Origin of the sequence: Nonomuraea sp. NPDC050536, from assembly GCF_044457685.1 — a bacterium.
Taxonomy (GTDB): Bacteria; Actinomycetota; Actinomycetes; order Streptosporangiales; family Streptosporangiaceae; genus Nonomuraea.
In genome coordinates this window covers 1-54,899 of sequence record NZ_JBITHD010000037.1, presented here as the reverse complement: position 1 = coordinate 54,899, position 54,899 = coordinate 1, and the positions used below count along the sequence as shown (strand labels likewise).

Below are 54,899 nucleotides of genomic sequence, written 5' to 3'. Positions count from 1 at the left end.
CCAGCGGCACGTCGCGCACCACGCTGTCCGCCTACGAGCACGGGCGCAAGTCGCCCACCCTCGAGACCGCGGGGCGGATCCTGGACGCGGCCGGGTTCCGGCTCGCGCTGGAGCAGAAGGTGGACTTCACCCGCCACCAGTCCGGCTGCCACGTGCCCGACCGGCTGTGGCGGCTGCCGGTCGGCAGGGCGCTGGCCGTGCCCGGCGGGCGGCGGCGCGAGGTCTACGCCGAGCTGCTGCGCTCGGGCACCCCGGATGAGCTGCTCGGATCGATCGACGGGGCGCTGCTGGTCGACTGCTGGGACGAACTGGACCTCCCGGGGCCCGTTCGGCAGGCATGGACGCCGGTGGTCGAAGCGGCCCGCCGTACGGAAGAGACGAGTTTTTCGTGACCTATTCCGGGGGTGTACCATGCGCGCGGCACCGCGGACGTAATACTCTCGGCGACGAGCGAACCGGTATGTCCCGGCGAGTCTCGTGTGTTCCCCCCACCCGCGAGCACCTGGATACGCTGACACTATGAGCGCCCCTGGCCGACGCCGGCCCACAAACGTGCTGGCTAACGCGCCGTTCCGCCGGCTGTGGACGGCCATGTCGGTCTGCAGTCTGGGCGACTGGCTGAACATCCTCGCGCTCACCGCGCTGGCCGCCAACGTGACCGAGGGCGGCTTCCGCAACCAGTCCCTGGCGGTAGGCGGCGTCTTCGTCGCCAAGATGCTGCCCGCGGTGCTGCTCGGGCCGCTGGCCGGAGCCTTCGCCGACCGGTTCGACCGGCGACTGACCATGGTCGTGGCCGACCTGGTCCGCTTCGCCATCGTGGTGTCGATCCCGTTCGTCGGCCGCTACCAGTGGATCATCATCGCGACGCTCCTCATCGAGTGCGTGAACCTGTTCTGGGTGCCGGCCAAGGACGCCACCATCCCCAACCTGGTGCCCAACAATCAGCTCGAGGCGGCCAACCGGGCCGGCCTGCTGGTCACCTACGGCACCGCGCCGGTCGCGGCCGCCCTGTTCGCCGCGCTGTCGGTGGCAGGCGACCTGCTGCACACCACCGCGCCGCTGCTCGAGCCGACCACACTGGCGCTGGGCCTCAACGCCCTCGCCTACCTGGTGTCGGCCCTGCTGATCTTCACCCTGCGCGGCATCCCGCGGCGCGACGGCTCGATCTCCACCCCGTCGGTGTTCCGGCAGATCATCGACGGCTGGCGCTACATCGGCGCCAACCGGCTCGTGCGCGGCCTGGTCATCGGCATGCTCGGCGCCTTCGCCGCGGGCGGCGCGGTCGTCGGCGTCGCCAAGGTGTACGTGCTGGCGCAGCACGGCGGCGACGCGGGCTACGGCATGGTGTTCGGCGCGGTCTTCGTCGGCATGGCGGCCGGCATGTTCTTCGGGCCGAGGCTGCTGAGCGGCCTGTCACGACGGCGGATGTTCGGCGTGTCGATCGTCTCGGCCGGCGTCGTGCTCGCCGCGATCGCGCTCGTGCACAACCTGGTGATCGTGGTCATGCTGACCGCCCTGCTCGGGGCGTTCGCGGGCATCGCCTGGATCATCGGCTACACGCTGATCGGCCTGGAGGTCGAGGACGCGCTACGCGGCCGCACCTTCTCCTTCCTGCAGTCCACGGCCCGGGTCGTGCTGCTGCTCGTGGTGGCCGTGGCCAACCCGCTGGCGGCGCTGTTCGACCAGCGCGTGGTGCGGGTCGGCGAGATCACCTACGACTTCGACGGCTCCAACCTGGTGCTGCTGATCGCCGGCCTGCTCGCGGCGGTCGTGGGCGTCCTGTCGCTGCGACACATGGACGACAGGCCCGGCGTCTCGCTGTCCGACGACCTCATCGCCGCGCTGCGCGGCGAGCAGTACAAGCCCGAGGTGGACGAGCAGCTGCCCGGGATGTTCGTGGCCTTCGAGGGCGGCGAGGGATCCGGCAAGACCACCCAGTCGCGGCTGCTGGCCATCTGGCTGCGCGACCAGGGCTACGACGTCGTCCAGACCCGCGAGCCCGGCTCCACCAAGGTGGGTATGCGGCTGCGGGCCATCCTGCTCGACGCCGCCGAGCGCGGGCTGACGCCCCGCGCCGAGGCCCTGCTGTACGCGGCCGACCGGGCCGAGCACGTGGAGAAGGTCATCAGGCCCGCGCTCGTGCGCGGCTCGATCGTGGTCACCGACCGCTACGTCGACTCCTCGCTGGCCTACCAGGGCGCCGGGCGGGCGCTCGACCCGGCCGACGTGGCCAAGGTCAACGCCTGGGCCACCGGCGGGCTGGTGCCGCAACTGACCGTGCTGATCGACACGCCGCCCGAGGTGGGGCTGACCCGGCTGGGCGGCGCGGCCGACCGCATCGAGTCCGAGCCGCTGGAGTTCCACGAGGCGGTGCGCAAGGAGTTCAGGGCGCTGGCCGCCGCCGAACCCGACCGCTACCTGGTGGTCGACGGCACGCTGCCGCCCGAGGAGATCACCCGGCGGATCCAGGACCGGGTGCGCGAGATCCTGCCCGACCCGGTGCCGCAGGAGTCGGAGGACGTCACCGGCACGATGCCCGCCATCCGCGACTAGCCTTGCCTCGTGGCTGTATTCGACGACCTCATCGGTCAGGACCAGGCGGTAGCCGTACTGTCGCGGGCGGCCGCGGCGGCGCGCGAGGTCGTCGAGGGCGGCCGGGGCGCGGGCATGACGCACGCCTGGCTGTTCACCGGCCCGCCCGGCTCCGGCAGGGAGCCCGCGGCGCGGGCCTTCGCCGCGGCGCTGCTGTGCCCTGACGGCGGGTGCGGCCACTGCGACCAGTGCCACCAGGTGATGATCGGCTCCCACCCCGACCTGGAGTCGGTGCGGCCCCAAGGCCTGTCCTACAGCGTCAAGCAGACCCGCGAGCTCATCCTGCGCGCGGCCGGGGCGCCGACCCAGGGCCGCTGGCGGGTGATCCTGTTCGAGGACGCCGACCGTGCCACAGAGTCGGCCGCGAACGCCCTGCTCAAGGCCATCGAGGAGCCGCCGCCGCGGACCGTGTGGCTGCTCTGCTCGCCCGCGCCTGACGACCTGGTGATCACCATCAGGTCGCGCTGCCGGGTCATCACGCTGGCCACTCCCGCCACCGAGGCCGTCGCGCACGTGCTGGCCACCCGCGACAGCGTGCCGTGGGAGACGGCCCACTTCGCCGCCCGCGCCGCCCAGGGCCACATCTCGCGCGCCCGGGCGCTCGCGCTCGACGAGGGGGTGCGGCAGCGGCGCGAGGCGGTGCTGTCCATCCCGCGCGCGCTGACGGGGGTGGGCGAGTGCATCTCGGCCGCCGAACGCCTCGTCAAGACCGCCGAGGAGGAGGCCGCCGCGGCCACCACCGCGCTCAACGAGTCGGAGACCACCGACCTGCGCCGCCTGTACGGCGAGGGCTCCACCGGCAAGGGCCTCAACCGCGGTCTCGTCAGGGGTGGGGCGGGGGCTCTGAAGGAGCTCGAGGACCGGCAGAAGTCCCGCGCCACCCGCATCAAGCGCGACTCGCTGGACGGGGCGCTGCTCGAGCTCGTGTCGTACTACCGGGATGTGCTGGCGATGCAGTTCGGGGCACGGGTCGAGCTGGCCAACGACGACCTTCGGTTCGACCTCGACCAGTTGGCCCGGACCAGCACGCCGGAGGAGACGCTGCGGCGGATCGACGCCATCATGCAGTGCCGCGAACGCCTCGACGCCAACGTCAACCCACAGATCGCGGTGGAGTCGATGCTGCTGGCCCTCCGCTCCGGTTAGTTTTATGGGCTCCTGTTGTACGGCGAGCCGCCGCCACCGGCCGCCCGCCGCACTCCGGCTGAGGGCCCTGTGACCGGCGCTTCTGGCGAGTCGGGGACAGTTGCCCGCCGTCACGGCGTCCGGGATGCACGTCCCGCGGTGTAGGCGGCCTGCGGATCACGCAGGGCAACGGCGCTGGAGGCCCGGGCGTCTCGTAGTTTCCGGCACACCTGGTCGAGGTCTCTGGGGTGCAGCTCCTTCATGACGCACAGGCGCAGGACCCGCTCACCCTCGTCCGCGAGGGCGTTGCTGGACACCCAGAGGCTCGTCATCGGTGCCGCGGCGGCATCGGCGCGAAGCCTGTCCAGCAGCGGATCGATCTCGTCGCGCGCCGCGATGTTGACGATGTTCAGGTCCGGCTCGTAACAGCTGACCAGCCCCTGCCCAGTTGACGAGAAGCGCTGGTGCAGCCGCTGCGCACTGGCCATGCAGCCGCCCAGCAGCCGCCCGTACCCGCCCGCGTGCAGGCCGATCAGCCGATGCGCCGCCCACACCGCGGCGGCCGCCGCTCCCGGCCTCGCGCCCTCCAAGGTGTACGGAGCGTACGGTTGCCGGTCGCCGTCGGCGAAGTAGACCGACCGGCTGGCGACGACGGCAGCCGCCCGCCGGTCACGCAGGGCCAGCCCGCCGGCGGGGTACGGGGCGTAGCCGCATTTGTGCGGATCCACGGTCACGGAGTCGGCGCGGGCCAGGGCACGGAAGGCGGCGTAGACGTGCGGCTTCAGTCGGACGCTGAGAGCGGGGTCGTCGTGGGGCAGCATCGCGCCGTCCCTGTCGAGGCAGATGGCCCGGTGGAAGCCGCCGAACGCGGCGTCGACGTGCACGGAGAAGGACGCTCCATGACGCTGTTCGCACCAGTCGCGCAGCCGCATGATGCCGTCCAGATCATCGACGCTGCCCTCTCCGGTGCTGCCGAGCGTCGCGACGACGGCCACGATGGGACGGCCGCGCTCGATCAGCTCGACGACCCTCCGGCGCAGGGCGGACAGGTCGATGCGGTGGTGGCGGTCCAGCTCCACGCTCTCGACGTCCTCGGAGCCGAACCCGAGCAGGTCGGCGCACTTGTGCCAGGCGTAGTGAGCATTGCGGGCGAACAGCAGTTTCCCCGAACTCCTGCCTCGCTGGGCGAGACGCCGGACGCGCTCGAGCGTTCCCCGGCGGGCCAGCTCGTCCACGAGGTCCAGGACTCGGCCCACCGGCAGGTTCGCCAAGCGGATGTCCGGGATGTCGGCGACCAGATCGCGAGACGGCGGATCCTCGGCGGCGGCCCGCGGAAGGCGGCGCAGGTTCCTGGCGATCCAGAGGGCCTCGTAGTTCGCGGCATGCGCGCCGGACGCCAGGTGGGCCCACCCTCTGGCCGGGTGGTATCCCACCAGGCGGCACAGGTCGTCGCCGACGTCGTGCTCGAGCTGGGTGGTCACGGGGGACGCCTCGGAGCTGACGTTGTTGGGGTTGTAGAGCAGGGCGCACAGGTAGGCGAGGGTGACCGCGACGGGGGTGTCCGCGGTCATGTGGGCCAGATACAGCGGCGACGGCCACGGTGTCGACTCTCTCGCCAGCCGCCCCGACAGTTCCCGCACCAGGTGACGAGCGCTGTCGGGCGGCGGGCCCGCCGTACTCCCGCACGCTTCGCGCCAGTCGAGGTAGTCGTCGACGACGCCGCGCAGGAGATCCATGACCGCGGCCCTGGAGTCATGATCCACGGAGGTCACGCCTCGACCAGCGCCGCCATCCGGTCGAAGACGAGTTCGAGCTGGTCCCACGCCTCCTCGCACACCCGCATCAGCTGCGGGAACTGCGACGGCGACAGCCGGTGCAGGTAGTCACGCCCGATGTCCCGGTGGTCCTGGTCCACCTCGGCGTGGAGGTCGAAGTACGAGGCGGCCCCGCCGTCCATGAAGGCCGCCTTGGTCTTCTCGCCGAACACGTGGCAGCTCGACTCCACCACCAGGTGCACGATCACGATCTTCGCGGCCTCGCAGGCCCCGTGCATCTGCATGACGAACCAGCTGCCCGCGGCTTCCAGGATCGCGTCGTAGCTGCCCGAGACGACGTTGTGGCGCTCGCGAAGCAGCCGATCGTGGCCGAACTCCTCCCGAAGATGATCCGCGTAGATCTCCTGCAACCTGGGGTCGGAGCATACGGCCTGCCGGGCGTAGAGCATCCGCTGGAAGTACACCGACCAGGCGTAGAGCGCGGCCAGGAAGCGCTTGCGCAGCAACGGCTCGGCATGCATCCTGCCGCTGTCGAAGAACTCGAACAGCCGGTGCCCGGAGAAGCGCGTGAGCCTGGCCTCGTTGAGCGAGTCCAGCTCGGCGAGCGAGGCCGACACCTGCTCGGTGAAGCGCACCCGCGGCGCGCTGTCGTCCTCGTACAGCCCGGCCCCTTCGAACTGCACCGACAGCCCGTGGAACTCCTGGCCGGACACGGTCTCGAAACCGTGCTTGGCGCCAGGCGGCACGCAGACGACATCGCCCTCGCCGAGCTGCTCGTCCTGGTCTCCGATCAGGCGCACCGAGCCCCTGCAGACGAGGATCATCGACTTGGTCGGGTGTTCGTGGATGTCGAGTCGTTCACCGTCGCGCAGCCGTACCCAGGCCAGCGAGAAGCGGCCATGCTCCGGCAGGAACCGGGCGAGAGCGTCGTGTCGCCGGAAGTCGCGGTGCTCCCCGAGCCAGTGCGTCTCGCCCCCTTCCTCGACGGTGGCGATGGCGCGAATGTCAGCGCGGGTGACGGTCACCACGCCGTCGAGCAGCTGATCGGTCATGTCAAGTCCTCTTCACGTTGATGGGAATCGTGCAACGCCGCGATGAGCCGGGCGTTCTGGCCGGCGGATCCGACGGAGATGCGGACGTGCCGCTGCCAGCCGTCCGGGTTGACCACGGTGGCGATCCGCGCCCGCCGCAGCGCGGACGCCACGTCGGCCACGTCTTCGGCCTCGATGGTGACGAAGCCGGCGTCCGCGAAGACCCGGCTCACCTTCGGGCATCGCGACAGCGCGGCGGCCAGCCGATCGCGCTCCTCGACGAAGGCGTCGATACGGCGGCGCAGGATCGCCGGGTCGGCCAGCTCGTCCACCGCCCGCTCGATCACCGGGCCTGGGACGGCGAACGGCGGGCGGGCGGCACGGACGGCCGCGATGACCGCGTCATCGGCCAGGATGGCGCCGAGCCGCAAACCCGCCATCGCGAAGCCCTTCGACATCGAGCGCAGCACGACGAGGTTCGGGTGCCGGCTCACCAGGTGCCTGTGTGACGCGCGCGTGGCGAACTCCACGTACGTCTCGTCGATGACCACCAGGCCCGCGAAACGCGCCAGCAGGCGTTCGAGGTCTTCAGGGTTCAGGCGGGTGCTCGACGGATTGTTGGGATCGCACAGCAGGACACCCTTGACCGGCGTCGCGACCAGCCGCTCGACGTCGAGGCGGTCGAACCGGGCACCACCCAGCGGCACCCGGCAGGTGCCGATACCGTGCAGCGTCGCCAGCCGGTCGAAGAACGCGAAGTTCGGCGGAGTGACGGCGACCAGGTCCGTACCCGGCTCGAAGAAGGTCCGCAGGACGAGGTCGAGGGCGTCCACCGCACCCCGGGTGATCAGCACGTTCTCGCTCGACCATGTCCAGCGCGCTGCCTGCTCTGGCGCGGGTGGCTCGATCGCGTCCAGCGCCGCGATGTAGTGGCGGACGAGGACGTCCAGGTCATCGTCCGGATAGTGCCGGTACGGCCCGCCGAAAGGGTTCTCGTTGGACCGCAGGTTCATCAATCCCTGGTTTTCAGGGCGTGGGCTGAACGGCCCGGCGGGCGCCAGTTCCCCGACCGCTTCCCGTACGCGGCACCCGGCATCGACCCGCATGCGGCTTCCCCCAAGATCTGGTCACGGCCTCCGGCCGCGAAGAGGCTCTGGGAGAGCAGGGCACGGCGCCCCGATCACCAGAGCCTCAATCGGACTTCCTCAGAACTTGCCGAAGGCCCAGTTCCCCGGAGCGGACGCGTTGTCGCTCCGGTAGAACTCCTCGACGCCCTTGGTGAACTCGGCCTTGGTCAGGTGGCCGTCGTTGTCCTTGTCGAGCTGGCCGAATCCCTTCCGGCTCTCGGCCGGGTCGACACCGAGGCGCTGGTCCATCTTGGTCCACTCGGCCATGCTGATCTTGCCGTCGCCGTCCTGGTCCATGACCTCGAACGCCGCGATGCCGAGCTTGATGGCCTCGGTCATCACGCTCGGCATGTCCGCCGCGTCGACGAACTCTTCGCGGCTGACCTGGTGGTCGCGGTCGTGATCCATGGACTGGTGCAGCATCTCCCACAGCATGTCCGCCTGCTGCATGACCTTCCGGCCCTTGGGCGCGGTGGGCGCGACTCCCGCGGCCTGACAGATCCGTTCGGCGAACATTTTCATGTCGGACTGCTCGATGTATCCGTCGCGGTCGTAGTCGAGGAGCTCGAAGTGTCTGGCGAGCTTGCGCTCCTGAATCGGTGTGGTCATCTGTCCCCCTTGAGCGGCGCGTTTACGCAGGTCAACGCGGTATCTATCCAGGGGGCGCGCCTCCCACTCCGCAGATGAGCGAAGATCGGCCAAAGCTGGAAGCGCTGTGGACCGCGTGCCGAATCTTTCCCTGACCTGTACGGCACCGAGGGCTCGGCTGGTGGCGTCGATCATCTACCGGCAAATTGCCGACCGTGGAGCTCCTTAGAAATGCCCATCGCCGCTGCTGACCGGCCGGCGCCGCGTCGACCGCGGGAGGTGCATCCCGGGCGCCGTGGCGGCGGGCAACTGTCCCGGACTCGACGGCAGCGCTGGTCACATCAGAACCGGGACCGCGGGAGGTGCATCCCGGGCGCCGTGGCGGCGGGCAACTGTCTCCGACTCGCCAGTAGCGCCGGTCACAGGCCCTCAGCCGGAGTACGGCGGGCGGCCGGTGGCGGTGGCTCGCCGTACACGAGAAATCTGCCGCACAGGAGAGAAGGCTGTGAAGTTCGGCCCACAACGAGAGAAGGCTTTTGATCGAAGAAATTAGAGGCGCGCGAGCAGCAGGAGTGGTGGTGGGGCGTCTCTGGAATGTGGAAGTCGAACTGCTCCCTCAAGGCGAGGCGCGGGTGTCTGAGCGCGTCGACGTGGCGACGATCTTCGCTGAGCACCATGTCGGGCTCGTGCGGCTGGCGTTGCTCATGGTCGGCGATCAGGCGACCGCGGAGGACGTCGTGCAGGACGCGTTCGCGCGCACGCATGCCGGCCGCGCGCGGCTGCGAGATCCCGGCAAGGCGCTGACCTACGTGCGGTCGGCGGTGCTCAACGGGTGCCGGTCGGTGCTGCGCCGGCGCGCGACGGTGTTCCGGCGGGTGGTGCCGTACGAGCCGCCCGTCTGGTCGGCCGAGAGCGCCGCGCTGATCGGGGAGGAGCGGCGCGCGGTGCTGCTCGCCATGCGGGAGCTGCCGAGGAGACAGCGGGAGGCGTTGACGTTGCGGTACTACCTCGATCTCACCGACCAGGAGATCGCCGAGACCATGGGGATCAGCGTGAGCACCGCGCGGTCCACGATCGCGCGAGGGCTGGCGGCCCTCGGCCGGGTGCTGGGGGAGGACTCATGAACAGCCCTGTGGAGGAGCGCCTGCGGCAGGCGCTGGACGAGGCCGGGGCCACGGTCGACCTGGCATCGGTCAGGCCGCTGGCCGTGCCGGAGCGGCGGCGGTTCCGGGTGGACTTCCGGCTGGTCACGGCTGCGGCCGGCGTGGCGCTCGCGGGGGCGGTCGCGACGGTGGTGGTCACGTCTCCGGGTGGCCAGGGTGTGGTGGCGGTGAAGCCTGTCGGCCCTGAGAGGACTGAGGTGAGGGTGTTCCTGTGCGGCAAGGGTTCGGCCATGCCCAACTGCAAGGGAAAGGGCATCACCGAGGTCCAGATACAGCGCCTGCAGTCCGTGCTGAAGAGCCCGCCCGGCGTGGAGGAGACGTACTACGAGGATCAAGCCGCGGCTTACAAGAACTTCCAGGAGGAGAATGCGGACAACCCAGGCCTCGTCAAGGCGACCAAGGTTCAGGACCTGCCGACCTCGTTCCGGGTGCGGCTGAAGACGGGTGCCGATCCTCAGCAAGTCATCAGAGCGGCGATGGACCAGCCGGGTGTGGCGCAGATAGTCGTCGATCGCCGAGCCGGTAAAGCCACGGGCATGGGCGATATCGCGGTCACCCTTTGTGGGCCTACTTCCCCTGCGGCGTCCTGCGTCACGCTGAAGGACGGCGTGTCGCCGACGGACGTCAAGGCCATCCAGGAGAAGCTGGCCGCTCTGCCTGAAGTCAAGGCGATCAACCTGCAGAGCGCCGTCGACGATCGAAAGATCCGGCCCACGTCCATCGAGCTCTGGCTGAAATCCGGCGCCGACCGGGCCAAGGTGATCAAGATCGCGAAGGGTCTGTACGGCGTACAAAAGGTCTTCGACCTGCGCTGCACCGTCGGCTCGGTGAACAAGTCTCGCGCTGCCTGCTAGGAGAAGTGCGCGGGGAGGCCTCACACTCGGCGAGGCCTCCCACGTAATGTGGCAGGCGAAGGCCGTACTACCCCCGAAGGCCGTCAGGAGGCGAGCTCGAGCCCATGGGAATGATCATGGCCGTGAGCTTCACCCGCTATGGAAGGCTCTACTACCTCGACCCCGGTGAGCACAGCCCCCAGGTTGGGGACAAGGTGTTGGTGCCGACCGACTCAGGTCCCGAGGTCGCCGAGTGCGTGTGGGCCCCGCAATATACGAGCGAAGACATAGATGGACTGCCCGTGTGCGCGGGCATTGCGGGGGAGGAGCACCTCTCACGCGACGAGGCCAACAAACGGCGCCGGGCCGAGGCGCGCAGCGTGTCCAAGCGGCTGATCAAGCGTCACTCGCTGCCGATGAAGGTGGTGGGGATCGACTTCGTCGACAAGGACAACGTCTACACGGTGTACTTCTCGGCCCCGCACCGGGTGGACTTCCGCGCCCTGGTCCGCGACCTGGCCAGGAACCTACGGGCCCGGGTGGAGCTGCGCCAGATCGGCCCCAGGGACGAGGCCCGGCTCCAGGGTGGAATCGGACCGTGCGGGCGCGACCTGTGCTGCGCCACGTTCCTGAAGGACTTCGAGCCCGTCTCGGTGCGGATGGCCAAGGACCAGGACCTGCCGGTCAATCCCCTCCGGATCGCGGGTGCCTGCGGGCGGCTGATGTGCTGCCTGAAGTACGAGCACCCGCTCTACGTCGAGACGCGCTACAGAATGCCCAGAACCGGAGCCCGTGTGACCACCCCACAGGGGGATGGAACCGTGGTGGGGCACAACGTCCCGTCCGACACGGTCACGGTCCGTCTGGACGACGGCGGCCGGCGCTGCGCCTGCCCGTCGGCCTCGGTCTGCTCGCCACGACAGCAGCACGACAAGATGTACGGAACGGAGAGCGAACGCCCCCCTGATCTGTAACAGGCGACGGGAGCGCGGGATCAGGCGTGGGTGCTCCCGGACTGGCTTGACGGGTGATCGGTACTGCGGAGTTCTTGGTTGGTCGTGACCGTCCGGTCTGCTCGCCGCTGTATTTGATTGCCGGGTGACTGGAGACCTCGCTGGCCGAGGTCTCCATGCCGGACTACAGCGGACATCTCAACGCCGCCCGAGAGCGGCTGTTGGACACTCTCGGTAAGGCGAGTCCGCGGCTGGGCAGCCCTAGTGCAGTCCCTGGATGGCGACGTGCCGCGCCCGAAGCTCCCGCTCGATCTTCCACGGCAACGTCTCCGAGTGGATCACGAGGTTCGAGGACTGTCACTCAACTCAGAGACGCGAGGGCCCTCGGTGATCCCCCACATCTCCGCGAGCCGGCCGTCGTCGATGCGGAAGATCTCGAGCAGCATGGGCTGCGCGTCGCTGTCCGGGGCTGCGATCCCCACGATGGATGAGCGGATGGCGACCTTGTCGCCGTCAACCAGAATGTCGTCCGCGACGACGTGGATATCTGGAAACCGGGCGACGATCTTGCGCCAGGAATCCTTGCCCGCCTCAAATCCTGTGGTGCCGAGCGGGTGGCTGAAGAAGCCGGGGGTGAACAGGTCGTCGGCCTGGTCGAACTGCCGGGTGTTGAAGCACTCCTGCAGCCGCAACACCAGAGCGCTCGCATCCTCGCGTGTGGTCATCGGCGTGATCTCCTCGTGGCTGGTGGCCAGATCATGGTGAACGACGCGAGCCGATAACCGGTGCGTCGCCCCGCTTACGATCGGCAGCATACGGGGCAGCGCCCCGGTTATGCTAGGGGCAAGATGTCCAGTCGACCGAGTGAGCGCGCTCCAGCGAAGTCCCCGGCGGCTCCCGGAAGCGACCGGGAGTTGCGGGCCGATGCGCGCCGCAATCGTGAGCGGGTTCTACGGACCGCACAGCAGCTGTTCGCAACGGAGGGCCTTGGCATCTCGCTCGACGAGATCGCCCGCCGTGCAGGTGTCGGTCCCGGCACCGTCCACCGGCACTTCCCCACCAAGGAAGCGCTCTACCTTGCCGTCGCGATCGATCAGCTCAGGCAGTTGGTGATGGAGGGGGAGGCGCTCGCCGACACCGACGATCCGGCTGCCCTGTTCACGCTGCTGTCCCGAATGATGGCTTCGGGCGCGGAGAACGCAGCGGTGAAGAGCGCGCTCACGGCCGCCGAGTTCGACTTGCGCAGCGCCGCCCCGAACGTCGCGACAGACCTCACGCGCCAGGTCGCGGGCCTGCTCGAGCGAGCGCATTCCGCCGGCGTCGTGCGCCCCGACCTCGCCGTCGACGAGGTGATGGCACTCGTCGCCGGCGCCTTCGCAGCAATCCGCCACGCCGACGCAGAGATCAGCCGCGAACGCTCAGCCCACATCGCCCAAATCATCCTCGACGGCCTACGCCCCCCGCCCCGATAAGCCAGCTCCGCGGGTACGCAGCAATCACCGTCAGTAATGTCGCTCCGGGCCGACCACGAGTTCAAAACAGCCACGAAGCACCTCCGGCATCATCGCCGGCAACTGGTCACCCTCAGCGTCGGTGTGCTCGCCCTGCATTCAGCACGACAAGTTGCACGGGACTGCGCCGGATTCAGCCAATGAAGGCCTGCAGTAGGAAGACCACGGAACCTAGTCCACGTCGAGGTAGCCCCCTGATCGATCGGAGTGTCGCCATGAACGAAGTGCCGCCGAACTTCCCCCAGCTGGTCGAGTACTACCAGGGTTTGGGCGAGACGGTGTTGCTCAACGACTACTTCTCCTGGACGGTTATCACACCGCTTGAAGGCACACTCAGCGTTGATGTGGTGATAGACCGCCTCGGCTATCCATCCTCTGCACTGGAGCTTGGACCTCAGCACGGACGCATGGCAAGGGAAGACCGAGACCTGTTCCTCGTGCAACTGGGCGCCAGCGTGGCAACCTTCGACTACGGGATCCCGATGCCCTGGCTCCTGCTGCGTAGCGCATTCAAGGAAGAGTCCGTCAGGCAGTGGACCTTCGGATGGGACATCGAGGCCAACAAGCAACTCACCGTCACCTACCCCGGCGCGTCAGGCGTCTGCCACTTTCCAACAGACGACGATGACGACGAGTGGAGACAAGCGCTAGGGCCGCTCCGGCAATACGAGCAAGTACTCGCCTACGTCTACGAGGAGCAGGAGAAAGGCCTGGACGACCCAACGTACGAGCAGGCCGACTACTTGGCTCAAGGCACGTGTTTCGCGATTATCGAGGCGGAGAGCGGTATCCGTTTTACCGCCGATATCTTCGACAGCCCCACAGGGGTTCTACGCCTCAGGCCCGAAGACGCCAGCTGGTGACGGCCGACCACATCCAAGGACATCCACGCCAGGCGCTGAGTGAGCTCGCACCACAATGGCGCCCAAACGCTTCCATCTCCGGCTGTCGGCGACCTCGTGCTCACCTTCGAAGCCATCCCGCTTCCCAACGGCTCCGGCCTCACCATCACCAAGTCCTCCGGGGCGCTCTCAGGACCGCTGCGGCCTGACCAAGATCGACATTGTCCACCGTGTCCTCACGAGGATTAAGGGCTATCTCAACGGAGGACTGGCCAGTCGTCGATGTGGAGGGTTGCTTCGCATCCGCCGGCGGTCGACTCGGCCGCGTGGGCAGGGGCGGCAGCGGCTCCAGCCGCGCCCACTGCGCATCGGTCGGGTCGAACCGGGCGTCACGGCTAAGTGGCCGCGAGGTCTCCGGATGAACTCTCTACCGGAGACCTCGCTGTTCACCCGGCAAACGCTGGGAACGGCTCAGGAACCGTCGGCGATGGCGACGCCCCTCGCCGGGTCAGTGCCAGTCGCTGATCTGCACGTCCCGCGGCGCCGGTGCGCCCTCGCCGGTCTCCACCAGGGACTTCAGGCTCATCAGGTACGAGCCCCACTTGGTGCTGCAGTGGTGCATGAACTCCACCGGTTCCTTCCAGCCCTGGTGCTTGAACAGCACGATCGTCCAGTCGCCCTCCTGGCGGAGGTCCCAGTCGACCGTCGTTCCGACCCATTCCTCGGGGCCCTCGACCACCCGCCACACCACGCGCTCGGACGGCCGTGCCTCGATGACCTCCATGTCGAAGCCGCCGACCGGAGGGAAGCGGAACTGGATGACGCCGCCGACCTCGCTGTTGCCCTTCGTGTCGTCGGTCCACCAGCCGGCCAGGCCGTCGATGGTCGTCAGCGCGTCGTACACCTTCTCCGGAGTCGCGGTCTTGACCCCGACCCTGTGCAGAATGTCCATCTCGACTCTCCTTGGTCTTGTCAGTCCTGTTGGGTGCGCTGGATCGCCTCGGCGATCCGCTTGATCCGGTGCAGGCGGGCGTCCCACGCCGCCCCGACCGACGACAGCTGGGCCACCGCGCGGGCGAGCTGGGCGTCGTCCACCCGGTACCGCTTCTCCCGGCCCGCCGGCGTCGCCCGGACCAGGCCGACCCGCTCGAGGACGCCGAGGTGCTTGGCCACCGCCTGACGGGTGACCGGCAGCTGCTGGCCCAGCGTGGTCGCGGTGCCGTCGCCGTCGATGAGCAGCAGGTCTAGCATTCGGCGACGTGTTGGGTCCCCGATCGCGGACCAGAGGTGGTCGTCGATCTGCTCGGTCACCGCGTTGCTCACGGCCGCTGCACCAGCTTCGCGACGTACGGTGCCAGCCGCGGCAGGTAGAAGTCCCAGCCGGTGACGTGCTCCTGGTACTGCTGCTCGAGGACGGCGACCTCCCAGCCCATCTCGCGGAAGCCGGACTCGGTCATCTTGAGCAGCGTCCCGCCGCCCGACGAGGTCAGGTCGAAGGTGACGAGCAGCGAGTTGCCCTCCGCCGCTACCTCGTCGGCCGGGTGCGTCCAGCGGAACGAGAACATCCGCGGCGGTTGCGCGTCCACGACAGTGAACTGCACCACCACCCCGCCGGCGTCGCAGTCACCGAAGACGAGCTCCCCCGTCGACCCCGGTGTCGGTTCGTACCGGGCGTCGTCCGGCCACCACTCCTTGAAGTGGTCGGGACTGCTCACTACCTCGAAGACGATCTCGGGCGACGCGTCGACGTAGATCTCGCGCTCGATGGTTCCGAACTCCATGCCCACTCTCCTGCAACGTTTGGTTGCACATCAGACTACCCCGGAAGGGCGCCATTGTGCAACCATCGGTTGCATCTCGGGGTGGGTGGTCGCCATGAGCAGGCAGAACTTCGCGTACGGCGAGCACGACGACGGCCCCAAGCGGGTGGTCGCCACGATCAGGCGGAGTTTCGCGTATGGCGAGCACGACGACGGCCTCAGGCGGGTGATTGCCGCGACCAGGCGGAGCTTCGCATACGACGAGCACGACGACGGCCCCGAGCCCGTCCAGGTGACCGTGGGCCAGCCTCAAGCCGGGCGGGCGTCGCGTGGTAGCGGTTCCTCGCGGGGCGCGTCAGACCCGAGGGGGCCGACCGCTTGGGCTCGTGTGGGCACCAGCAGCTGCGGGCATGCTTCGCGAGGTGGATGGGAGGCCATAGGGGGTGAGGCGCGAATGAGACCCCTGCTCCCGGTTCTCGCGCTTGTGGCGTTGGCGTCCGGATGCTCGGCTCCGCCTGCCGCTGGTGGGCTGGTTTGGACGGATTGCGGGGATGGGTTGGAGTGTGCCCGGCTTCGGGTGCCCTTGGACTACTCCGCGCTTGAGGGTGAGCGGCTGTCGCTCGGGGTGGTTCGATTGCCCGCGTCTGGCCGGCGGATCGGGTCGCTGGTGGTGAACCCGGGTGGGCCTGGCGTGTCGGGCATCGAGTACGCGCGGGCCGCTCGTTCGGCAGTGGATTCGGCTGTGCGGGAGCGGTTCGACATCGTCGGATTCGATCCTCGCGGGGTGGGGGAGTCTTCGCCGGTCAAGTGCCTGAGCGATGCCCGGCTGGACGCCTTCCTCTCGGCCGATCCGACACCGGATTCCGCGTCTGAGCGGGCTCATCTGGAACGGGTGTCGAAAGAGTTCGCCGACGGCTGCCGGGCCCGGTCAGGACGGTTGCTGGCCCACGTGGGCACCGCCGACACGGCTCGGGACCTGGAGTCGCTCCGGCAGGCGCTGGGGGATGCCCGGCTCACGTACCTGGGCAAGTCCTACGGCACCTTCCTGGGCGCGACTTACGCCGACATGTACCCCAACCGGGTCCGGGCCATGGTCCTCGACGGCGCCATCGATCCCGCCGTGCCCCGGCTCCGCCTCGCCGGCGAACAGGCGGCCGGCTTCGAACTGGCCCTACGGACCTACATCCAGGCGTGCCTGGCGGAACAGGACTGCCCCTTCCGCTCCCACGATCTGGCTGGTGCCCTCGCCGAGGTCTCGTCCCTGCTCCGCCGTACAGACTCACACCCTTTGCCCAGTACGGCAGGCCTACCCCAGCCCACTCGAGGCGCAGGTCCAGAAAGCGGCAACGCGCGGAAGACCGGGGAGGCGCTGGCCACGCTCGGCCTGCTCACCCCGCTCTACGACCGCAACTCCTGGCCCGAGCTAACCGAAACCCTCCGCCAAGCTCTGGCTGGCAACGGCGACCTCCTCCTCCGCAACGCCGACAACCTCGCCGGCAGACGCGACGACGGCACCTACACCAACCAAACCGAGGCCAACATGGCCATCACCTGCGCGGACGCCCCCTACCCCCGCACCCCGGCGGCCTACGCGACCGCCGGCGCCCGTGCGGCCCCTCGCTTCGGCCCGTCGCTCATCTGGAGCTACCTCCCCTGCGCCTACTGGCCCACCCCACCAACCCTGACGAACAAGCCCCCCAAGGCCCACGGCGTCGCCCCCATCCTGATCATCGGCACCACCCGAGACCCCGCCACCCCCTACCGCTGGTCCCAAAGCCTCGCCAACGAACTCGAATCCGCCCATCTCCTCACATATGACGGAGACGGCCACACGGCCTACACCAACGGCTCCCCCTGCGTGGACTCCCAGGTAGACACCTACCTCCTCACCGCCACCGCCCCACCGGACGGCACGATCTGCCCAGGGATAGGTTGATCGACGGGAGCGAGAAGTGCCCGGGCTCCTGTAGACTTTCCACGCTGTACGGCGCGCCGCCTTAGCTCAGTCGGCCAGAGCACTTCACTCGTAATGAAGGGGTCTCGGGTTCGAATCCCGAAGGCGGCTCCAGCTCAAAGGCCCCCTGTGATGATCACAGGGGGCCTTTTGCTAACACTCTTGCTAACAGTCACCTCCCAGGGCCTTGGCGAAGATGTCGGCGGCAGCGGTCTCCGCCGAGCGGATCACGTGGGCGTAGACGCGGAGAGTGATTGCGGGATCAGCGTGGCCGAGTCGGGCCGCGACGACGTGAACGGGAACGCCCGCCAGGAGCAGCATGGTCGCGTGCAGGTGGCGGAGATCGTGCAGGCGGATCAGCGGGAGCTTCTCGTCAGCGTCCTTGTTGTGAGGCTCGATCAGCTTCCTGGGCAGGTTGGTGACAGTGGTGGGGTAGATGGGGCCGCCCCACGCGGCAGGCGCCGGCCCGCTGCCGCTCCGCGGCGGGTCGACAGCGTACGAGGTGATCAGGGCAGGGGAGATGTGCGGGACCGCACGGGCGGCTATCGCGCGTCGCCGAACATGAGCAACAGCCACCAGCGCTGAGCTTCGCTGTGGAACCAGTTGCCGGTGAAGGCGTGTTCCGGGCGGTCGAGCTGGGTGACCTTGTGGATGAGGTAGAAGCCGCCGCGCGAGATCAGCTCGAAGCAGACGGGCTGGCATGAGCACGAGAACGCATGAACCCGATAGTGCTCCGGCCCTTCGGTGGTCCAGTCGAGTCGGACATGGCCTCGGCGCGGCGAGAGCGGATGCGGAGACAGCCCGAAGCAGTCACGGCCAGGCGGAATGACCACGCCGAGAGCTAGCGGGTCGGATTTGTTGCGATGAGGTACTTCCGGCGACCGTGGGATGACAACCGCGGGGACGAATACGCAAGCTGGGGAACCGCCATGTACTACCTGGCGGTCGACGAGGCGGGCAATGTCCATGAGCAGGTCGAGGTGTACGCCAACGGCAACGTCATTGCCTACGATGCCAAGCACGAAGAGGATCAATTCGGCTTCATGACGTATGCGACTCTGGACCTTGAGGAATTCGCCCCATTCGAGGTTAGTGAGCGAGAGTTCCGTACTGAACTAGGACGAATGAAGCCGCTCAACCGAGCCTAGGAACCGGTGACTCAGCGCTGAGGGCGTGCTCGGTGATCCCATGCAGTGCCTCGACATGTTTGGTGAACGCGCTGCGGCCCTGGGCGGTGAGTGACAGCCAGGTCCGGGGGCGTTTGCCGACATACCCCTTGGTGATCTTCACGTAGCCGGCCTTCTCCAGGATGGCGGCCTGCCTGGACAGTGCCTGGTCGTTCACTTCCACAGCGTCGCGCACGAATGCGAACTCCGCCTTTTCTGCCGCCGCCAGGGCCGCCATGATCGAGAATCGGAGCGGAGAGTGAATGACCTGGTCAAGCGCATGGCGGGGATGACTCATGCCCACACTCTTCGATACGTCACGTAGGCGGTCACGAGGCCGGGCGCCGCCACCAGCGCCGCACCCGGCAGCCACCAGGCAAGGTCGCCGGGGAAGAGGAACAACCCGAGGAAGAGCACGATCCCATACAAAATGGTCCAGGTACCGATCATCACATAGTGCGTCTTCGCCATCCCACGGTAGGAAACCGGCTGCCGGGCGGCGAATATGCTCAGCGCGGCGATGGCGAGAATCCAGATCACCGAGCTGACGATGACGCCCAGTGGAACCTCCAGCAGGCCGAGCGCGAGGACCATCGCGAACGACGCCGCCCCATACATCAGTTGGTAGTAGACCACCCAGCGCGAGTGCCTGTTCATCATCGTCTTGAGCCGCTCTGCCTGTGCCAAGGCAGCCGCGGGATCCAGATCATTCGTCTCCATGTATACCACTGTGCCAAGTACTTGGCATATCGGCAAGTACTTGGCAATGAAGAACTTGCACTCAAGAGGCAGCTCTGATCCCAGAGAGTGAAGATCGGTGGGTTCACCAGGGCCCAGCTGTCGTGATCTTGCTAACGCGGGTGCTGACAACAGCCAAGGACGACCATGGACGCTCGTGGATTGGCCGATCTCCACAGTGATGCCTGAGCTGGGGCGCCGGAGGATTGTGGACGGCTGTGGACGATCATGCGGAATCTCGTAATGAAGGGGTCTGGGGTTCGAATCCCCAAGGCGGCTCCACAGGTGAAAGGCCCTCTCAGATGATCCGGGAGGGCCTTTTCCGATCTTGTACAGCAGCGAAATACAGCTACGAGTCAGCCGCTTGTTCAGGCGCTTGAGGGCCTTGCAGGTCTCGGGGGATGGGACCTGCGTGTAGACGTTCATGGTCACGGCGATCTGCGAGTGGCGCAGGATGCGCATCGCCACGCGAGGGTGGACGTCGAGGGTGGCCAGGAGCGAGGCGCACGTGTGGCGGGTGTCGTGGACGCGTATGCGCGGGACGCCGGCCTTGCGGCAGTGCATCTCGAAGGACCGGTTGAAGTTGCGTGGTTCGATCGGGGTGCCGTGCTTGGTGGTGAAGACGAGCCCGCTCTCGTGCCAACCGTCGTCGGCGTCCTGGCGGGCTTGGGCGCTCACGCCTAGCCCGAGAAGTGGGAGCGAGGCCGCCGAGCCCGCCGTTTTGGTGTTGTCGCGGTGGAGGAGTTGGCCGTTGAGAACCATCCCGATCCCCGTAGACACCGCTCGCCTGAGCTTCATCTGCGCGAAGGCACCCCGCCCCCGCCTGGTCAACCAGAACATCGGCAGATCAAGACCGACAAGGACGGCAACACGATCTACGAAACCGTCCTGATGGCCGAGGGCACCCTTGGCCGCCTCGAACTGGTCAAGGTCAACACCACCAGCGAGCCGAGCATCATCCAGAGCCAGGATGTGATCCCGCGCGGCATGCTCGGCTACGTCTGGGAGATCTCGCAGGGCGGTCAGGCCCGCTGGGGCATCAGTTGCAAGGCGGCCGACATCGTCCCTGCCGGGGGCGGCTGGTCGGGTTGCTCGCTAACAGCTTCTACGTCAACTCTCCCGGGAGCTCCTGGTTACGCGCGGTCGCTTTGGGCCGTGTGGATCAGTTCTTACCGGCACCCCGGAGGAAGATCCCGAACTTGGCGTCGGTGAACCAGGCGGGCACCGGTCGAGCGGTCACAGCACGTCCACGAAGACCGGGTTGGCGTAGAACCACAGGTCGTTCCAGGGGTTCTCGTTGGGACCCGTGTCGGCGGCCGGCTCAAGGCCCCCGGCCGCGCTGCGCTTGCCGTCGGTGCCGCGCAGCCGGAAGTAGAACGGCTCACGGACGTCGCGGAACCTGTAGTGGAACTCGGCGACCCGGCCTCTGCCGCGCGGCGTGAACGACTCGACGATCCGCACGTCCGGGGCGGTGAAGGTGTCGGGGTCCGCGGCGGAACCCGTGACGGCTCCCCGGATCAGGTCCAGTCTGGCCAAACTGGGCACGTCGTCGTTGGCGTTGGGGCGACCCGCCAGGTCGACGGAGATGGTGACGGTGACGTCGTCGCCGCGGCGCACCGACAACCGGCCGCCGAGGGTGACCGGGGCGTTGCCGGGGGCGTGCGCGTCGACGTGCAGGCCGTCGATCAGTCCGCCCATCGACACCCAGACGCGACCGGCCTTGAGTGCCTCCATGACCGCGCCGTGGCTGCGCGAGGCCGCGCCGACGACGGTCCTGCTGAACTGGCCGGGCCAGAAGTCGGCGTGCCTGATCGGGACGCCTCCGTCGATCGGGTCCGGGTACTTCCCGTGCTGGTCGTACCAGTCGCCGGGCCGCTGGGGCTCGACGGTCGTGTCGTTGTTGTAGAAGTGGCCGTCGGAGTTGGCGGTGATCCACCAGCCCTTGCCCTCGGCGAGCATCGAGTCCCACATGCCGCCCAGGATGCCGGTCATCGAGTCGAAGCCGCCGTAGGTGGGATAGTGCTCGGGCCGCCAGCCGGTCCACGAGTTCGCGTCCGCCGTGTTGTTGAAGTCACCGCGGGCCCTGGGTTCGTTCTGGGCGCCGGGCGCGCCCTCCATGCCTACCGCGATGTCCGGGGCCGCGTCACGGAAGGCCCGCAGGTCGCGCGGCGAGAACCGGCCGCGCCGCATCACGTGGTTGATCAGGAACAGGGCGGAGTCGGCCGAGCCGGTCTGCAGGGCGGTCTCGAGCCAGCCGAGCGCCTCCAGGGCCTTGGCCTCGTTGGCCGGGGTGCTCGCGCCGGTACCGTTGATCCTGGAGTCGAAGAGCCGCTCGAATGCGCGCAGCAGCTGGATCTCGTCGCGGGCGCCGTCGAAGAACACCGTGGCGTGCTCGCCTCCGGGAACGTTCCACTCCAGCCCCTGCCACAGCAGCAGCTCCGGGTGCCTGGCGCGGGAGGCGACGATGTCGGCGTAGGTGGACTCGACCGCGAACTTCTCGTGCGCGGCGTGCCCGTGGTCGGTGATGACCAGCCAGTCCACGCGGCCATGCTTGATGGCGCCCGCGGCCTGCTGCTCGATGGTGTACATGCCGTCGTAGCTGTACTGCGTGTGCACGTGGTGGTCGCCGGCGAGCCAGTGGTAGTAGCGCGAGCCCCCGGTGGCGGCGGCGGGGCGCGCGGCGGCGAGCCCGCCCAGGGCGGTCACCCCCAGGGTGGCGGCGCCGAGCAGGCCGCTGTTCAGCAGGAAGCGGCGTCGGCTGAGGTCGCCGGGCGACAGCTCGTTCTCCGCCACTGACAGGTCCGCGAACGCGGCCGTGCCTTCGGGAACGTCGTGGGCATGCTCATGGGAGTGAGCGGCATTGCGGCACATGGGGGATACCTTCCTGGAGTGCTTCATTCAGAGATGCTGGGAGCGCCGTTCTCGATGTGGCCCATGAGCCGGCGGAGGAAGTGGGGGTCCTCAGGGCAGGTGATCGACACGTCCTACCAGCCGTGCGCATCCTTGCAGCGGATCGTGACGGTTTCGGGCCGGTCCGGGTGAACGGTGAGTGGGTCGCCGGCGATGCGCACGTGAACGATGTGTCCGGTGAGGTTCTCGATCTCGAGCGTGACCGCCCGCGGGTCCGCCGTGATGCAGCCGCGGAGCGCGATGAGGTCTCCGGACGAGCCGCGCAGCACCGTGCGCGCCGACATGGTGCACGGCGACACTCGGCACCGACCCCGCCATCGTGACCCACGGCACGGGATCGAGCCGAGCTCATGCCCCTGCGTCGTGTCCGTGCGACGCCTGCGTCCGACCTTCCATGAGTTCGGTCAGCTTCCAGGGTGCTTTTCGTCGGGATCGAGCTCAGCCGACGTAAGAGGTGGGTTTACAGGGTGATCTCAGGCGGAGAGCAAGACGCCGAAGAAGAGCGCGGCCAGTGCGGTCAGCCCGCTCAGAGCTCCCAGCGCAGCCATGGAGCCCTTGGTCTTCGCTCGGGTGTGAAGGTACGCCGCGATTCCTGAGAGGGCCACAATGACCAACTTCACATTGAGGGTCGTCTTATAGGCCGGATCATCGTTGCCGTCGGCCAGCATGTTCCACACGCCCGTCGCGAGCAGGACAGCGAACGCGGGCCAGGCCACCCGGTTGAAGGCGTTGGCGGCGACCTTGGTGACACCGTCGGCGGTCCGGCGCAGCGCGGGGACCAGGAACGCAAGGGTGAACTGCCCACCCACCCAGATGGTGGCTGCCAGCACGTGCAGGAAGACACGGACTGTGTCGAGCGATACGGAAAGCACGAAATCAACCTAGTGGCCACCCTCGCCCCCGCCCCGAGGGGTCAAGCGCTTCCCTGCGTTGACCTCGCGGTCGTTACGCAACACAAGGTTGCGGATCGCCGGCGTGACCGCTAGAGTCATGCGCAACCGATGGTTGCTTATTTGGGGGTCCGTAGTGGAGTTCGGAAAGTTGGAGCGCGCGATCCGCATCGACGCGGCACCGGAGATCGTGTTCGATGTGGTGAGTCGTCCCGAGCACATCAAGGTGTGGTGGTCCGATGACGCGTCGTTTGAGTCTGAGCCAGGCGCGGTCGGCGAACTGGTGTGGGGCGACCGCGCCGGAGTTGAACCGATCACGGTGGTCGACGTGGATCCGCCCCGCAAGTTCGCGATCCGCTGGGTCGCTCCTGATGGTCAGCTGCCCGATGCAGACAACTCCCTCCTGATCACCTTCGAGCTCGAGCCCTCCGGTGACGGCACGATTCTGCGCCTGACTGAGAGCGGCTGGCGGGAGAAGGGCTGGGAAGCCGCTGTGCTCGAGGAGGCCTTCCACGACCACGAGCGTGGCTGGGACATGTTCCTGCCCAGACTGCAGATCTACGCCTCTTCCATGGTGGCGCGATGACCGTCGCCGTCGACGACGAACTCTGGTCGGCGATCGGTGACCCGATCAGGCGCCGCCTGCTTGACCTGCTGCTCGCGGAAGGAGTCGGTACGCCGACCAGCCTGAGCGATCGTCTCCCGATCTCGCGCCAAGCGGTCACCAAGCACCTGGGCGTCCTCGATCGCGCAGGCCTCGTACACGCGACACCGATGGGCCGCGAGCGGCGCTACGAAGTTGACGAGGCGCAGCTCGCCCGCGCCGTCCGGCAACTGAATGAAGTCGGTAAGACCTGGGATGCGCGACTGAACCGCATCAAGCGCATCGCAGAACTGATCCAGCGTCAGCAACACGACTGACCAACAGGCCGCCTCGTATGCCGTGGCGATCGGCACCTTCGCCGCCTCGTCTGCGGTGATCTCCATCCTGGTCGCCTGGGCCGCCGGCTTCCTGAAGCCTCCGGTAATTGCGGACGCGACAGAACTCGCAGCGGCGACGGTGTGACCGTCGAGCCCGCGTAATCATTCGGAAGAATCAATCACCTTTGGAGGACCATAAATGAGTGGATTGCTGCTTAGCGATAAGAACGCTGTGATCTATGGAGGCGGAGGCGCTATCGGCGGCGCAATCGCCCGGGTATTCGCCCGTGAAGGCGCGAGGGTCTTCATCGCGGGGCGGACGCAGGCGAAGCTCGACGTCGTGGCGCGTGATATCGCCGCCACGGGCGGAAAAGTCGAGACCGCGCAAGTTGACGTTCTCGACCAGCAGGCGGTCGAAAAGCACGCCGATGCGGTCGCGGCTACGGCCGGCAGCATCGACATCGCCCTCAACGCCGTGAGTGTCATGCACGACCAGGGGACTTTGCTGGCGGACCTCTCGCTGGAGGAGTTCATGCGGCCGATTGATGGATTTCTGCGGACGCTGTTCATCACCAGCAAGGCTGTGGCACCCCACATGGGTCGCGAGCGTCCTGGCGTCATCCTGACTTTGTCCGAGCCGGGTTCCAAGCTGGCTGTGGGCGGCATCTTGGGGCACAGCGTGAGCGCGGCCGGCAAGGAGGCCTTCTCGCGGGTTCTGGCCGCGGAGCTGGCACCCAGCAACATCCGGGTGATCGGCATCCGTCCACACGCTGTCGTCGATGCGCCGGCGGCGGGTTCCTACACCAAGGACCTCTTCAAGCAAACCGCGGCAGCGGCCGGGCAGTCGGTCCAGGAAATGCTCGAAGGCGGGGGGATGGTGCAGGGGACTCTTCTCAAGAGGCTGCCCACGCTCTCTGAAATCGCAGAGACGGCCGCGTTCCTGGCTTCAGATCGAGCTGGAGCCATGACCGGAGCAATCGCCAATCTGTCCGCCGGCGCACTTGTCGACTGAGACCGCTATGTCCGATCAGGCCGACAAGGCCAAGCTGCTTCGTTCCCTGCATATCCCGGGCGCTCCGCTGGTGCTGCCGAACGCCTGGGATGTGGGCAGCGCCCGCGCCGTCGTCGACGCAGGCTTCCCGGTGGTGGCGACCGCGAGCAACGCGATCGCCGCCGCTCTGGGCTACGACGACGGTGAGGGTGCCCCGAGCGAGGAGATGATGTTCGTCGCCCAACGCATCGCGGCCTCTGTCGACGTGCCGGTCACCGTCGACGCCGAGGCCGGCTACGGGATGGCGCCGGAGGAGCTGGTCGAACTGCTGATCAGGATCGGAGTCGTCGGCTGTAACATCGAGGACAGTGATCACGCCAACGGCGGCCTGATCGACATCGATGTCCGCGCCACCTACATCGCGCAGATGCGCGCAGCCGCCGACCGTACCGAGGTGCCGCTGGTCATCAATGCCCGGATCGACTCCTTCTTCCCCACCTCGCCTCTGGCCGAGGATCAGAAGCGTGCCGATGCGATCAGCAGGGCTGAGGCGTACTGGTCGGCCGGCGCTGATTGTGTGTTCCCTCCCGGAGCCGGGCGGGACGACCTCCGGGCCATCGTCGCCGAGGTCGGCGCGCCGGTGAACGGTGGTCTTCCGCTGAAAGGCGGGTCATTGGACGGGCTTCGTGCAATCGGTGTGGCCCGGGTCTCCGTGGGGCCCCAGCTGTACCGCAGCGCACTCGACCACCTGCGCACCGAACTCCAGCCTCTCTTCGAGGTACGGAAGTGACGGACCGCACGACGTACGCGGTTCACTGAGTGATCAGGCGCATCCGCTGGATGTCGATCCCGGCGGGGGAGATCGTGGCCTCCAGACCGTCCTCGGGCACGCGCCAGCGGCCGGGGAAGGCCTCCCGCAGCACCCGGATCGCGACGACCGCCTGGCTGGTGGCGAGTCGCAGGCCCAGGCAGACGTGGATGCCCGTGCCGAAGGAAAGGTGCGGGTTGGGGTCGCGCGTGGCGTCGAACGCGTCGGGGGCGGCGAACACCAGCGGATCCCGGTTGGCGCGGCGGATCGAGGCCACCACCCGCGCCCCGGGTGGAAGCGTGACGCCGTCCACGTCCACCTGGGTGGTGGTGAAACGTTCCGTGCCGCCCACCGGCGGCAGGTAGCGCAGCACCTCCTCCACCAGGCCGGGCGTCGGCGCCGCGGGGAAGCGTTCCAGGCACAGGACCGCGAGGTAGATCAGCCTGGTCGTCGTCTCGTGGCCCATGACGATGAGCGTGGTGACCAGATCGAGCAGTTCGCTCTCGTCGAGCGCCGCCGCCAGGGCCGGGATCATGCCGCCTCTCGGCTTGGCGACCACCTCGCGGATGCAGGTACGCAGTTCGGCCAGGTCCTGGTAGAAGCGCGCCTGCCGTACGGGGTCCTCGGCGAAGGCGCCGGCGAACTCGGAGATCGTGATCGTCCAGCGGACGAAGTCAGCCCTGCGTTCTGGTGAGATGCCGAGCAGCCCGGCGAGCGTGGCGACCGTCAGCGGTGAAGCGAACCCGTCCACCACCTCACCGGGACCCTCGGCCAGCAGCTTCCTGGAGGTCTCGGCGATGGAGGGCTCCAGGGCCGACACAGCGCGGGGAGTGAAAACCCTGGCCACCAGGCGGCGTAACTCGTGATGGCGGGGCGGATCCAACGACGGCAGGCTGCGCAAGACGGGATTGTCGTGGTGAGGTGCCGGATGTGCGCCGTGGGTCAGTTCATCGGAGGAGAAGGCACCGTGGTCGCTGAGGATCCTGCGGACATCAGCGTGCCGTGAGACCACCCACGCCTCGAACCGCTCATCGAACTGGACCGGGCCGGGCGCGGGTGGATGGGCGAAGATACGTTCCTTGACGGACATGCACTCCACGCTGAGCGAACGGCCTGGCAAACCGCTGCCAGATCGCTGCCAGCCACACTGGGGCAGGCCGTCATAAGGATCCAGCCGGCTCAGGTAGGTGGGACGGTTCGGGTGCCGCGGGCCTGGGTCGGTGGGTCGATGCCCCAGCTGATGACGCGTCGCGGGTGGATGCGGATGATCGCGCCGGGCAGGCGGGCTGCGCTGTCGGATGGCGCATCGATGGCCTCGGCGACGCCGCGGACCTCTAAGCAGCGGATGCGGTCCATGCCGCCAGGCATGTCGTCGAAGACGACGGCGACGTGTGGATTGGCCTGGACGTTGCGGTACTTACGGCTGGCGGCCATGTTGTGGCCGCCGATGTCGATTGTGTTGGTAGTGGGGTTGAAGTAGCAGGACACGGGGTTGACCTGAGGGCTACGGTCTGGCGCGACCGTGGCCAGTCGGCCGAGTTTCTGCGTCGTGATGTAGCGGGCCTCGCCGTCGGTGAACACGGTCGCCTCGTTCGACCTCACGTCGTCACCAGCACGATTTTGCCTCGTACGTGGCCGGTCTCGATCTCCCGATGCGCTGAGGGGGCCTCGTCGAGGGTGAACCGCTTCCAGATCGGTACCACGAGGCCCTTCTCGTACAGGGAGACCAGGCCCGCGAGCCGTGCGGCGGAGCGGTCAGTACCTACCCTGCGTACTCCGAGGCGTTGCTCGGCCTGCCAGTCGACCAGGGTGACGGCACGGTCTGGTGTGCCGAGCAGCCGCACGGAAACGTCGTTGGCCTCGCCGCCGACGCAGTCGAGCGCCGCGGTTATGCCGTCGGGCACGAGTTCTTTGACTCGGTCGGCGAGTCCCGGCCCGTAGGTGACCGGCTGCGCGCCGAGGTCGGTGAGGTACGCGTGATTCCGCTCGCTCGCCGTACCGATCACTGTGGCGCCGCGTGCGACCGCAAGCTGCGTCGCGAATGAGCCGACACCGCCGGCGGCTGCGTGAATCAGAAGCCGGTCACCAGCGGTGACTTCGAGGGCGTCGAGGGCGGTGTCGGCGGTCTGCCCGCTGGCGGACAGTACTCCGGCTTCCGGCCAGGGCATCAACGCGGGCTTTTGTACGGCGTTCGTCGCCGCTACCACGACGGTGTCGGCATAGCCGATGGCGTCGACGAACGCGATGACCTCGTCCCCGACGGCGAACCCGGTGACGGCGGCTCCGACCGCGTCCACGACACCGGCCACCTCGTTGCCCAGCTGTGCAGGGAAAGTGGCCTGCTTGTACTGGGCGAATGCGCCACTCCGGTATCCCGCGTCGAAGGGCTGAACGCCGGCCGCTCTCACCCGGACCCGGATCTGGGTGTCGACGGGCCACGGATCGTCGACGTCAACGACGTGCAGTACCTCCGGGGCACCGTACTCGGTGAACACCACGACTCTCGCCATATCTCTCGTCCTCCTTGAAGTGCTCAACACGGCTAGACGGAGTATCAATCAAACAGATGACATTCGTCAATCAACTGATTACATGATGTACTGGAAGGGTGCCGATCAAGGTAGTGACGAAGGACTCTCGCCGTCGCCTCAGCGCGACCAAGCACCTTGAACGCCGAGTTCGACGCCAAGGGCTTACTCAGGAGCGCGCACCGCGGGCAGTGCTGCCCGCGCCGGGGTCGACCAGCAGTTGATCGCCTACTGTTTCGGGGGCAAGCAGGGCCTGCTCGATGAGCTAAGGCGCGGCTGGTCCGCCAAGCGCGATGCATTCGCCGAGCAGTAGTGCGGCGACCGCCTCCGGGGCCTCGTGCATTGCGTCGTGGCCGGTTGGGAGGTCATGGACCTGCCACTCGGGATCGGCTTGGAGTCGGGTGCGGAGTTCAGCGAACGGCGTCCGGTCTTCCCATCCCGAGCAGTAGATGAACTCCCGACGGGGGACCTGGGCGAGCGCGCCTGTGAGCCGGATCGTTTGCAAGAACGAGGCCAGGGGATGGGGACGGCGGCGGGGATCGCCGCCGTCCGGCGGTCGGACGGCGTAGCCGGTGGTCGCGGCGCCGGCAGCGAACGCTTCCCGGTAGCGCTCGGTCGTTGACGACCAGCACGACTCGCCATCGCGCGGTACGTAGGCGTCGAGATGCACCAGTCGTGAGATCCGGCCGTCAGCGCGATCGGCGGCGGCGTCGATCACCATCCCGCCGTAGCTGTGGCCGACCAGCGTCGCGCTGGTGATGTGGGCGCGATCGAGGAGCCGCAATACGTCGTCGGCGTGCGTGTCGAGGTTGGCGCTCGCGACCGTCGCGTTGTCGTCGTCTGGCCGCAGACCGGTCAGGGTCAGGGCGTGAACGGCATGACCGGCACGCTCCAGCAGCGGAACCACCGCCTCAAACGACCAGGAGCCGTGCCAACCGCCGGGCACGAGGACGAACGTCGCCATGCGTTTCTCCTTCTCTCAAGCCGCGGCATCGAGGCACGCTGCCTCGGGCGCTCTGCGCGACCGAAGACCACTCCGCATGGAGACAGTCTCACCAGATCAAGGTGTGGCTTGCTACCGATAGAATGCCAACCGATGCCTGTTCGCCGCCAACCTCGCCCGATCGCCGGTGTGACGTCGTATGTGTGGCCGTCTGGCGGACGCCACCTCTGGCCATCCGGCGAAACAAGCGCAGTGCAGTCGCACGAACGGGGACACCTGGTGTACGCAGCCAGCGGCGTCTTGGCAGTTCACACCGGGCGCGGCACGTCGATCGTTCCCGCCAACCGGGTCGCCTGGACCCCCGCCGGGTTCACGCACTACCACCGCGCTCACGGCGACACCGATATGCGGATCGTCTTTCTCGCGCCATCCCTCGCCCGGCTCATACCAGACCATCCCGCCGTGTTCCTGGCCTCCGACCTCGCCCGCGAGGTCCTGCTCGCCCTGACCGGCCCCCGCAACTACGACGACGCCGCGCCCCACTACAGCCGCTCCGCGCGCTCTCGCCTCCTTCGAGTCCTCGTCGACGAACTCCGCGAAGCACACGAACAGCCACTGCATCTGCCGGTGCCACGGGACGACCGACTGCAAGCCATCGCCCGGATGCTGTACGAGACGCCGGCAGACAACGCCACGCTGGCCGAACTCGGGAAGACGATCGGAGCCAGCACCCGCACCCTCAGCCGACTGTTCCGCAACGAACTCGGCATGACCTTCTATGAGTGGCGCACGCAGCTACGCATCCACCGCGCGCTCGTGCTGCTCGCCGACGGCCACGACACCACCCAAACCGCCTACGCCTGCGGATGGGCCAACCCCAGCAGCTTCATCGCAGCGTTCACCAACATCATCGGAACGACCCCGGGCCGCTACCGGACCAGTCGCCAGACCACCGCCTACGCATCTCACCTCCCGACGGTGGTCAAGTCCTCGGGTTGATTCGTACTCGCACCCCGCCGGCGCTCGGATTCAGTCTGTGGCGATTCTGCGCTCCTCGGGGGTGATGGGGAGGTCGTTGATGCTGGCGTAGCGCTTGCGCATCAGGCCGTTCTCGTCGAACTCCCAGTTCTCGTTGCCGTACGCGCGGAACCACTGGCCGTCGGCGTCGTGATACTCGTACTCGAACCGCACCGCGATCCTGTTGCCCGTCCAGGCCCACAGTTCCTTGCGCAGCCGGTAGCCCAGCTCTCGCTTCCACTTGGCGGTGAGGAACTCGACGATCTCCTGGCGGCCGTTGATGAAGAGGTCACGGTTGCGCCATTCGGAGTCCTCCGTGTAGGCGAGCGCGACCTTCTCGGGATCCCGGGTGTTCCAGGCGTCCTCGGCGAGCTGGACCTTGCGCCTGGCGGTCTCCTCGGTGAAGGGCGGCAGTGGTGGGCGCTGTTGGGCGGTCATGGCGATGTTCCTTTCAAGTGAGAGAACGGTCGTTCTCCTCTGTACTCTAGGAGAACGATGGTTCTCACGCAAGGGTGGCCAGGCTGTGGACGTGGAAACGGCTAGGGAACGGGTGCTGGACGCGGCCGAGGAGCTCTATTACGGCATGGGCGTGCAGTCGGTCGGAATGGACGCGGTCCGCAACGCCTCGGGTGTGTCGCTCAAGCGGCTCTACCAGCTCTATCCCTCGAAGGGCGACCTGGTCGAGGCGTATCTGCGGCGCCGTGACGCCCGCCTGCTGCGCAGGCTCGCCGACCACGTCGACACGGTGGACGGTCCGCCCGAGGAGCGGGTGCTGGCGGTCTTCGACTGGCTGTACACGTGGTTCAGCGAGCCCGCCTACCGGGGCTGCGCGTTCATCAACTCCTTCGGTGAACTCGGCGCCACCTCGCCGGCGGTGGTCGAGGCCGCCCGGGCCCACAAGGAGGCCTTCCGGCGCTACGTCGCCGGTCTGGTGGCCGACGCCGGGTTGCCCGCCCCGCTCGCCGACCAGCTCGCCCTCCTCGCCGAGGGCGCCATCACCACCGCCGCCATCTCCGGCACCCCCGAACCCGCCCACCAGGCCCGTGACGCCGCCCGCACCCTGCTGTCCGTCGTCCGTAGCCCCCGCGAAGCCGCCAACACGGCCCAGTCCTCCGCCGATATCCCGGCCTGATCACCTGGTACGGCTGCGCGGTCTCCATACCTACGTACGTAGGAATAGGTACCCATACGGGGATGTATCCCGTCCCGGGTTGGGGGTCCTTATGCACATGCTGGTGACATCAATAAACCTGTCATGACCCAGGCGAGGAACCTAAGGAACGAACCATGTGCCAGCACCAGCCTCAGTGCCCATCCGCGTACGCCTCAGACCACGATGCCGCCTGTCTGGTGGCTTTCCATCCAGAGCAGGGATGGGGCCTGCTCTGCAACGGCGTGGTGGTCTTCGAGGACACCGGTGAGCTCCTGCCCGACGGGCGCAGCGTTCCCGCCCACCGCGACCACTACGGATGTGCCGCATGAACCAGCCCGCCGTCATGGACTTGAGCACGCCTTGGCAGACCGACTCACCGCCGGAGCAGGTGGTCGGCTCGTTCCAGGAGCCAAGCGATCATTTCGCCTCCTGGCCGCTCACGCCCGCCACGTCCTCGGTGCCACTGGCTCGACGTCTCACACGTGACCAGCTGGCCGCCTGGGGGCTGGACGGGCTGGGTGAGGTTGCCGAACTGCTGGTCAGCGAGCTGGTCACGAACGCGTTGTGCCATGCGCACGGACCGTACCGGCTCAGCCTGTGGGCCATTGACGGCCTGCTGCGGTGTGAGGTCGAAGACGGGTATGCCGCGCCGCCGCACGTCCGGCACCCGTGCGCCGAGGACGAGAACGGCCGCGGGATGAACGTGCTCGAGCTGATGGCCTGCTGCTGGGGCAGCGAGCGCACGCCGGAGGGAAAGATCGTCTGGTTCGAGTTCCCCGCCGGATGATCCCCACGCGGCGGGCTCTCAGGCCATCCGGTGCGTCAGGTGGTCGGCGACGCGTAGGGCGTTGGCCATCGCGGTGAGCGCCGGATTGACCGCTCCGATGCTCGGGAAGAAGCTGGTGTCCACGACGTAGAGGTTGTCGACCTCGTGCGCCTTGCAGTTGACGTCGAGCACCGAGTCGGCCGGGTCGGTGCCGAACCGGCAGGTGCCCGCCTGGTGCGCCACCGCGGCCACGGGCACGTCCATGCTCATGTAGAAGTTCTTGCTGAGCACGTGGTGGGCGGCCATCCCGATGTGGTTCAGCACTGTGCGCAACTCGCGGTAGAGCCCGTCCGCCTCCGCGTCGTTCGTCTGCCGGTAGGCGAGGTGGATATTGCCGTCGCTGTCGACGGTGACGCGGTTGTCCGGCTTTGGGACGTCCTCGGTCGTCAGCCAGAAGTCGACCGCGTGCCGGGCGACCTCGTCCAGGCTCCAGCGCGGCGCGAGCTTGGTGAGCTTGGGCTCCTCACCCTTCATCGCCATCGCGTTGGACTTGCCGAGCATCTGGATGTTGCCCAGCGGCCATTCGCGGCCATCCCCCGGGAAGTAGAAGTCGTTCAGGCCGAGCGTCTTCTGGAACACCGTGCCGTTGCGCTCCTTGTCCAGCGCGACGATGGCCTTGCTGTTGTGGAACATGTAGTTGCGGCCGACCTGGCCGGAGCCGTTCGCGAGGCCCGCCGGGTGCTCGTCGGAGGCCGACCGGAGCAGGATCTTGGCGCTGTTGGCGGCGCCGGCCGAGACCACGACGATGTCGCCTTCGTAGAACTCCTGGACGCCTTGGCGGTTGACCTGCACGTATCTGACGTTCCGGCCGGAGGCGTCCGTGACGAGACGTTCGACCTCCGCGTTCACCAGGAGCGTCACGTTCGGATGGCGTAGCAGCGGCCGTACGGCGATGATGTCGGCGTCGGCCTTGGCGTGTACGAGACACGGGTAGCCGTCGCACGTGGCGCACCGGATGCACGTGCTCACGGGGCGGTTGGCCTCGTCGAGAAGGATGCCGCACGGGGCGTGGAACGGGTGGTAGCCGCCGGCGCTGAGCGCTTCTGAGATCTGCTGGATCCGCGGCTCGTGGGAGACCGGCGGCCACGGGTAGTCCTTGGAGCAGTGGCCTTCGGTCGGGTCCTCGCCGTGGACGCCGTGCACCTGGTACAACCATTCGGCCTCGGTGTACCAGGGCTCGAATTCGTCGTAGCCCACCGGCCAGGCGGGTGACAATCCGTCCGCGTGCCGTAGTGGGCCGAAGTCCTCGGGGCGGAGCCGGTACAGCGCCGCCCCGTACAGTTTGGTGGCGCCGCCGACGTAGTAGTGGGCCTGCGGCTGGAAGGGCTTTCCGGCGGAGTCGTACCAGATGTCGGGGGAGATGTACCGGCCCTCGACGAACACGGGGCCAGGGTCCCAGTTCTCGACCTCCCTCGTCAGGAAGTCGCCGCGCTCGAGCAGCAGGATGCGTTTGCCGGACTTCGCCAGCGCGTGCGCGAGCGTTCCGCCGCCGGCACCGCTGCCCACGATGATCACGTCGTAGTGGTCGGTCATGGAACCACTCTCGGATCGGCTCCCCGCGTTCGCATCACCCGCGTCGGGTGGTCGCCACGCTCCGTGAGATTGAACGGCTGCAGGTCGGGGCAGGAAGTTCTCGAACCGGCACGATGCCCGCTTGACCTGCCTTAAAAGGAACTCGGGGCGATCGGCTGAGACGGCTGACACAGCCACAAGATCAGCTCACTTTGAGGACGGTGTCATGTCCTGCAGCACGGAGAAGTCCACGAATACGGCCACAGAGCGCTGACGCGCGGGTCACCGCCGCCCTGTTGGGGGAGCAGATGAACGTTGACCTCGCGCGGTTGCAGTTCGCCTTCACCACGATCAACCATTTCTTGTACGTTCCCATCTCGATCGGGCTGGGATTCCTCACCGCGATTTTGCAGACGGCGTGGTTTCGCACCAAGCGTGAGGACTACCTGCGCCTGACCCGGTTCTTCGGCACCCTGCTGGTCATCAACATCGCGATCGGTGTCGTCAGCGGCATCGTCGAGGAGTTCCAGTTCGGGATGAACTGGTCGGCCTTCTCGCGCCTGGTCGGCAACGTCTTCGGGGCGCCGCTCGCGATGGAGGGCCTCGCCGCGTTCTTCTTGGAATCGACGTTCCTCGGCGTGTGGCTGTTCGGCTGGGACAGGCTGTCGCCCAGGCTGCACCTGCTGTCGATCTGGCTGGTGGCGTTCGGTGGCATGCTGTCGGCGCTGTTCATCATGGCCGCCAACTCGTGGATGCAGCATCCCGTCGGCTACACGATCGACGCCGCGACCGGCATGCCGCACCTGAACGACATCTGGGCGCTGCTGACGAATCCGGTGTTCGTGTGGGGGTACGCGAAGGCCGTGCTGGCCTCGCTCGTCACCGGCGCGACCATCATGCTGGCGGTCTCGGCCTGGCAGTTGCGACGCGGCAAGACTCCTGAGGTGTTCGCCCGCTCCGCACGGATCTCGCTCATCGTGCTGGTTCCGGCGATGTTCCTCACGATGGTGGTGGGCGACGCGCTCGGGGTGATCGAGGGCAAGTACCAGCCCATGAAGATCGCGGCCGCCGAGGCCCAGTGGGAGACGTGCCAGCCGTGCTCGTTCTCGCTGTTCCAGATCGGCGGCGGCAAACAGGACCAGAACCCGATAAAGATCATCGCTGTTCCGCACATGCTGTCCGTGCTGGCCACCAACGAGTGGAACGGCAAGGTGGTGGGCCTGAACGAGCTGCAGCAGCAGTACACCCAGCAGTACGGGCCCGGCGACTACGTCCCGAACGTCTTCATCCAGTACTGGTCGATGCGGGTGATGGCCTACGCCGGAGGGCTGGTCCTGCTGCTGGGCCTGTGGGGCCTGTGGCTGAGCCACAAGAAGAAGCTGGCCCGGTCCTCCAGGTTCCTGTGGCTGGCGACGTGGGCGTCCGTGCTCCCGTTCGCCATGAACACCGCGGGCTGGCTGCTGACCGAGAGCGGCCGGCAGCCCTGGGTCGTCCAGGGGATCATGCTGACCAGGGACGGCATTTCGCAGTCCGTCAGCACGGCCGAGACGGCGATCACCCTGGCGGGCTTCGTCCTGCTCTACGGGATTCTCGGCACAATCTTCCTCTTCCTGATGTTGCGGTACGCCCGCGAGCAACTCCCACCGCCCCGCGCGGAGGCTGACATGGACGGCCCGCTACCGGCCATCCAGTATTGAGGTGTCAGTGGATCTCGTCACATTCTGGTTCATCGTCATCACCCTTCTGTGGAGCGGCTTCTTCGTTCTGGAGGGGTTCGACTTCGGCGTCGGCATGCTGCACGAGTTCGTGGCCCGCGACGAACCCGACCGCAGGACCGCCATCAACACCATCGGGCCACTCTGGGACGCCAACGAGGTCTGGCTGATCGTGGCCGGGGCCGCGATGTTCGCCGCGTTCCCCGGGTGGTACGCGACCATGTTCTCCGGCCTCTATCTCGCGCTGGCGCTGCTGCTGGCGGCCGTGATCCTGCGCGGGGTGTCCTTCGAGTACCGGGGCAAGCACTCTTCGGCCCGCTGGCAACGCGGCTGGGACGGCCTCCTCACGGGGGCGAGCTTCCTGGCCCCGTTCCTGATCGGCGTGGCCCTCGGCGACCTGCTGTACGGCCTGCCCATCGACGCCCAGCAGGAGTTCACCGGGTCGTTCTGGGATCTGCTCCAGCCCTACGCACTGGTCACCGGGTTCGCCGTGATGATGATGTGCATGCTGCACGGCGCGACGTTCCTGGCGCTGAAGACCACGGGCGACGTGCGCGGACGGGCGGGACGCCTGGCCCGCTTCATCGGCCCGGTCACCGTCGTGGCCGTCATCGCGTTCGTGGTGCTGACGCACGTCGGCACGGAGAAGGGCCGCGCGCTCAACCCGGTCGAACTGCTGACCGTCGTGGCCGTCGTCGCCGCCACCGTGTTCGTCTACCTGCGTCGCGAAAGGCTGGCGTTCGCCGCCACCACGGTCACCATCGCGTCCAGCATCATCACGATCTTCGTCGACCTGTATCCCAACGTGATGGTGTCCAGCACGAACGCGATGTACAACCTCACGGTGTACAACACGGCGTCGCCGCCGTACTCGCTCAAGGTCCTGACGGTCGTCGGCGTCGTCATGCTGCCGCTCGTGCTGGCCTATCAGGCATGGACCTACTACGTCTTCCGCCGTCGGGTCAGCAGGAACGAGTTCCTCTCGGAGGCTGCGTCGGAGAACCGGTAACCGTGGGCGGCGCGAACACGTCTCCCTGGGTCTCGATCCGCTGGGTGGTGAAGGCCCTTTCACGGCGGACACCGCGGACGAAGGCGAGCCACCAGGGGAACAGCACGGCGATGCGATTGCGGTAGCCGGTCAGGAAGCCGAGGTGGATGAACAGCCAGATGCACCAGCCGGGGAAGCCTCCGGCCTTCAGCGGCCCCGCCGACACGACCGCGTTGCCGTGGGCGATGTAGGCCGCCGAGCCGAGGTCGCGGTACTTGAACGGCTTGTCCACCGTCTTCCCCTCCGCACGCTGCTTGAGGCGGTGCCCGGTGTACAGGCCGGTCTGCATCGCCACCTCCGCGACACCGGGCAGGCCGTACAGGCTCATCATGTCGCCGATAACGGAGATCTCGGGATGGCCGGGAACCGTCAGGTCCTTCTCGACGACGATCCGGCCTGCCCTGTCGGTCTCCGCGCCTGTGGCCGCGGCGAGCGCGCGCGCCACGGGGGGCGCCTCCACGCCGGCCGTCCACAGCACCGTCCTGGCGTCGTACCGCGTGGTCTCCCCGGCGTGATCCTTGACGAGCACTCCTTGCTCGTCCACGTGGGTGACGATCGAGCCCATATGCTGATCGACGCCCAGCTTGTCCAACGCGTCGGACGCCTTCTTCGACAGGGCGGGCCCGAACATGGTCAGCGGCGCCTTGCCGCCGTCGAAGAGCAGGACGCGCGCCTCCTCCGGCCGGATGGTCCGGAATTCCGAGCGGAGCGTCTTGGTGGCGAGTTCGCGTATCTGACCCGCCAGCTCGACTCCGGTCGGGCCGGCTCCCACGAGCACGAACGTCAACCACGCGCGCCGCTCCTCCGCGGTCTGCGCGGTCTGCGCCATCTCGAACGCACCGAAGAGCCGGCGGCGGATGGACAGCGCGTCCGAGATCGTCTTCATGCCGGGCGCCCAGCGGGCGAACTCCTCATGCCCGAAGTACGACTGCTGTACCCCGGCCGCCACGATCAGGTCGTCGTATCCGAACTCCAGGCGGTCACCACCGACACGCTTGGCGATGACGCGTCGGCCGGCGGGATCGAAATCGACCACCTCGGCCAGCACACAATCGACGTTCTCGTGCTTCTTGAGCAGGCCTCGCAGCGGCGTGGCGATCTTGCCCTCCGACAAGATCCCGGTCGCGCACTGGTAGAGCAGCGGCTGGAACACGTGGTGCTGGGAACTGTCGATCAGCGTCACCGCCACGTCGGCGCGCCTCAGCTCGCGCGCCGCGAACAGACCCGCGAACCCGCCGCCCACGATCACCACGCGGCGCTGCCCGGATTGCTCGGTCATCGCGTTCTCCGGTCTCTCAGCCCGCGGGATCGTGCCAGGTGCTCTGACCGGGTAGCAGCAGGTCGGCCTCCTTGGGGCCCCACGTTCCCCGGGCGTAGGGATACACGGGCGTGACGTCGCCGAGGATCGGAGCGACGACCTTCCACGCCGCCTCGACGGTCTCCTGCCGGGCGAACAGCCAGCTGTCGCCGGTCAGGGCCGCGCCGATGAGCCGGTCGTAGGGGCGCATGTCGGATCCTGGAGCCTGCGCGAAGGTCAGCTCCTCCTGCTGGGGTTCCATGCCGCCGCCGGGCTTCTTCCCGACCAGCCCGAGGCCGACCGCGGTCTCCGGCCAGATGCGGAACCGCAGCGCATTGGACGCGAGGGACGAGCCGATGCCGAACACGTCATAGGGCGGCCGCCGGAAGCGGATGTCGATCTCGGTGGCGGTGACCGGCATGCACTTACCTGCCCGGATCAGGATCGGGACGTCGGCCCATCTCCAGTTGTCCATGGCGAGCCGTATCGCCACATAGGACTCCGTCGTGGACCCCGGGTCCACGCCGTCCACGTCGTGATACCCCTCGTACTGGCCTCGCACCGTGTCTTCCGGGCGCAGCGGCCGGAGCGCGGACACCACCCGCGACTTGGTCTCGGGCCAGGACTCCAGACCTGCTCCGCCCGGCGGGTCGGCCAGTACGGTCGCTAGCACCTGGAGCATGTGGTTCTGGATCACGTCCCGGATCGCACCCGTCCGGTCGTAGAACCGGCCGCGGTCGGAGACGTCGAAGGCCTCGGCCATGGTGATCTGGATCTGCTCGACATGCGTGCGGTTGAGCAGTGGTTCGAACATCGAGTTGGCGAAGAGCGTGAACTGGACGTTCTCCACGGGATCGAAGGCCAGCCAGTGGTCCACCCGGAAGATCGCCTCTGCCGGGAAGTACGTGCGCATGGTCTCGTTGAGTGCCCGGGAGCTGGCCAGGTCGGTGCCGAACGGCTTCTCGACCATCACCCGGGCGCCCTTGCTACGGCCGGCGGCGGCGATCCCGCGCGCGATGCGCCCGAACAGCGGCGGCGGGACCTCCAGGTAGTAGAGGATGTGCTCGCCCGCCCCGGCCGCCTCCGACATCGCCTCGTAGGTGGCGTTGTCGTCGAGGTCGCCGTCGACGTAGCGGAGCAGTCCGAGCATTTTGCGGGCTGCCTCCCCCGCCGGATCGATGTCGTTGAGCCGCAGCGACGCCTCCGCGTACGCGCGGAACTGCTCCAGCCCCCAGCCGCTCTTGGCCACCCCGACCACGGGCACGTCGAGGACGCCCCGCTCGACCAGGCCGACCAGGGCCGGAAACGTCTCGATCTTGGCCAGGTCGCCGGTCGCCCCGAAGATCACCAGAGCATCGGCTCCATCAGCTGCCATCTCAGCTCCTCCGTCGATCAGCGCAGCGTCCTCCCATCAGACCGCGGCCCGCAGCGGCTGCCATCCCTCGTGGCGGGTGAGGGCGAGCTCCGCGCGGTGCACCCTCTGTACGGTCCGCACTCGGTAGGGTCGCGCGTACTCGCCCTGGTCAGGGGCAAGGTACGGGAGCTGCGGGGGTTCCGGAATGTCCATGATCCATGTGCGCGCGGTGAGTCCGCCGGACCTGACGGACCAGGTCGTCGAGATCCTCGAAGGCGACACCTGTGTGGTCAACCTGGTGGTCCAACCGGGGATCGTCCGCAGCCCCGACGGCGACTCCATCACCTGCGACGTCCACAGAGCAGGGGCGAACCGGCTGCTTCGTGGGCTCCGCGACATCCACCTCGACCGCCGCGGCTCCATCATCGTCGAACCGGTCGACACGGCATTGTCGGAAGGCACGTCCGACACCGGGCGCTTCGCCGACCCGCCCGTTTGGGAATTGGTGGAAGCACGCATCCGCGCGGAGGGAACGTACGCGCCGAGCTTCTACCTCTACCTGGTCGTGGCGGGACTCATCGGCGCGGTGGGCATCGTCACCAACTCCCAGATCCTCATCGTCGCGGCCATGGTCGTCGGGCCCGAGTACGGCGCCATCGCTAGCATCGCCCTGGGCATCGACCGCGGGCACAGGGGGAGGATCAAGCAAGGGGTTTTCGCGCTGGTGAGCGGCTTCACGCTGGCCATCGTCAGCACGTTCCTCTTCAGCCTCCTGATCCGGGCGTTCGGCTTCCAGTCGAAGGCCTTCGAGGCGGGGCTGCGGCCGGTGTCCAACCTGATCGACACCCCCAACTTCTTCTCCTTCGCCGTCGCGGGCCTGGCCGGGATCATCGGGATCGTCTCGCTGACCGAGGCCAAGACGAGCGCCCTGCTCGGCGTGTTCATCTCGGTCACGACCATCCCGGCGGCCGCCGACATCGGCGTCTCCGCCGCGTTCGGCAATGGGAGCGAAGTCCGGGGATCATTCATCCAGCTCCTGGTCAACATCGTCGTCCTGGTCCTGGTCGGTGTCCTCACCCTCAGGATCCAGCGCGCGATCTGGTGCAGGGTCAGCGCACGTGCCCGTCCATGACCGCGGGCGTCAGGAGATCTCCCGCGCTTTCGGTGTTCCATCAGTCCAGGAGGGCGTGGGCTCGGGCCCGTTGTACGGCCTCGCCCCTGCGCGTCACGGCGAGCTTGCAGAAGATGCTCTTGAGGTGCGTCTTGACCGTGTTGACGGAGACGGAGAGCTCTCCGGCGATCTCTTCGGTGGTCATCATGAGCGCCAGCAGGCGCAGCACATCGAGTTCGCGAGAGCTCAGCGGTTCGACACCGTTCGGCATCGGCAGGTCGACGCCCAGAGCGCAGGGGAGAGCCATGCGCAGCGGTTCGAGGAACCGGGCGTAGTGCTGCGAGAGCTCAGGATCCCGCTGGAGCACCGGTTCCAGCCAGGCCCGTGCCAGCGCGAACGGTGACCGGATCTGTTCGCGCTGCGCCAGCCGTAGTGCCTTGGCCAGTGAGCGGCGTCCCCGGGAAGCGTCCGCGGCCCGGTAGGACATGTCCGCGTCCAGCAGCCAGGCGTCCACGCGCACGTCGGCGGGAACCTGCACCGAATCGACGAGTGCGGGCCGCAGCAGGTCGGCCGCGGCGGCCACGTCGTCCCGGTGCAGCTCGGCACGGGCGAGCGCGACGGCCGAGGCGGCGGTCTCGGAACCACCGGCCTGCTCGGCGGCGAGGCGGCCGTCGTCGGGCCGGTCGCTCAGGATGTACGCCTCCGCGAGGACCAGGCGCAGACGGCGTTCGAGCCAGGGCGGCGGTTCGGCTCGCGCGAGCACCCGCGACACTGTCTCCACCGCGCCGACCGGCTGGTCATGACCGATCTCCGCCCGCGCTCGAATCAGACCGTGGATCGCCTCCAGCAGCCGGTCCGGGCGCTCGGCCAGGGCCGCCCCGGCCTTCGCGAGCTCGTCGTCGGCAGTCGTGAGCTCGTGCCGTGCCACACTCACCCAGGCGCAGGCGAGGTGGGCGACCGCGACCCTTCCGGCGGCCGGCTCCTCGGGCAGGTGCGCGGTGGCGGCGGCCGCCTGGGCGATGTTGCCGCGCAGCGCCTCCGTCAGAGCGCGGAAGCCGAGGCAGCTGCGTATCTGCCGGCCGCCACCTGCGCGTGCCGCGTCCGCGGCCGCCGCCTCGAACTGGACGGCGGCGTCCCCGAGACGGCCGCTCGTCAGTGCGGCGACGGCAGGCGCGGAGACGAACATCGCGATCAGATCGGGACGCTCGTCCCTCACTCGGTGAGGCACCCCGCTCAGCGGGTTATGGACCCCCTCGAGGTGCGCGGAGCCGTGGGCGAGCCGGACCGCTGCGACACACGTCCGCGCGGCGTCGCCGTCCTCTCCCCGCAGTTGGTCGATCATGTTCTCGGCCTGGTCGATCGCCTTGCGGTAGGTGTCTTCGTCGCCGTCCACGACGGCCACGGCGGCCGCTACGACGGCGGGCTCCGGCTCGGATCCAGCGAAGTCCGGCATGTCACGGAACAGCGCCGTGAGCGAGCTACCCGGCATCAGGCCGAGGACGTCTCCGATCGCGTACCGGTCGACGACCAGGCGGCTCGCATAGTTCCAGTCCTCCGCGAGGACCGCCTGGCCGACCGCGTCGCCCAGGCGGCCGCAGTGCGCGAACCACGCGGCCGCCTTACGGTGCAGACCGCGCACCTCGGCGGCCGACTCGTGCTCTTGGGTCATCCGGAACGCCGCCCCGAACATCGGCTGGTACCGGAACCAGCCGTCGTCCAGCCGCTCGACGAACGCGTTCTGCCGGACCAGTTCGGCGAACTCCGCGCCGCCTTCCTCTCCGGCGAGCTCGACCGCGAGATCCGCGTTGAAGCGGTCGGCGACACCTGCCAGCAGGAGCAGCAGCCGGCGCGTGCCGGCGGCCTGGGCGTCCAGTACCTCTTCGGTCAGATAGCCGACCACCGACCGGTGCCCGCCCGAGAAGGACGCCGCGACCTCCTCCGGTTCGTGGCCGTCCTCCGTCATCGCCAGCGCCGCGAGCCGTACCCCGGCAGGCCATCCGGCGGTGCTCTCCAGGAGCCCGCGCAGACCGGCAGCAGACAGAGTCAGGCCATGCCGACGCAGGACCGCCGCCATCTCCGCGCCGGTCAGGTACAGGTCGGCGGCGTGGATCTCGACGAGCTGACCGGCCACGAGATAGCGATGCACGGGCAGCGGCCGCTCCTGCCGGGAGGTCACCAGCACCCGCAGTCCCGCCCCGGAATTGCCCAGCAGTTGAAGGACGCAATCGGCCGGCACCGGACCGGGCCCGACGTCATCGAGGACGAGCACGACAGGCGGGTCGAGGCCGCCCACATACGCGCCGATCTCGGCGAACCCGGCTCCCGGCGGCGGGACGATGCCCTGCTCGCTCAGCCTCTCGACCAGCCCCGCCCGGAACGCGTCCGCGGAGAGGGCATGGTCGTCCACCGAGATCCACAGAACCGGGCCCGGGAACGCTCCCTCGGCCGCCCAGGACCGCACGGCCATTGTTTTGCCCGATCCAGGCGGCCCCGTGATTACCGTGAGGGGTCCCCGCACGCCTTTTTCGATTTGTTTTATTAGTCGCGGGCGTTGAATGACCCAATTGGGGAATTGGCGCGTCTCACCGGAGAGCAGCTTCACCTGACGCGCCTCCCCAGATGAGTGCTATCACCATGAATCAAGCATACGATTCGGGCGAATCGTTCCTGGTGGAGGTGCCGGAGAGTGCGAAAACCGGATAATCCCGAGAGCCCGTCGGGCCCGTGACCTTCGACAGATTACGAGCCCGGCGGCGTCCTGCTCAGGCGGCTGGAGTGACGGCCTCGTCGAGCATGCGGTCCAGGTCCACGGCGGCTTTGATCAGCGCGAGGTGGCTGAACGCCTGTGGGAAGTTGCCGAGTTGTTCGCCGGAGGGGCCGATCTCCTCGGCGTACAGGCCCAGCGGGTTGGCGTAGGTGAGCATCTTCTCGAAGGTGAGGCGGGCGTCCTCCAGGCGTCCGGAGCGGGCCAGCGCCTCGACGTACCAGAACGTGCACATCGAGAACGTGCCCTCCGAGCCTCGCAGGCCGTCGGGCGAGGCTTCGGGGTTGTAGCGGTAGACGAGGCTGTCGGACACGAGTTCCTTGTCCATGGCGGCCAGCGTCGACTGCCACATCGGGTCGGAGGGGGCGATGAAGCCCACCAGTGGCATGTACAGCAGGGAAGCGTCCAGGACGTCGCTGTCGTAGTGCTGCACGAACGCGCCGCGGTCGGGGTTCCAGCCGCGTTCCATGATCTGGTTGTAGACGGCGTCGCGCGCTTTGCCCCAGCGCACCAGGTCGCCCGGGAGGGAGCGGTGTTCCGCCACCCGGATGGCCCGATCGAAGGCCACCCAGGTCATCAGCCGGCCGTAGGTGAAGTTCTTGTCCCCGCCGCGGGTCTCCCACAGGCCGGCGTCGGGCTGGTCCCAGTTGTCGCACAGCCAGGTGATGATGTCGCGGATGTGCAGCCAGCCCTGATGGCCGACCGGCAGGCCGTGCAAGTCCGCCAGGTAGATCGAGTCCATCGCCTCGCCGTACACGTCGAGCTGGAGCTGGGTGGCCGCGCCGTTGCCGATGCGGGCGGGACTGGAGCCGCGGTACCCCTCGAAGTGGTTGAGCGTCATTTCTTCCAGGTCGGGGGAGCCGTCGATGCGGTACATGATCTGCAGCGGCCGCCCCGTTTCGTGGGAGTCGTGGGTCCGCGCGGCCAGCCAGCGCATATAGGCGTCAGCCTCCTCCTGGAAACCGAGGCCGAGCAGGGCGTGCACCGAGAATGACGCGTCGCGTACCCAGGTGAAGCGGTAGTCCCAGTTGCGTTCCCCGCCGACCAGCTCGGGCAGGCCCGCCGTCGGGGCGGCGACCAGGGCGCCGCTGGGTGCGTACGTCATGAGTTTGAGGGTGATGGCGGAGCGTTCCACCATTTCCCGCCACCGGCCTCGGTACGTGGAGCGGCCGACCCAGCCGCGCCAGTAGTCGCGGGTGGTCTCCAGCAGTTTCTCGGCCTCGTCCGGCGACCAGACGCGGGGCGGGCCGTCAGGGTTGACCTCGAAGACCATGCCGGCCGACCAGCCGACCTCGGCCTGGAACGTGGCGCGGATGCCGCCGGTCTCGGTGATTGCCGAGTCGGCGATGATCGGGGCGCCGGGTGGGCGGATCGCTGACAGTGAGGCGTGGAACCCGTCGGCGCGGAAGATGGCGGCGTCCTGATCGGCCTGCGTCTGGTGCTTTTGGCGCCCGTAGTCGAATCGGGGTTCGCACTCGACGATGAAGCTCATCTGCCCGCGTACGACGCGCAGGAGCCGGATGAGCAGATGCCGGTCGGTCTCCTGGGCGCCGGCGATGGGCATGAAGTCGGTGAGTTCGCCGACGCCGTCCGGGGTCATGAACCGGGTGACCAGGATCGCCGTCCCGGGCAGGTAGAGCTGTTTGGTGACGTAGGTGTCGGTGTCGGGGCGGACATGGAACGTGCCGCCCTTCTCCTGGTCGAGCAGTGACGCGAAGATGCTGGGCGAGTCGAATCGCGGCGCGCAGAACCAGTCGATGTTCCCGTCGTCGGACACCAGCGCGCACGTCTGCAGGTCCCCGATCAGCCCGTGGGCCTCGACGGCCGGATACCAACCCATGACATTCCCTTCGTTGCCGGACGTATCCAACGGTCGTTCACCAATGCCCGGCCAGACCTCATCCGCAGCGGGTGACTTGACGACCGCTAATGCGTGGGTGGCGGCCCGCTCGCATCCTGGAGGCGTCGGCAGCGACACGCTGCTGGGCGTTGGTTGTCAGCCTTCTGCCAAGTCCATGCGGAGGAACTCGGTGATGCGGAGCAGCTTCGGTGGGCGTGCCACCTCATTGGGGAGGGCCTGGAACGCCTCGGCTTTCCCGACTAGGCGTGGGGCGGCGAGTTCCACTTCCCTCCCGTCGACTCGGAGGCGCGCGCCGTCGGCTGCCAGGACGTTTTGCACCCAGTCCGAGCGTGATCCGTACACCAGGACGAACAGGTAACCGCCGTCGACAGGATGCGCGTCGAGGGGCGTGCGGTACGTCGCGCCGGAAGTGCGGCCGACGTGGATCAGCACCGGCCACGTTCCGGCTGCGATCGCGCGAGGGTTGAACACCCTCTTGTTCACGTGACCCCACCACCTCGGCATCGGCATGGGGATCTCCTTCTCTCGCCCCGGTGGGCGCCTCGTGGGTCCGAGCCCTCAGCTGATGCCAACCCGGGAAGACTTACATCGGTAAGGGGGCTTACGGGTGTAAGGTTGGCTTACGCTTGTAAGGCTGTCAACCGCCCAAACCCGGAGCCGTCGTGTCACCACAACAACCGCTCAGCAGAGGTCTCGTGCTGGAGGCCGCGATCCGGGTCGCGGATCGCGGTGGCGTGGAGGCGATCACGATGCGACGGGTGGCGCAGGAACTGGGCGTGGAGGCGATGTCGCTCTACCACCACGTACCGAACAAGGACGCGATTCTCGACGGCGTCGTCGACGCGGTGTTCGCGGCGATCAAGCTGCCCAGTGTCGAGTGCGACGATTGGCGGGACGCGATCCGTGCGCGCGCGTCCTCTGCACGTGTGGTCCTGTCGCAGCACAGCTGGGCTCTCGGCCTCATGGACTCCCGTCGTAACCCGGGGCCGGCGACGCTACGCCACCTCGACGCCGTCCTCGGTGTCCTGCGGGAGGCGGGGTTCACGCTGCCGATGGCCGCGCACGCTGTCTCGCTCATCGACAGCTACATCGGCGGGTTCGTCCTCCAGGAGGCGAACCTGCCGGTGACGACGCCGGGCGATGTCGAGGAAGTGGCCGGCGGCATCCTCGAGCAGCTGCCGGCGGGCGAGTTGCCGTACCTCACGGAGATGATCGTCGACCACGCCCTGCGGCCGGGCTACGACCACACGAGCGAGTTCAGCTACGGCCTGGACCTGATTCTGGATGCGCTCGAAGCTCGCCGGAGGTAGGGCCTGGGCGGCGGAATGTGTGATGACGTGCTGGTACGCGGCCTGGGTCGGTAGGGTCGGGGTATGCCCGAGCTGATCGCGCCTACCGTACGTCTGCATGCCGCATGGCTCGAGGCGCATGCCGAGTGGGGGCCCGGTTTCCATGAGGACGGGTTCGGGTTGATCCCGGCCGACGAGGTCGAATCGGCGGCCGGGTTCGCGGCTTGGGTGGCGCGGCTGGGTGACGAGTCGGATCCGGCGAAGGCAGCGAAGGCCGGCGGGGCGGCGTGCACGTACCGGTGGATCGTCGAAGGCGAGCGGGTGCTCGGCGGGATCGCGCTGAGGCACGGGTCCGGCGAGTTCGTGCAGTGGGCCGGCCACATCGGCTACGGCATCCGGCCGTCCGCGCGCAGGCGCGGCGTGGCCACCTGGGCGCTGGGGCGGATGCTCGACGAGGCACGGGTGCTCGGCATGGACCAGGTGCTGCTGGTCTGCGCGGCCGACAACCTCGCCTCGGTGAAGACCATCGAGCGCCACGGCGGCGTCCTCGAAGGCATCCGGAACACCAAACTCGGCCCGGCCCGGCGTTACTGGATCAAGATCGACCTACCGATCACATGACTGCTCAGCACGCCGCCGGGGGGGAAGCCGCGGGCGGGCCCATGCCTGCCTGAGGACGGCCCCATCAGTTACGGGACTGAGCCGCCATCAGGTGGTCGATGAGCGCCAGCAGCACATCGCGGCTCGCCGTTCGGTCGCGGACGTCGCAGAGCACCAGCGGGACCTGCGGATCGAGATCGAGTGCCTTGCGGATCTCCTCCTGTGTCCGCTCCCTGACGCCATGGAAGCAGTTGACGCCGACGATGAAGGGGATACCGCGGCTCTCGAAGAAGTCGATCGACGCGAAGCTCACATCCAGCCGGCGGGTGTCGACCAGGACGACCGCGCCCATCGCCCCGTTGACGAGGTCGTTCCACATGAACCAGAAGCGTTCCTGGCCGGGCGTGCCGAACAGGTAGAGCACGAGTTCGCCGCTGATGGTGATGCGCCCGAAGTCCAGCGCGACGGTGGTGGTGGACTTGCCGCCGACCCCTTCCAGATCGTCGACGCCGATGCTGGCATGGGTCAGGTACTCCTCCGTACGGAGCGGGGCGACTTCGCTCACCGCGCCGACCAGGGTTGTCTTCCCGACGCCGAAGCCACCGGCGACAAGGATCTTCACTGCCAGGGGAGCGGCGTCCCCGTGGTCAGAGCTCGCGTAGTCCATCCCTCACCGCCTCCAGGATTGCCATATCGGGAATGCCGCCTGCCTGTGCGAAGGCCAGCGGTGGCCGGGCCCGCACCTGACCGGCCTCGAGCAGATCGCCGATGAGGATCTTGGTCACTGACACCGGGAGGTTCAGCGCGGAGGCGATTTCGGCCACCGCCAGGGGCCGCTTGCACAAGGCGAAGATGGTGCGGTGCTCCGGCTGCATTCCCCTGAGGCCGCGCCCCTCGGAAAGCGCCGTCACCAGCGTGATCAGCGTGAGGTCGTCCCGTTCGGTGGTGGTCCGTCCGCCGGTGATCGTATAAGGACGGACAAGGGGCTCGTCGGCGTCATCGTCGTCCGAGCCCTCCGCCCAGTGCTTCATCCGTGTCGCCCCCCGTCATCGACCTGCGGGGTACGCGTGTCGGTTCCCAGCTTCTGGCCGACCTGCTGGATCAGGGTGTGCATCGCGACGCTCATCAGTTCGGCGTCGACCTCCTGGGACGCGACCACGGCCAGATGGGTGCCGCGGCCCGCGGTCGTGATGAACAGCCACAGCTCGGCCATCTCGATGATGACCTGTTGAACCGATCCGCCGCTGAAGAGCTGCCCGACACCGCGAGCCAGGCTCTGCTGGCCGGTGGCGATCGCGGCGAGGCGTTCGGCATCCGAGCGTTCGATGGTCCGGGACTGGCTGATCACCAGGCCGTCGTCGGACAGGACGATGGCATGCCGGGTGCCCGCGACCTGATCGACCAGGCCGTCCAGGAGCCAGTCCAGGTCCGTGTTGGTGGCGGTGGTGCGCTGCGTCATCATCGATCTTCCGTCGAAGGGGTACCGGGCTCGGGGGATCCGTCCGGCCGGAGCTGGAAGGCGTCGTCACCGGTCCGGCGCCTGCGAGACTGCCTCTGGAACGCGCCGATGGTCGCACCGGATCGGCTGGGCTGGTCGCGTACGGGCCAGGTCTGTTCACCCCTGTTTGCCGGGACCTTGAGCTCGGTGACCAGGCTGGCCTGGCGCACCCGCTGGGGCAGCGGCCGGGGGTCGGACGACGGGGGTGCGTCGTCGCGATCCGGTGATACGGCGGGCGCCGTCACGTATGCCATCGCGCGCCCCCTGGAGCGAGTCGGCAACTGCGCGTCCTCGCCGGGAGTTTCCTGCGGGTGAGGCTGCGGACCGGTCGCATCCGGAGCCGAGGGGACCTCCACGCGGGGGCGGTCCACGATCAGCGGTTCCGGGAGGAGCACGATGACGCGGGTACCGCCGAAGGCCGACGACCGCATTTCCACCTGGAGGCCCAGGCTCGCGGAGAGCCGAGCGACCACGTACAGGCCGAGCCGTACGTCGTCGGCGTGCGTCATCACGTCGAGCTGCGGTGGCGACTTCATCAGGGTGTTGGCGGCGGCGTACTGCTCGGGTTCCATGCCCAGACCGCGGTCCTCGATCTCCACGGCGACGCCCCGGCTGACGGCTGCGGCCCGCACCTCGACGGGGGTCTGCGGCTTGGAGAAGGTGGTGGCGTTCTCCATGAGTTCCGCCAGGACGTGGACCAGCGGTCCCACCGCGCGCTCGGTCACCCAGGGGTCGCCCTCGACGTCGATCGAGATCCGCCGGTAGTCCTGGACCTCGCCCTGCCCGGCGCGCAGTACATCGAGCAGGCGTACGGGCTTGCGCCAGCGGCGCTGCGGCTGCCCGCCGCCGAGGATCACCAGGTTCTCCTCGTAGCGGCGCAGCCGAGCGGTGAGGTGGTCCAGGTCGAACAGGCCCTCCAGCACCTCGGGGTCCTCGTGCTTGCGTTCCAGCTCGTCGAGCTTCTTCAGCTGAAGGCCGATGAGGATCTGGGTACGGCGGGCGATGCGCTGGAGCATGCGCTGGAAGCCACGGTGTTGTTCGGCTTGCCGTACGGCAGTGGAGACAGCGCTGCGGCTGGCCAGATTGAGGGCCTGCCCGAGTTCGCCGAGCTCGTCGGGGGTGGGTTCGACCACGTGTACTTCCGCGTCCACGTCGACGTCCTCGCCGCGCTCCAGCCTGGCGACCACGTCGGGCAGCCGTTCCTGAAGTTGCTGGGCGTCCATGCGTAGGTGACGGATGCGCCGGCGAAGGATGGCGGTGAGGCGCCAGCTGGTGACGATCACCAGGGCAAAGGCGAGCAGGCTCACGGCGGTGACACTGATGAAGATCACGAAGAGCTGTTGGGCGTGGCTGTAGCCGATCTTGCTGACGTTCTCGAGCCGGAGGCTGAGGAGTTGCAGCAGTTGCGCGTTGACCGTCTCCACCGAGGAGCGCCACGCGGGGGCGGCATCGCGGAGTGTCACCTGATCGCTGTCGGCGCTGCTCCCGGAGGTGAGCAGCCGCCCCTCCAGCGCGGTCATGGTCTCCCACGCCTTGCTGGTCATCAGCGTTTCGTACTGGCTCTCGTTGCCGATGAGACCGGGGATCACCCGGGAGCGCAGAAGGTGCTTCTTGGTGCCGGCGGCGTCGGCGACGAGGCCGTACTCCTCCCTCGTCAGGTGCCCGGTCTCCCAGCCACGAGCCAGAACGGCGTCCTCGCGGCCGATCATGTCGATGACCCAGAAAAGGTCGATCAATGTCTGCGCCTGGCTGTTCACCTCAGCGTGCTCGGTGTGGCTGAGCGCGGTCAGCACGCCGAGGTCCGACTCCAGGACGCCGCTGTAGTAGTCGAACGCCTTCTGCTGGCTGGACCGCCCGGCGTCCACCGCCCGGCGCTGCTGGTCGAGGAGGCCGAGGCTGCGTTCGGTCCGGGCGATGGCGTCGGTGAGCCCCTCCTGTCCGCCGGAGGTGTCCAGGGCGGCCAGTGGACGGAAGGCGCTCACGGTCTGATCGGTCACCGCACGCTGCTTGGCAAGCTGCTCGCGGGAGGATTCCCGGGGGTTGGCCTGAAGCTCCGCGGTGAGCCGTCGCTCCTGGTCAAGGTTGAGGAACAGGTTGGCCGCGGGGCTGCCGACGGTATTGGTGGCCAGATCCATCTGGGCCTTCTCCGCCCGCCACTGGCTGGCCAGCTGGTACATGCCCGAACCTAGCAGCGGGGCAAAAGTCACGCTCGGTACGAACACCACAATGATCAGCACGGTACGCAAAGGCAGTCGCCGTGGCCCACCACTGGTAGACCCCGATAACCCGCTCCCGTTGCCCGCGGTCCCGGTTCGTCGTCGCCCGACCCTGCCCAAGCCAGCCATGTGCAGGACACTCTCCTTACAGATCGGTGCGCCCATGACGAAATCGCCAAAATAGGTGGCCCGATAGTAGCCATACGGCAGGTGAGTCGAAAGCCCCCGCTTTGCCGCCGGGCTGCGGGGTGCTTTCGAAGGGCTACGGCGCGTCCTTGGTCAGCGCACGAATCCGTTGATGATGAGCGGCAGGGACGCGTCCAGGCCTGCCACGTTGAGCACGCCTCTGAGCTGCGGATCGGCCACCGAGTACCCGACCGCGGTCATGGAGGCGATCACCACGCGTGCGTCGGGGTTGCACTCTCGGCGGTAGGTGGCGAGCTCCTGCACAGGATGGGTCCGGCCGGCCCACGTCTCGTTGTCGGTGAACAGGACCACACCGTCCGCTTCGAACCGCTTCTTGGTCGCCCACGTGAACGGCAGCGACAGGTCGGTGCCGCCGCCCGACGGCTGCCAGGAGGCGATCTCGCGCAGGTTGGTGCGTGGGGTCACCTTCGAGGCGTGCACGGCGGTGTCGACGTCGATGACATGGACGTTGCCCTTCTCGATGCGGGCCAGCATGACCGCCATGGCATTGGCCACCTCGTACGGCGTGCCGATCTCGGACCCGCCCACGACGACGTTGCCGCCCCGGTAGCCGCCGCTCATGGATCCGGACGAGTCCACGGCGACGAGCAGCCGCTTGCCAGACGGCTCGACCGTGCCGAAGGAGAGCTCGTACGTCTCCTCCAGCGCGTCGAGGATCGCCGGAACCGGTGCCCAGGTCTGGACGTCGGCGTGCGGGTTCGGCTGCGATTGGCCGGAGGCGTAGACGCGCATCGCGAGCCACGCGTCCATCGGGTGGATGCGGGCCTTCAGCAGGGCGTCCCGGTCGGTGAGCCGCGCGACCGCTCGACCTGTCGCCTCGCCCATCGGCTTGAGGGTGCCGATGCGGGTCATGCGGGCCAGGTTGCGGATGAGCGCGGTCATGCCGACCGTGTCCACGAGTGCGTCCCACACCATCGGCTCGCGCAGCATCGCATCCGGTAGGAACTCCCACGGCACGCGGGCCTCGGCGACCACGCGTACCGCCTCGTCAACGGTGGTGACGGCCTTCGCGGTCAGGAACCGGTCCACGGCAGGCAGGGCCTCGCGCGCCGTGTCGTCGCCGACGTTCCCGGCGATCCACCCGAACAGTGTCTTGCGCTGCTCTGTGTCGGCAGCGGGGTGCGCGATACGAAGGACGTCCCTGAGCGAGAACGCCTCGCCCTGCGGCGTCCTGCGCTGGGCCGCCTTGCACGCCTTGAACGCCACCGCATCGGCGTCGCCGTACAGGAACCATGAGCCGAGAGCGGTGCGCAGCGACCGGCCGACGGTCGGCGCGGCACCGCGGGCGGTCCGCTTGCCGCCCAGGTTCTTGTAGTAGCCGAAGAACTGGGCGAGATGGTCGGTGGTACGCGCCACCTTCGCCAGCGCCAGCTTGGCCGCCTGGCGGGTGTCGGCGTCGCCCCTGGCGTAGCAGGCGGCCAGCGCGAACAGGGCGGGCCGCTGCTTCGGAGCCCGCGGCGGGCGTGCCGTCGAAATGTCGGTCAGCATCTGGACGACGCGCGGGCCGTCCTCGGAGATCGCCTGGAACACGACGCCCGCGTTCTCGGCGGTCAGCTTGTTCTCGGACACGTAGCAGGTGCCGCCCGTGGTCCCCAGGATGAGGAAGTCCTCCAGCCTGGTCCACAGGTCCTTGCCGAAGACGTAGCCGCCGGCGGCGTTCTTCACCTGGTCGGTCCGGCCGGGGATGGGCTGCGTCTGCGGGGTGGCGATCGTCGACACCGCGGCGAGGGGGTCACGTGCCATGGCGCTCTCCTTGCGTTCGACCCGCCCGAGGGCGGATATGCGAAAGGGAGCGGATGTGGTGGTGTCCACCGGTGTTATGACAGACGCTCTTCCTGGCTGAGCTACCACCCGTCGGGGTGGGCAGGATTCGAACCTGCGACAACCTGTTCCCGATAACCGATCGACTTCGACCCGCTCCCCTGTTCGTCAGCCCTGCCAGCGGCACGGATGTGGCTGACTGACCGGCCTTTTGACGTGCTTGGCCGCTACACCACACCGCCCGAGGGCGGCACCGGGATTCGAACCCGGGTCTCCGCTATTTGAGAGCGATAACCGATCAGATTCGACCCGTGCCGCTGGCAGGGCTGACGAACGATCAGGTCTGGAGCCGGCACGGATGTCGCGCGCCCACCGGCCGTTTTACGGCGCTCTACCGCTGAGCTACACGAACCGAAGTCCGTGACGGGATTCGAACCCGCGACCACCGGCTTTCGAAGCGATAACCGACGAGATTCGACCCATGCCGACACCAGACCTGACCGGTCCGCGGGGCCGAGAAACACGCGGCAGGCACCGCGCCTTTCCAGGCCTCACGAACCACCTCAACCGTAGCGATCAACGCACCACATCACACCCGAATTTCCAGCAAGTCACGAAATGTCCCGCCATAGCCCTGAGCGAAAGATGCCTGCTGAAGGGTGAAGAGCCCGAACCGACCCGACACCGCGGCCACGCCAAGTGGCTGTACTGATAGAACGGCTTCTCCCCGAGCGTTACAGAAGAGCCCCGTTCCTTCCTGCCCGTACGTCGGGGAGGAACGGGGCGTTGTTCAGACATCTGAACTTGCGCACGCTGCTTAGGGGTGCATGACGCATCGCGCGCGGGCTGGTGCGGCGCGTCGGATGATCAGACGTCTGCCGTGGACGGTTAGACGAGAGTGCAGTGGGTTACGAGCATTTCCGTGTTACGGGGTCACTGCCAGGTGGCTGTCTCCGGGTCGATCCCGTGAGTACGAGCGCACTCGTCGATGCTTTGCCGAAACCAGGAGGCCAGCCCGACCCGGATTCCGTCGTAGTGGGAGGAGAAGCCGGGGTCGGACTCGAACATTCTTCCCAGACACACCTGCATCTGTCGCGTGAGCGGGAAGAAGTTGGAAAACACTTCGCGGTGGCGTTCGACGAGCGCGTTCGCTTCTGGGCTGCTCGGAATGACACCCCGATCGAGGGCGTTGCCAAGATCGAGCTGCAACGTGGACATCGCCGCGGAGAGCAACTGCCATTGCTCCCGCGTGCGAGAAGCGGACCGCTCGGCGAACTGCGCCCATTGCGCAGAATTCCCCCACACAGTGCGGGCCTGCAGGGATCGTTGGGCGTCCCAGTCCGCACCGAAGATCTCCGACTGTGCTTCATCGTCGAGGAGGATGCCCCGCTCGTGAGCCTCGCTCATTCGTCCCAGGCGCTCGTCGAGCTGCTGCAGCTCCTGGATGCGCTCGGCGAGCTGGGCACGCTGCTCACGCAAGGTGGCGCCGATCTCCGCTGTCGCGTCATCGAGAACTTCACGCACCGCGTCCAGCCCGAGACCAGCCTCCCGGTATGCGACGATTCGATGCAGCCGTTGCAGGTTCGCGTCGGTGTACTGGCGATAGCCGGCGCTGGAGCGCACGGACGGCGACGCCAAGCCGATCTCGTCCCAGTGATGAAGCGTACGGACGGTCACCCCCACCAGCTCAGCGGCCGCGCCCACCGTGACACCGTCACCGATGTCGCGCTCGTGTTCAACCATGGACACCATTGTGACCCTCCTCCGCCGATCCCGGGGCGAGGATTCCGACCGAGGCGAGATCACGCGCTTCTTGGCTGTCAGAATCGAGCTCCTGCGCTGCGGTGAACACGACCCGCGCTCCCTCGGGGGTGGTCACCTCGACGTCGCGAGTACGCCACGGCGTATCCCGCGGCCCGCTCACGCTGCCCGGCGCGAGATCCGAACACGCCTTCACGAGGGGATCGATCTCGCTCAGCACGCACAGGAAACTCACGCTCATCGCCGGTACTTCGGGCGCCTCGGCACCGGCCGCCGCAGGAACGAGCAGGACATCCTGGAACGCCCACCGGCGCAGGTGGACCACCTGCCCCGGGATGCTGAACAGTTCGATGAAGCCGAACCCCCGTACCCAGAAATCTGTCGACGCCGCCAAGTCCGACGTCGGAACCGTCACGAACACCGGCATCGCGTAGATGCCGCGGAACACCTCTGGCGCAACCGCCTTCGGTCCACGCTCGGATACGGGACCCATCTCGAATGCGTTGAAGAAATCACCCATGCGGTCTACCGTCCCCCCTCACGCAACGTGAGGGTCAAGCCCAATCCGTGAACCCGACGACATCAAACAATGTCGCCATCGTCGACCGAGCCGCTGTCGTCTGCAACGCCGACCTCGCCTAGACACGGCAATTGTCAGACACGCTCTAGTACTACAGCCAGGTTTTGTGATCTGTGGTGTGGGCGCATGCCTGATGAGTTAACGCCCGATGATCTCCAGGAGTGGGTCTCGGGGTTGGAT

At 67.8% G+C, this 54,899-nt stretch carries 57 protein-coding genes and 3 tRNA genes (1 of these 60 running past the window's edge); 25 read left to right on the top strand and 35 right to left on the bottom strand.

Annotated features, from left to right (window positions below; genetic code table 11):
- The 3 genes from ACIBHX_RS50555 to ACIBHX_RS50545 form a co-directional block, all read left to right on the top strand.
- On the top strand, positions 1–392 hold the 3' portion of the coding sequence (locus tag ACIBHX_RS50555) for a helix-turn-helix transcriptional regulator (protein ID WP_397075988.1). The gene continues 109 nt to the left of window position 1, outside the view; 392 of the gene's 501 nt are visible here — the last part of the coding sequence; its start codon lies beyond the left edge, outside the window; it ends in the stop codon at positions 390–392.
- A gap of 127 nt (positions 393–519) precedes the next feature.
- The gene (tmk, locus tag ACIBHX_RS50550; RefSeq protein ID WP_397075986.1) at positions 520–2,553 is read left to right on the top strand and encodes a dTMP kinase; all 2,034 of its coding nucleotides are present in this window, start codon (positions 520–522) and stop codon (positions 2,551–2,553) included.
- A 9-nt stretch (positions 2,554–2,562) separates the two neighbouring features.
- Positions 2,563–3,738, top strand: a complete 1,176-nt coding sequence (locus ACIBHX_RS50545; protein ID WP_397075984.1) for a DNA polymerase III subunit delta' — start codon at positions 2,563–2,565, stop codon at positions 3,736–3,738.
- A gap of 110 nt (positions 3,739–3,848) precedes the next feature.
- Here the strand turns inward: ACIBHX_RS50545 and ACIBHX_RS50540 are convergent, their stop codons facing one another.
- From ACIBHX_RS50540 to ACIBHX_RS50525, 4 genes are all read right to left on the bottom strand, one after another.
- Complete coding sequence (locus ACIBHX_RS50540; RefSeq protein ID WP_397075982.1) at positions 3,849–5,489, bottom strand: pyridoxal phosphate-dependent decarboxylase family protein; 1,641 nt, start codon at positions 5,487–5,489, stop codon at positions 3,849–3,851.
- Complete coding sequence (locus ACIBHX_RS50535; protein ID WP_397075981.1) at positions 5,486–6,544, bottom strand: cupin domain-containing protein; 1,059 nt, start codon at positions 6,542–6,544, stop codon at positions 5,486–5,488. Before ACIBHX_RS50535 ends, ACIBHX_RS50540 begins: the two co-directional genes overlap by 4 nt.
- Positions 6,541–7,536, bottom strand: a complete 996-nt coding sequence (locus ACIBHX_RS50530; protein WP_397075979.1) for a pyridoxal phosphate-dependent aminotransferase — start codon at positions 7,534–7,536, stop codon at positions 6,541–6,543. The genes ACIBHX_RS50535 and ACIBHX_RS50530 overlap by 4 nt, the downstream gene beginning before the upstream one ends.
- A 192-nt stretch (positions 7,537–7,728) precedes the next feature.
- Positions 7,729–8,259 (bottom strand): EF-hand domain-containing protein, encoded by a 531-nt coding sequence (locus tag ACIBHX_RS50525; protein WP_397075977.1) that lies wholly within the window; start codon positions 8,257–8,259, stop codon positions 7,729–7,731.
- Between the two features lie 611 nt (positions 8,260–8,870).
- On the opposite strand from ACIBHX_RS50525, the gene ACIBHX_RS50520 reads away from it, so the two are divergent.
- The 3 genes from ACIBHX_RS50520 to ACIBHX_RS50510 all read left to right on the top strand — a co-directional run bounded on the left by ACIBHX_RS50520 (position 8,871) and on the right by ACIBHX_RS50510 (position 11,208).
- Complete coding sequence (locus ACIBHX_RS50520; protein WP_397075976.1) at positions 8,871–9,362, top strand: SigE family RNA polymerase sigma factor; 492 nt, start codon at positions 8,871–8,873, stop codon at positions 9,360–9,362.
- 8 nt (positions 9,363–9,370) lie between these two features.
- Positions 9,371–10,255, top strand: coding sequence for a permease-like cell division protein FtsX (locus ACIBHX_RS50515; protein WP_397075974.1), 885 nt, complete (start codon positions 9,371–9,373; stop codon positions 10,253–10,255).
- 104 nt (positions 10,256–10,359) lie between these two features.
- Complete coding sequence (locus ACIBHX_RS50510; protein WP_397075972.1) at positions 10,360–11,208, top strand: stage 0 sporulation family protein; 849 nt, start codon at positions 10,360–10,362, stop codon at positions 11,206–11,208.
- Positions 11,209–11,525: 317 nt separating this feature from the next.
- On the opposite strand, the gene ACIBHX_RS50505 is transcribed toward ACIBHX_RS50510, so the two are convergent.
- Entirely contained in the window at positions 11,526–12,002 is a 477-nt protein-coding gene (locus ACIBHX_RS50505; RefSeq protein WP_397075970.1) for an ester cyclase, read from the bottom strand.
- A gap of 99 nt (positions 12,003–12,101) precedes the next feature.
- Here ACIBHX_RS50505 and ACIBHX_RS50500 point away from each other — a divergent pair, with 99 nt between their 5' ends.
- Both ACIBHX_RS50500 and ACIBHX_RS50495 read left to right on the top strand, forming a co-directional pair.
- On the top strand, positions 12,102–12,659 hold the full coding sequence (locus tag ACIBHX_RS50500; RefSeq protein ID WP_397075969.1) for a TetR/AcrR family transcriptional regulator: 558 nt from the start codon (positions 12,102–12,104) through the stop codon (positions 12,657–12,659).
- Between the two features lie 254 nt (positions 12,660–12,913).
- Positions 12,914–13,561, top strand: a complete 648-nt coding sequence (locus ACIBHX_RS50495) for a hypothetical protein (protein ID WP_397075967.1) — start codon at positions 12,914–12,916, stop codon at positions 13,559–13,561.
- A 487-nt stretch (positions 13,562–14,048) separates the two neighbouring features.
- Here the strand turns inward: ACIBHX_RS50495 and ACIBHX_RS50490 are convergent, their stop codons facing one another.
- From ACIBHX_RS50490 to ACIBHX_RS50480, 3 genes are read right to left on the bottom strand one after another with little or no spacing between them, the layout of a single operon-like run.
- Positions 14,049–14,492, bottom strand: coding sequence for an SRPBCC domain-containing protein (locus ACIBHX_RS50490; RefSeq protein WP_397075965.1), 444 nt, complete (start codon positions 14,490–14,492; stop codon positions 14,049–14,051).
- Between the two features lie 20 nt (positions 14,493–14,512).
- Positions 14,513–14,863, bottom strand: coding sequence for an ArsR/SmtB family transcription factor (locus ACIBHX_RS50485; protein ID WP_397075964.1), 351 nt, complete (start codon positions 14,861–14,863; stop codon positions 14,513–14,515).
- Positions 14,860–15,321 (bottom strand): SRPBCC family protein, encoded by a 462-nt coding sequence (locus tag ACIBHX_RS50480; protein ID WP_397075962.1) that lies wholly within the window; start codon positions 15,319–15,321, stop codon positions 14,860–14,862. The genes ACIBHX_RS50485 and ACIBHX_RS50480 overlap by 4 nt, the downstream gene beginning before the upstream one ends.
- Before the next feature lie 433 nt (positions 15,322–15,754).
- Here ACIBHX_RS50480 and ACIBHX_RS50475 point away from each other — a divergent pair, with 433 nt between their 5' ends.
- Both ACIBHX_RS50475 and ACIBHX_RS50470 read left to right on the top strand, forming a co-directional pair.
- Positions 15,755–17,236 carry an alpha/beta hydrolase gene (locus ACIBHX_RS50475; protein ID WP_397075960.1) on the top strand — a complete coding sequence of 494 codons (1,482 nt, stop codon included), beginning with the start codon at positions 15,755–15,757 and terminating at the stop codon, positions 17,234–17,236.
- Positions 17,237–17,291: 55 nt separating this feature from the next.
- Positions 17,292–17,368 (top strand) — tRNA-Thr (locus ACIBHX_RS50470).
- Positions 17,369–17,419: 51 nt separating this feature from the next.
- Here the strand turns inward: ACIBHX_RS50470 and ACIBHX_RS50465 are convergent.
- From ACIBHX_RS50465 to ACIBHX_RS50450, 4 genes are all read right to left on the bottom strand, one after another.
- Positions 17,420–17,830 carry a tyrosine-type recombinase/integrase gene (locus tag ACIBHX_RS50465; protein WP_397075958.1) on the bottom strand — a complete coding sequence of 137 codons (411 nt, stop codon included), beginning with the start codon at positions 17,828–17,830 and terminating at the stop codon, positions 17,420–17,422.
- The gene (locus ACIBHX_RS50460) at positions 17,797–18,288 is read right to left on the bottom strand and encodes a hypothetical protein (protein WP_397075957.1); all 492 of its coding nucleotides are present in this window, start codon (positions 18,286–18,288) and stop codon (positions 17,797–17,799) included. The genes ACIBHX_RS50465 and ACIBHX_RS50460 overlap by 34 nt, the downstream gene beginning before the upstream one ends.
- 100 nt (positions 18,289–18,388) lie before the next feature.
- Positions 18,389–18,718, bottom strand: coding sequence for a transcriptional regulator (locus ACIBHX_RS50455; RefSeq protein WP_397075955.1), 330 nt, complete (start codon positions 18,716–18,718; stop codon positions 18,389–18,391).
- Entirely contained in the window at positions 18,715–19,920 is a 1,206-nt protein-coding gene (locus ACIBHX_RS50450) for a tyrosine-type recombinase/integrase (protein WP_397075954.1), read from the bottom strand. The genes ACIBHX_RS50455 and ACIBHX_RS50450 overlap by 4 nt, the downstream gene beginning before the upstream one ends.
- Here ACIBHX_RS50450 and ACIBHX_RS50445 point away from each other — a divergent pair.
- On the top strand, positions 19,894–20,370 hold the full coding sequence (locus ACIBHX_RS50445; protein WP_397075952.1) for a hypothetical protein: 477 nt from the start codon (positions 19,894–19,896) through the stop codon (positions 20,368–20,370). The genes ACIBHX_RS50450 and ACIBHX_RS50445 overlap by 27 nt on opposite strands.
- A 24-nt stretch (positions 20,371–20,394) precedes the next feature.
- Here the strand turns inward: ACIBHX_RS50445 and ACIBHX_RS50440 are convergent, their stop codons facing one another.
- From ACIBHX_RS50440 to ACIBHX_RS50430, 3 genes are all read right to left on the bottom strand, one after another.
- Positions 20,395–22,029, bottom strand: a complete 1,635-nt coding sequence (locus tag ACIBHX_RS50440; RefSeq protein WP_397075950.1) for a PHP domain-containing protein — start codon at positions 22,027–22,029, stop codon at positions 20,395–20,397.
- A gap of 113 nt (positions 22,030–22,142) precedes the next feature.
- On the bottom strand, positions 22,143–22,352 hold the full coding sequence (locus ACIBHX_RS50435; RefSeq protein WP_397075948.1) for a hypothetical protein: 210 nt from the start codon (positions 22,350–22,352) through the stop codon (positions 22,143–22,145).
- Positions 22,353–22,541: 189 nt separating this feature from the next.
- Entirely contained in the window at positions 22,542–22,940 is a 399-nt protein-coding gene (locus tag ACIBHX_RS50430) for a hypothetical protein (protein ID WP_397075946.1), read from the bottom strand.
- A 169-nt stretch (positions 22,941–23,109) separates the two neighbouring features.
- Here ACIBHX_RS50430 and ACIBHX_RS50425 point away from each other — a divergent pair, with 169 nt between their 5' ends.
- From ACIBHX_RS50425 to ACIBHX_RS50405, 5 genes are read left to right on the top strand one after another with little or no spacing between them, the layout of a single operon-like run.
- Entirely contained in the window at positions 23,110–23,544 is a 435-nt protein-coding gene (locus ACIBHX_RS50425; protein ID WP_397075944.1) for an SRPBCC domain-containing protein, read from the top strand.
- Entirely contained in the window at positions 23,541–23,879 is a 339-nt protein-coding gene (locus tag ACIBHX_RS50420; protein WP_397075942.1) for an ArsR/SmtB family transcription factor, read from the top strand. Before ACIBHX_RS50425 ends, ACIBHX_RS50420 begins: the two co-directional genes overlap by 4 nt.
- Before the next feature lie 22 nt (positions 23,880–23,901).
- On the top strand, positions 23,902–24,024 hold the full coding sequence (locus tag ACIBHX_RS50415; RefSeq protein WP_397075940.1) for a hypothetical protein: 123 nt from the start codon (positions 23,902–23,904) through the stop codon (positions 24,022–24,024).
- Positions 24,025–24,078: 54 nt separating this feature from the next.
- Positions 24,079–24,891, top strand: a complete 813-nt coding sequence (locus ACIBHX_RS50410; protein ID WP_397075939.1) for an SDR family NAD(P)-dependent oxidoreductase — start codon at positions 24,079–24,081, stop codon at positions 24,889–24,891.
- Positions 24,892–24,898: 7 nt separating this feature from the next.
- Positions 24,899–25,660 (top strand): isocitrate lyase/phosphoenolpyruvate mutase family protein, encoded by a 762-nt coding sequence (locus ACIBHX_RS50405; RefSeq protein WP_397075937.1) that lies wholly within the window; start codon positions 24,899–24,901, stop codon positions 25,658–25,660.
- Between the two features lie 22 nt (positions 25,661–25,682).
- On the opposite strand, the gene ACIBHX_RS50400 is transcribed toward ACIBHX_RS50405, so the two are convergent.
- The 4 genes from ACIBHX_RS50400 to ACIBHX_RS50385 all read right to left on the bottom strand — a co-directional run bounded on the left by ACIBHX_RS50400 (position 25,683) and on the right by ACIBHX_RS50385 (position 29,170).
- Positions 25,683–26,768, bottom strand: a complete 1,086-nt coding sequence (locus ACIBHX_RS50400; RefSeq protein ID WP_397075936.1) for a cytochrome P450 — start codon at positions 26,766–26,768, stop codon at positions 25,683–25,685.
- Between the two features lie 89 nt (positions 26,769–26,857).
- The gene (locus ACIBHX_RS50395; RefSeq protein ID WP_397075934.1) at positions 26,858–27,280 is read right to left on the bottom strand and encodes a PPOX class F420-dependent oxidoreductase; all 423 of its coding nucleotides are present in this window, start codon (positions 27,278–27,280) and stop codon (positions 26,858–26,860) included.
- Complete coding sequence (locus ACIBHX_RS50390; protein WP_397075932.1) at positions 27,277–28,188, bottom strand: NADP-dependent oxidoreductase; 912 nt, start codon at positions 28,186–28,188, stop codon at positions 27,277–27,279. The genes ACIBHX_RS50395 and ACIBHX_RS50390 overlap by 4 nt, the downstream gene beginning before the upstream one ends.
- 283 nt (positions 28,189–28,471) lie before the next feature.
- Positions 28,472–29,170 (bottom strand): alpha/beta fold hydrolase, encoded by a 699-nt coding sequence (locus ACIBHX_RS50385; protein ID WP_397075931.1) that lies wholly within the window; start codon positions 29,168–29,170, stop codon positions 28,472–28,474.
- Positions 29,171–29,428: 258 nt separating this feature from the next.
- Between ACIBHX_RS50385 and ACIBHX_RS50380 the strand changes: the two genes are divergently transcribed.
- Positions 29,429–30,148, top strand: a complete 720-nt coding sequence (locus tag ACIBHX_RS50380; RefSeq protein WP_397075929.1) for an AraC family transcriptional regulator — start codon at positions 29,429–29,431, stop codon at positions 30,146–30,148.
- 30 nt (positions 30,149–30,178) lie between these two features.
- On the opposite strand, the gene ACIBHX_RS50375 is transcribed toward ACIBHX_RS50380, so the two are convergent.
- A complete protein-coding gene (locus tag ACIBHX_RS50375; RefSeq protein WP_397075927.1) occupies positions 30,179–30,604 on the bottom strand; it encodes a DUF1348 family protein in 426 nt (141 codons plus the stop codon).
- 91 nt (positions 30,605–30,695) lie between these two features.
- Between ACIBHX_RS50375 and ACIBHX_RS50370 the strand changes: the two genes are divergently transcribed.
- From ACIBHX_RS50370 to ACIBHX_RS50360, 3 genes are all read left to right on the top strand, one after another.
- Positions 30,696–31,298 carry a TetR/AcrR family transcriptional regulator gene (locus ACIBHX_RS50370; RefSeq protein ID WP_397075926.1) on the top strand — a complete coding sequence of 201 codons (603 nt, stop codon included), beginning with the start codon at positions 30,696–30,698 and terminating at the stop codon, positions 31,296–31,298.
- 155 nt (positions 31,299–31,453) lie between these two features.
- Positions 31,454–31,648, top strand: a complete 195-nt coding sequence (locus ACIBHX_RS50365; protein WP_397075924.1) for a DUF5999 family protein — start codon at positions 31,454–31,456, stop codon at positions 31,646–31,648.
- Positions 31,645–32,106: an ATP-binding protein gene (locus ACIBHX_RS50360; RefSeq protein ID WP_397075922.1), complete on the top strand. Its 462-nt coding sequence runs from the start codon at positions 31,645–31,647 to the stop codon at positions 32,104–32,106. Before ACIBHX_RS50365 ends, ACIBHX_RS50360 begins: the two co-directional genes overlap by 4 nt.
- A gap of 18 nt (positions 32,107–32,124) precedes the next feature.
- Here the strand turns inward: ACIBHX_RS50360 and ACIBHX_RS50355 are convergent, their stop codons facing one another.
- Positions 32,125–33,678 carry a GMC family oxidoreductase gene (locus ACIBHX_RS50355; RefSeq protein WP_397075920.1) on the bottom strand — a complete coding sequence of 518 codons (1,554 nt, stop codon included), beginning with the start codon at positions 33,676–33,678 and terminating at the stop codon, positions 32,125–32,127.
- Between the two features lie 287 nt (positions 33,679–33,965).
- On the opposite strand from ACIBHX_RS50355, the gene ACIBHX_RS50350 reads away from it, so the two are divergent.
- On the top strand, positions 33,966–35,354 hold the full coding sequence (locus ACIBHX_RS50350; RefSeq protein ID WP_397075919.1) for a cytochrome ubiquinol oxidase subunit I: 1,389 nt from the start codon (positions 33,966–33,968) through the stop codon (positions 35,352–35,354).
- 7 nt (positions 35,355–35,361) lie between these two features.
- Positions 35,362–36,381, top strand: a complete 1,020-nt coding sequence (gene cydB / locus ACIBHX_RS50345; RefSeq protein ID WP_397075918.1) for a cytochrome d ubiquinol oxidase subunit II — start codon at positions 35,362–35,364, stop codon at positions 36,379–36,381.
- Here the strand turns inward: cydB and ACIBHX_RS50340 are convergent.
- Both ACIBHX_RS50340 and ACIBHX_RS50335 read right to left on the bottom strand, forming a co-directional pair.
- Positions 36,335–37,699 (bottom strand): NAD(P)/FAD-dependent oxidoreductase, encoded by a 1,365-nt coding sequence (locus ACIBHX_RS50340; RefSeq protein ID WP_397075916.1) that lies wholly within the window; start codon positions 37,697–37,699, stop codon positions 36,335–36,337. The two genes, cydB and ACIBHX_RS50340, sit on opposite strands and share 47 nt — an antisense overlap.
- A gap of 16 nt (positions 37,700–37,715) precedes the next feature.
- Positions 37,716–39,092 carry a glucose-6-phosphate dehydrogenase (NADP(+)) gene (locus ACIBHX_RS50335; protein WP_397075914.1) on the bottom strand — a complete coding sequence of 459 codons (1,377 nt, stop codon included), beginning with the start codon at positions 39,090–39,092 and terminating at the stop codon, positions 37,716–37,718.
- Between the two features lie 184 nt (positions 39,093–39,276).
- Between ACIBHX_RS50335 and ACIBHX_RS50330 the strand changes: the two genes are divergently transcribed.
- Positions 39,277–40,203, top strand: coding sequence for a DUF389 domain-containing protein (locus tag ACIBHX_RS50330; RefSeq protein ID WP_397075912.1), 927 nt, complete (start codon positions 39,277–39,279; stop codon positions 40,201–40,203).
- Positions 40,204–40,243: 40 nt separating this feature from the next.
- Here the strand turns inward: ACIBHX_RS50330 and ACIBHX_RS50325 are convergent, their stop codons facing one another.
- The 3 genes from ACIBHX_RS50325 to ACIBHX_RS50315 all read right to left on the bottom strand — a co-directional run bounded on the left by ACIBHX_RS50325 (position 40,244) and on the right by ACIBHX_RS50315 (position 45,317).
- Entirely contained in the window at positions 40,244–42,643 is a 2,400-nt protein-coding gene (locus ACIBHX_RS50325) for a LuxR C-terminal-related transcriptional regulator (RefSeq protein ID WP_397075911.1), read from the bottom strand.
- 301 nt (positions 42,644–42,944) lie between these two features.
- Positions 42,945–44,786 (bottom strand): glycoside hydrolase family 15 protein, encoded by a 1,842-nt coding sequence (locus tag ACIBHX_RS50320; protein WP_397075909.1) that lies wholly within the window; start codon positions 44,784–44,786, stop codon positions 42,945–42,947.
- A 156-nt stretch (positions 44,787–44,942) separates the two neighbouring features.
- Positions 44,943–45,317, bottom strand: a complete 375-nt coding sequence (locus ACIBHX_RS50315) for a nitroreductase family deazaflavin-dependent oxidoreductase (protein ID WP_397075907.1) — start codon at positions 45,315–45,317, stop codon at positions 44,943–44,945.
- 185 nt (positions 45,318–45,502) lie between these two features.
- On the opposite strand from ACIBHX_RS50315, the gene ACIBHX_RS50310 reads away from it, so the two are divergent.
- Positions 45,503–46,117 (top strand): TetR/AcrR family transcriptional regulator, encoded by a 615-nt coding sequence (locus ACIBHX_RS50310; protein ID WP_397075905.1) that lies wholly within the window; start codon positions 45,503–45,505, stop codon positions 46,115–46,117.
- A 63-nt stretch (positions 46,118–46,180) separates the two neighbouring features.
- A complete protein-coding gene (locus ACIBHX_RS50305) occupies positions 46,181–46,717 on the top strand; it encodes a GNAT family N-acetyltransferase (RefSeq protein ID WP_397075904.1) in 537 nt (178 codons plus the stop codon).
- Between the two features lie 64 nt (positions 46,718–46,781).
- Here ACIBHX_RS50305 and ACIBHX_RS50300 read toward each other — a convergent pair whose 3' ends face one another.
- From ACIBHX_RS50300 to ACIBHX_RS50260, 9 genes are all read right to left on the bottom strand, one after another.
- On the bottom strand, positions 46,782–47,363 hold the full coding sequence (locus ACIBHX_RS50300) for a GTP-binding protein (RefSeq protein ID WP_397075902.1): 582 nt from the start codon (positions 47,361–47,363) through the stop codon (positions 46,782–46,784).
- Positions 47,344–47,727, bottom strand: a complete 384-nt coding sequence (locus ACIBHX_RS50295) for a DUF742 domain-containing protein (RefSeq protein ID WP_397075900.1) — start codon at positions 47,725–47,727, stop codon at positions 47,344–47,346. Before ACIBHX_RS50295 ends, ACIBHX_RS50300 begins: the two co-directional genes overlap by 20 nt.
- On the bottom strand, positions 47,724–48,158 hold the full coding sequence (locus ACIBHX_RS50290) for a roadblock/LC7 domain-containing protein (RefSeq protein ID WP_397075898.1): 435 nt from the start codon (positions 48,156–48,158) through the stop codon (positions 47,724–47,726). Before ACIBHX_RS50290 ends, ACIBHX_RS50295 begins: the two co-directional genes overlap by 4 nt.
- Positions 48,155–50,401 carry a nitrate- and nitrite sensing domain-containing protein gene (locus ACIBHX_RS50285; RefSeq protein ID WP_397075897.1) on the bottom strand — a complete coding sequence of 749 codons (2,247 nt, stop codon included), beginning with the start codon at positions 50,399–50,401 and terminating at the stop codon, positions 48,155–48,157. The genes ACIBHX_RS50290 and ACIBHX_RS50285 overlap by 4 nt, the downstream gene beginning before the upstream one ends.
- Positions 50,402–50,689: 288 nt before the next feature.
- Positions 50,690–52,360: a TROVE domain-containing protein gene (locus tag ACIBHX_RS50280; protein WP_397075896.1), complete on the bottom strand. Its 1,671-nt coding sequence runs from the start codon at positions 52,358–52,360 to the stop codon at positions 50,690–50,692.
- A 264-nt stretch (positions 52,361–52,624) separates the two neighbouring features.
- Positions 52,625–52,696: transfer RNA gene (locus ACIBHX_RS50275), tRNA-Leu, on the bottom strand.
- A gap of 26 nt (positions 52,697–52,722) precedes the next feature.
- A tRNA-Phe gene (locus ACIBHX_RS50270) sits at positions 52,723–52,784 on the bottom strand.
- A gap of 527 nt (positions 52,785–53,311) precedes the next feature.
- A complete protein-coding gene (locus tag ACIBHX_RS50265) occupies positions 53,312–54,121 on the bottom strand; it encodes a MerR family transcriptional regulator (protein WP_397075894.1) in 810 nt (269 codons plus the stop codon).
- Positions 54,114–54,659 (bottom strand): VOC family protein, encoded by a 546-nt coding sequence (locus tag ACIBHX_RS50260; RefSeq protein ID WP_397075892.1) that lies wholly within the window; start codon positions 54,657–54,659, stop codon positions 54,114–54,116. The genes ACIBHX_RS50265 and ACIBHX_RS50260 overlap by 8 nt, the downstream gene beginning before the upstream one ends.
- Positions 54,660–54,899 lie beyond the last annotated feature (240 nt).

What these genes read in the sequence shown, in the direction of transcription:
- ACIBHX_RS50400 (WP_397075936.1), bottom strand. Translation starts at nt 26,768, where the DNA reads ATGTCCGTCAAGGAACGTATCTTCGCCCATCCACCCGCGCCCGGCCCG.
- ACIBHX_RS50330 (WP_397075912.1), top strand. Translation starts at nt 39,277, where the DNA reads ATGTCCATGATCCATGTGCGCGCGGTGAGTCCGCCGGACCTGACGGAC.
- ACIBHX_RS50265 (WP_397075894.1), bottom strand. Translation starts at nt 54,121, where the DNA reads ATGGTTGAACACGAGCGCGACATCGGTGACGGTGTCACGGTGGGCGCG.
- ACIBHX_RS50365 (WP_397075924.1), top strand. Translation starts at nt 31,454, where the DNA reads ATGTGCCAGCACCAGCCTCAGTGCCCATCCGCGTACGCCTCAGACCAC.
- ACIBHX_RS50295 (WP_397075900.1), bottom strand. Translation starts at nt 47,727, where the DNA reads ATGAAGCACTGGGCGGAGGGCTCGGACGACGATGACGCCGACGAGCCC.
- ACIBHX_RS50505 (WP_397075970.1), bottom strand. Translation starts at nt 12,002, where the DNA reads ATGCTGCCGATCGTAAGCGGGGCGACGCACCGGTTATCGGCTCGCGTC.
- ACIBHX_RS50530 (WP_397075979.1), bottom strand. Translation starts at nt 7,536, where the DNA reads ATGAACCTGCGGTCCAACGAGAACCCTTTCGGCGGGCCGTACCGGCAC.
- ACIBHX_RS50495 (WP_397075967.1), top strand. Translation starts at nt 12,914, where the DNA reads ATGAACGAAGTGCCGCCGAACTTCCCCCAGCTGGTCGAGTACTACCAG.
- ACIBHX_RS50290 (WP_397075898.1), bottom strand. Translation starts at nt 48,158, where the DNA reads ATGATGACGCAGCGCACCACCGCCACCAACACGGACCTGGACTGGCTC.
- ACIBHX_RS50420 (WP_397075942.1), top strand. Translation starts at nt 23,541, where the DNA reads ATGACCGTCGCCGTCGACGACGAACTCTGGTCGGCGATCGGTGACCCG.
- ACIBHX_RS50435 (WP_397075948.1), bottom strand. Translation starts at nt 22,352, where the DNA reads ATGTCGGCGCGCACGGTGCTGCGCGGCTCGTCCGGAGACCTCATCGCG.
- ACIBHX_RS50535 (WP_397075981.1), bottom strand. Translation starts at nt 6,544, where the DNA reads ATGACCGATCAGCTGCTCGACGGCGTGGTGACCGTCACCCGCGCTGAC.
- ACIBHX_RS50305 (WP_397075904.1), top strand. Translation starts at nt 46,181, where the DNA reads ATGCCCGAGCTGATCGCGCCTACCGTACGTCTGCATGCCGCATGGCTC.
- ACIBHX_RS50315 (WP_397075907.1), bottom strand. Translation starts at nt 45,317, where the DNA reads ATGCCGATGCCGAGGTGGTGGGGTCACGTGAACAAGAGGGTGTTCAAC.
- ACIBHX_RS50300 (WP_397075902.1), bottom strand. Translation starts at nt 47,363, where the DNA reads ATGGACTACGCGAGCTCTGACCACGGGGACGCCGCTCCCCTGGCAGTG.
- ACIBHX_RS50525 (WP_397075977.1), bottom strand. Translation starts at nt 8,259, where the DNA reads ATGACCACACCGATTCAGGAGCGCAAGCTCGCCAGACACTTCGAGCTC.
- ACIBHX_RS50340 (WP_397075916.1), bottom strand. Translation starts at nt 37,699, where the DNA reads ATGACCGAGCAATCCGGGCAGCGCCGCGTGGTGATCGTGGGCGGCGGG.
- ACIBHX_RS50440 (WP_397075950.1), bottom strand. Translation starts at nt 22,029, where the DNA reads ATGTGCCGCAATGCCGCTCACTCCCATGAGCATGCCCACGACGTTCCC.
- ACIBHX_RS50350 (WP_397075919.1), top strand. Translation starts at nt 33,966, where the DNA reads ATGAACGTTGACCTCGCGCGGTTGCAGTTCGCCTTCACCACGATCAAC.
- ACIBHX_RS50385 (WP_397075931.1), bottom strand. Translation starts at nt 29,170, where the DNA reads ATGGCGACGTTCGTCCTCGTGCCCGGCGGTTGGCACGGCTCCTGGTCG.
- ACIBHX_RS50335 (WP_397075914.1), bottom strand. Translation starts at nt 39,092, where the DNA reads ATGGCAGCTGATGGAGCCGATGCTCTGGTGATCTTCGGGGCGACCGGC.
- ACIBHX_RS50390 (WP_397075932.1), bottom strand. Translation starts at nt 28,188, where the DNA reads ATGGCGAGAGTCGTGGTGTTCACCGAGTACGGTGCCCCGGAGGTACTG.
- ACIBHX_RS50510 (WP_397075972.1), top strand. Translation starts at nt 10,360, where the DNA reads ATGGGAATGATCATGGCCGTGAGCTTCACCCGCTATGGAAGGCTCTAC.
- tmk (WP_397075986.1), top strand. Translation starts at nt 520, where the DNA reads ATGAGCGCCCCTGGCCGACGCCGGCCCACAAACGTGCTGGCTAACGCG.
- ACIBHX_RS50490 (WP_397075965.1), bottom strand. Translation starts at nt 14,492, where the DNA reads ATGGACATTCTGCACAGGGTCGGGGTCAAGACCGCGACTCCGGAGAAG.
- ACIBHX_RS50450 (WP_397075954.1), bottom strand. Translation starts at nt 19,920, where the DNA reads ATGGTTCTCAACGGCCAACTCCTCCACCGCGACAACACCAAAACGGCG.
- ACIBHX_RS50375 (WP_397075927.1), bottom strand. Translation starts at nt 30,604, where the DNA reads ATGACCGCCCAACAGCGCCCACCACTGCCGCCCTTCACCGAGGAGACC.
- ACIBHX_RS50475 (WP_397075960.1), top strand. Translation starts at nt 15,755, where the DNA reads ATGAGACCCCTGCTCCCGGTTCTCGCGCTTGTGGCGTTGGCGTCCGGA.
- ACIBHX_RS50410 (WP_397075939.1), top strand. Translation starts at nt 24,079, where the DNA reads ATGAGTGGATTGCTGCTTAGCGATAAGAACGCTGTGATCTATGGAGGC.
- ACIBHX_RS50455 (WP_397075955.1), bottom strand. Translation starts at nt 18,718, where the DNA reads ATGAGTCATCCCCGCCATGCGCTTGACCAGGTCATTCACTCTCCGCTC.
- ACIBHX_RS50360 (WP_397075922.1), top strand. Translation starts at nt 31,645, where the DNA reads ATGAACCAGCCCGCCGTCATGGACTTGAGCACGCCTTGGCAGACCGAC.
- ACIBHX_RS50260 (WP_397075892.1), bottom strand. Translation starts at nt 54,659, where the DNA reads ATGGGTGATTTCTTCAACGCATTCGAGATGGGTCCCGTATCCGAGCGT.
- ACIBHX_RS50280 (WP_397075896.1), bottom strand. Translation starts at nt 52,360, where the DNA reads ATGGCACGTGACCCCCTCGCCGCGGTGTCGACGATCGCCACCCCGCAG.
- ACIBHX_RS50405 (WP_397075937.1), top strand. Translation starts at nt 24,899, where the DNA reads ATGTCCGATCAGGCCGACAAGGCCAAGCTGCTTCGTTCCCTGCATATC.
- ACIBHX_RS50355 (WP_397075920.1), bottom strand. Translation starts at nt 33,678, where the DNA reads ATGACCGACCACTACGACGTGATCATCGTGGGCAGCGGTGCCGGCGGC.
- ACIBHX_RS50320 (WP_397075909.1), bottom strand. Translation starts at nt 44,786, where the DNA reads ATGGGTTGGTATCCGGCCGTCGAGGCCCACGGGCTGATCGGGGACCTG.
- ACIBHX_RS50480 (WP_397075962.1), bottom strand. Translation starts at nt 15,321, where the DNA reads ATGGAGTTCGGAACCATCGAGCGCGAGATCTACGTCGACGCGTCGCCC.